Here is a 56,991-nt window from a genome sequence, read left to right as displayed (position 1 = left end):
AAAGAGCAGCTGATCTTCCCAGAGGTTGAGTACGATAAGGTTGATAAAGTAAGAGGAATGGACGTTATCTTCGTTACAACTGCTAAAACAGATGAAGAGGCACGCGAATTACTGACATTATTCAACATGCCATTTGCTAAATAGGAGGAAAAGATTCATGGCTAAGACAGCAATGAAAATTAAACAGCAGCGTAAAGCTAAATTCTCCACAAGAGAGTATACTCGCTGCAGAATCTGTGGCCGTCCACATGCATACCTGAGAAAATACGGAATTTGCAGAATCTGCTTCCGTGAGCTGGCATACAAAGGTCAGATCCCGGGTGTTAAGAAAGCTTCCTGGTAGGCCGAGGCGAAAGCAACTTTTTAATCATTTAACTAATATTCACACGACATGTAAAGTCTGAAGAAAGAGGAGGAAACTTACATGACAATGAGCGATCCGATCGCAGATATGCTTACAAGAATCCGTAACGCAAATACTGCAAAACATGACACTGTAGACGTACCGGCATCCAAGATGAAAATTGCTATCGCAAACATCCTTGTAGATGAGGGATACATCGCAAAATATGATCTGGTTGAGGATGGAGTTGTTAAAACTCTTCACATCACACTGAAATATGGTGAGGACAAAAACCAGAAGATCATCACAGGACTTAAGAGAATCTCCAAACCAGGTCTTCGTGTATACGCAGGCAAGGATGAGCTTCCGAAGGTTCTTGGTGGACTTGGCATCGCAATCCTTTCCACAAACAAAGGCGTTATCACTGACAAAGAGGCTCGTAAGCTTCAGGTTGGTGGCGAGGTACTTGCATTCGTTTGGTAGGTCTAAGCCGCTTAACGAAGCAGTCATATAGCTTTTAAACTGAAAACAGAGAGGGCCCATGCCCTCTCCGACAATCTAAGTAAGGAGGACAAATTTATGTCACGAATCGGAAGACTTCCGGTTGCAATTCCAGCTGGCGTTGAGGTTACAGTCGCAGATGGAAACGTTGTAACAGTAAAAGGACCTAAGGGAACACTTGAGAGAGCACTCCCGACAGAGTTAGAGATCAAAGTTGAAGACGGTCATGTAGTTGTAACAAGACCGAACGACTTAAAGAGAATCAAAGCCCTTCACGGCTTAACAAGAAGCCTTATCCACAACATGGTTGTTGGTGTAAGCGAAGGATACAAAAAAGAGCTTGAGGTTAACGGTGTTGGTTACAGAGCTGCTAAGCAGGGCAAGAAACTTGTACTTAACCTCGGATATTCTCACCCGGTAGAGATGGAAGATCCAGAAGGTCTTGAGTCCACAGTTGACGGAAACAAGATCATCGTATCTGGTATCAGCAAAGAAAAAGTTGGCCAGTACGCAGCTGAGATCAGAGACAAGAGAAGACCTGAGCCATACAAGGGCAAGGGAATCAAGTACGTTGACGAAGTTATCAGACGTAAAGTCGGTAAGACCGGTAAGAAATAATTAAGGAGAGTGAGAATATGATTAACAAAGCATCCAGAAGCGAAATTCGCGAAAAGAAGCATAGAAGATTACGTCATCATTTAAACGGAACTGCAACTACTCCTCGTCTGGCAGTATTTCGTTCCAACAAGCACATCTATGCACAGATTATTGATGACACAGTTGGTAAAACTTTAGTATCCGCTTCTACTCTCCAGAAGGACGTAAAAGCAGAGCTTGAGAACACTGATGATGTACAGGCTGCAGCAAAAGTTGGAACAGTGATCGGTAAAAAAGCTGTTGAGGCTGGTATCGAGAGCGTTGTTTTCGACAGAGGTGGATATATCTACCACGGAAAAGTTAAAGCACTGGCAGATGCAGCAAGAGAAGCTGGACTGAAATTCTAAGAGGAGGAAAAGAACACATGAAACGTAATCTTATTGATGCTAGTCAGTTAGAGTTAGAAGATAAAGTAGTATCAATCAAGCGTGTTACCAAGGTTGTTAAAGGTGGTCGTAACTTCCGTTTCACAGCTTTAGTTGTTGTAGGTGACGGCAATGGACACGTTGGTGCAGGTTTAGGAAAAGCAGCAGAAATTCCGGAGGCGATCCGCAAAGGTAAAGAGGACGCTATGAAGAAGCTTGTTACTGTTGCAAGAGACGAGAACAATTCCATTACACATGACTTCATCGGAAAATTCGGAAGCGCTGAGATGCTTCTGAAGAGAGCTCCGGAAGGTACTGGAGTTATCGCCGGTGGCCCGGCACGTGCCGTAATCGAGCTTGCAGGTATCAAAAACATCCGTACAAAATGTATGGGTTCCAGAAATAAACAGAACGTAGTTCTGGCAACAATCGCAGGCCTGAGCCAGTTAAAGACTCCGGAAGAGGTTGCAAAGCTCCGCGGAAAATCTGTAGATGAGATTCTGGGTTAAGGAGGATATGGAAATGGCAGATACAATCAAGGTTACACTGGTAAAATCTCCGATCGGTGCAGTACCGAAACACAAAAAAACTGTAAAAGCTATGGGTCTTACAAAGATGCATAAAACAGTTGAGATGCCAGACAACGCTGCAACCAGAGGAATGATTCAGCAGGTGCAGCACCTGGTAAAAGTAGAAGATTAAGGAGGTGCCAGAATGGAATTATCAAACTTAAGACCCGCAGAGGGTTCCAAGCATAGCGATAACTTCAGAAGAGGCCGTGGACATGGTTCAGGAAACGGCAAAACTGCTGGTAAAGGACATAAAGGACAGCTTGCTCGTTCCGGACACAAGAAACCGGGATTCGAGGGAGGTCAGATGCCTTTATACAGACGTCTTCCTAAGAGAGGTTTCACTAACAGAAACTCTAAAGAAATTATCGCAATCAATGTAGACGTTCTCAATCGTTTTGAGGATGGCGCAGAGGTTACAGTTGACAGCTTACTTGCAAGCGGTGCAATCTCCAAGATCGGTGATGGTGTTAAGATCCTTGGAAACGGCGAGCTTACAAAAAAACTTAATGTTAAAGTAAACGCTGTCAGCGAGACTGCAAAAACAAAAATTGAAGCTGCTGGTGGTACAGTAGAGGTGATCTAATGTTTGAGACTCTTAAGAGTGTTTTCAAAGTAAAGGAAATGAGAAGAAAGCTTCTCTATCTGATCTGGATGATATTCGTGATCAGAATCGGATCCCAGCTTCCTGTACCGGGAGTCGACAGTGACTTCTTTAAGCAGTGGTTTGAATCTAATACCGGTGACGCATTCAATTTCTTTGATGCGTTCACCGGCGGTTCCTTTACTCAGATGTCAATTTTCGCATTGAACATCACACCTTACATTACTTCTTCCATTATCATTCAGCTTCTTACCATTGCCATTCCGGCACTGGAAGAGATGCAGCGTGACGGAGAAGAAGGAAGAAAAAAGCTTACAGCAATCACACGTTATGTAACGGTTGGTCTTGCTCTGTTTGAGTCTATTGCCATGGCAATCGGATTTGGACGTCAGGGTATGATCCCGAACATGAGCTTCCTTAAAGGAATCGTAGTTGTTGCAAGTTTAACAGCGGGTTCCGCAATGCTTATGTGGCTGGGCGAGCGTATTACAGAGAAGGGCATTGGAAATGGTATTTCCATCGTCCTGACTATCAATATCGTGTCCAGGATCCCGAGTGATATGTCCCTTCTTTATGAGAACTTCGTCAAGGGCAAAACAATTGCAAAAGGAATGCTTGCAGCCTGCATCATTGCTGTGATTATTCTGTTTGTTGTAGTGCTCGTACTTATCCTCAACGGAGCAGAGAGAAGAATTCCGGTTCAGTATTCCAGAAAGATGGTTGGACGTAAAATGATGGGCGGTCAGTCCACAAACATCCCGCTCAAGGTAAATACTGCCGGCGTTATCCCGGTTATTTTTGCTTCCTCTATCATGTCTTTCCCGTCGATCATTGCTCAGTTCGCTGGCAAAGGAAACGGAACGGGCATCGGAAGTGAGATTTTAAGAGGACTTTCCTCCAATAACTGGTGTAATCCAAGTCAGATCCAGTACAGCTGGGGTCTGATCGTGTATGTGGTACTTTGCGTATTCTTCGCATACTTCTATACATCAATTACCTTTAATCCGTTGGAAGTAGCCGATAATATCAAAAAGCAGGGCGGTTTTATCCCAGGCATCCGTCCGGGAAAACCGACTTCAGATTATTTGACTAAAATCCTGAATTATATTATATTTATAGGTGCAGTAGGTCTTGTTATCGTGGCCGTTATACCGTTCTTCTTCAACGGTGTGTTCGGTGCGGATGTTTCCTTCGGCGGTACATCTATCATCATCATCGTAGGTGTTATCCTGGAGACCGTTAAGCAGGTGGAATCTCAGCTGCTTGTACGTAATTACAAAGGCTTCCTGAACTAATTGAAAATGAAGGTTGCGGTGCGAAAGTGTCGCAGCCTTGATTTGTAAACAGGACTGTCTGAAGATCAGGCAGAAAACAGGAAAATGGAGGGTATGCTATGAGAATTATTATGTTGGGTGCACCGGGGGCAGGTAAAGGTACTCAGGCTAAGAAAATTGCGGCGAAATATGGAATTCCGCACATCTCCACAGGAGATATTTTCCGTGCTAACATCAAAAACGGTACCGAGCTTGGAAACAAAGCAAAAACTTACATGGATCAGGGACTTCTTGTTCCAGATGAATTGACCTGCGACCTTGTTGTTGACAGAATTCAGCAGGATGACGCAAGGGAAGGGTATGTTCTGGATGGTTTCCCGAGAACAATTCCGCAGGCAGAATGTCTGACAGAGGCTCTGAACAAACTTGGAAGCAAAATTGACTATGCGATCGATGTGGATGTGCCGGATGATAACATCGTGAAACGTATGGGCGGACGCCGTGCATGTGTGAAATGCGGTGCAACTTATCACGTTGTATTTGCAGCACCGAAGACAGAGGGGGTCTGCGATACCTGTGGTGACAAGCTTGTACTCCGTGATGATGACAAGCCGGAAACAGTTCAGAAGCGTCTGAATGTTTATCATGAGCAGACACAGCCATTGATTGACTATTACACCACACAGGGTGTTTTGAAGACGGTAGACGGAACCAGGGATCTGAATGAGGTATTCCAGGAGATCGTTGACATCTTAGGAGAATAAGAATGTCCGTAACAATTAAGACACAGCATGAAATCGAACTTATGAGAGAAGCAGGCCATCTTCTTGAGAAGGTGCATGACGGTTTGATCCCTTACATCAAACCGGGTGTCAGCACCAAAGAGATTGATAAGATCGGGGAAGAAATGATCCGGTCTATGGGCTGTATTCCGAACTTTCTGAACTACGGAGGTTTTCCGGCTTCTTTCTGCATCAGCCTGAATGATGAGGTTGTGCATGGAATTCCATCCGAGGAGAAGATTATCCAGGACGGGGATCTGGTTAAGATCGACGCCGGCCTGATTTATAAGGGCTACCATTCTGACGCAGCACGTACCTATGCGGTAGGTGAAGTATCCAAAGAAGCACAGCAGCTCATTAAGGTTACAAGAGAGTGCTTTTTTGAAGGACTGAAAATGGCAAAAGCCGGAAATCATTTAAATGATATTTCCAAAGCCATCGGAGCCCACGCAGCGAAATACCGTTACGGTATTGTACGTGACCTTGTAGGACATGGAATCGGAACTCATCTTCATGAGGATCCGCAGATTCCAAACTTCCCGCAGAAGCGCAGGGGCATCAAGCTCCTTCCGGGAATGACCCTGGCCGTCGAGCCCATGATCAACCTTGGTCGTGCGGACGTGGCATGGCTGGACGATGAGTGGACAGTGGTAACCATGGATGGTTCACTTTCCGCCCATTATGAAAACACGATCCTCATCACCGATGGGGAACCAGAGATTCTGACGCTTACGAATCTGTAAGCAGCAATTGTTGTCATGACATAGGAGGTAAAAAATGTCAAAAGCAGATGTGATCGAAGTAGAAGGCACTGTTCTGGAGAAACTGCCTAATGCGATGTTTAAAGTGGAACTGGAAAACAAACATGTGGTACTTGCACATATCAGTGGCAAGCTCCGTATGAATTTTATCCGTATTCTCCCGGGAGATAAAGTAACGATCGAACTTTCTCCGTATGATCTTTCCAAAGGAAGAATCATCTGGAGAGATAAATAAGAAATATTGTAAAGGATGACCTGGTGGCGTCAAGCTGCCGGGTCTTTTTTTGCCTTTTCTGCAGAAAAGAATCTGAAGTGGAATTTATCACTCACATTTTTTTACGTTTCTCAGGCAGCGATACGGCTGCATCTTGGTCTGACTATGAAGTGGAGAAACCGGATACACTCTAAGAATGTAGAATAATTGGAAATCAGTGTAAAACTTAAACTTGTTGACAAACTGTGAAGTGAGTGTATTCAGGATATGCAGCAAATCGAAAATCCTGGCTGTACGAATATTATAAGATAAAACATAAAAATCCCTCGGAAATGATTAAAAAATCATTTTTCGGGGGATTTGTTTATGCAGATAATTTTTTATTTTACTTATGTTATCACCTTATCATCCGATCCCGCCCAGCACAACACCAAGGATCAGCACCAGAAAGCACACCGGAATATAAAGATATTTACACACCGGGTAAAAATATTTCGTGAATGGTTTCTCGCGGCCTTTGTTGACCTGACTTTCCACATAGCTCCGGCCGAAGATCCAGAAGAACATGATCCCTGCAAGTCCTGCGCCGAGAGGACAGATATAGATGGAAAGCACATCCATCCAGTCAGAAACAATGCCCTGGATAAGAAGCGAAACCACAACGCCGATCACTGAGATCACCATGCAGGAGGGAATCCGGCCAAGACCTGTTTTTTCCTGAACTGTGGCAATAGGAGCTTCATAAAGGTTCATAAGCGAGGTCATGCCTGCAAGGAACACAGCTACGAAAAAGATGATGGCAATGATCCGTCCGCCAGGCATGGTTTTGATCAGGTGCGGCAGGTAGATGAACAGAAGTCCGGGACCGCCCTGGTCAAGCTTGGCACCTGTGGTAGCCATGGCCGGAATGATAACAAGTGCTGCCAGCATAGCAGCCAGAGTATCAAAAAGTGCTACCCTTGCAGCAGATGCAGGGATATCTTCGCTGTCCGGAAGATAAGATCCGTAGATCAGTGTACCGTTGCCTGCAACAGACAGGGAGAAAAATGCCTGTCCAAGTGCGAAGATCCAGGTGGAAGGCTTTGCCAGAACTTCCGGCTCCACGCGGAAGATATAGCGGTATCCGGCAGCAGCTCCCGGCTGAAAGGCAACATAGATGCCAAGGATCACAAACAGTATAAAGAAGATAGGCATCATCACTTTATTGGCCTTTTCGATGCCGCTTCCAACGCCGTACATTAGGATAAACATGCAGATCACAAGAGCAGCCAGCTGCCAGAGATTATTTCCCCAGGCAGAGGCCATGCCTCCGAATTTGGCGCCAAAGGACTCAATATCTGCCGGTGCCAGGGTGGAGCCTGTAAAGGCTCCGAGCATATATCGGAAGATCCATCCCATAACAACCGTATAACCGATAGCCATGGCCAGTGCACCGATCACCGGTATCCAGCCCAGTGTTTCACCCAGCCTTCGTTTGCCTTTGGTTTCGCAGGCCATGCCGAAGGCGTCAATGGGCCCGGAACGTGTCCCGCGGCCAAAGCTCATCTCACCGATCACCCCGGTAAAGCCGATCAGTGCCACAAAAATAAAATACGGGATCAGGAACGATCCCCCGCCATACAGGGAAACTCTGGTGGGAAACATCCAGATATTTCCCATTCCAACCGCAGACCCGATGCAGGCCAGAATGAACCCCCAGCGGCTGTTAAAAGATTCTCGTTTTTTCATAAAAATAAAATTTCCTCTCTCCGTTGATCGTTTCAGTATAACATAATTTTGGAAAATAGGAAACTGCAGCATCTATACAGATCCAGGTATCTATACAGATCTAGGCGGATATTTGTGAGCCACATTTGTCACCTGCTCATAACCGTATAGCTGCGAAGCAGTTATGAGCCGGGCTCATCGGCGCAGGGCATTAGCATAAAATCGAAAATGATCCGGTTTGTGCCGTGACTGGGTATATTCAAACATCACACCGTCACTGTTATAAGTCTGGCTGGACACCACAGCCACGCAGTTATAATCCTTTACATTCAGATGAAGATATTTTTCATCAATTTCTGTAACCTTTTCCACAGTCATGATACGTTTGCTGTTGACAATGGTCATATGAAGCACCTGTTCCAGATATTCATAGATAGAATGACTGGCAATCTCGGCAGTAAGGCCGGGAACGGATTCCTTCAGAAAATAATTATGGTTGATGATCAGCGGGATATCTTCAAGATAATGGATACGCTGAATATAATATACTTCTGCACCAGCGGGAAATCCTGTGTAAGCTGACTGATTTTTGCTGATACAAAGTTCTGTAAAAAGAGCCACCTCCGTATGGGCATTCTGACCGTTCCTTGCAGCAGATTCCTTGAAGGTTTCGATCTCTCCGATGGTGAAAGCAGTCTTCTCGTTTGGACGGTAGATATTGCGGACACCTTTTCCCTGCATGGTCTGTACATAGCCGTCACTGACAAGAAGACTGACCGCACGTCGCAGGGTATTGCGGGAGCAGCCGTAAGTCTGGATCAGAGTGTTTTCGGAAGGAAGAAGCTCCTGATAGGCAAAGGTGTTGTCCTCTATTTTCATTTTCAGATCTTTATAGATATCTTCGTAAATACTTTTGGGCATTTCAATTCTCCATTCATGTTCGGTCAAAAATATATAGCAGGATTTATGATTTCTGAAATAATTATAAAAGATTTTCCCGGTAAGCGCAATGTAAATACCGTGGAATGTTTAAACAAGTTACAGAGTATATTGATATGTTATGAGGATAGTATGAGAAATATAGATGAAATCAATTTGTGGCCATTCAAAATCATGATACTGGATTTCGAACGCATATAAGCTGTAAGCGCCAGAGGGGCTTACGCGTAAACAAAAAAGGAAATGTGACAGTGTAAAAACAGATCACATTTCCTCTTATTTTATCAAAGCTAAAATAAAGTCAGGCCTCTTTTTTCTTATAGGAAAGATTCCTGAAGCTGCTGCCGTCAGAAGCTGTGCTTCGGGTAACTGCCGGTGTATCGGCTACGGTATTCCGGTCTGCACTGATCAGCCATACAGCATAGAAGGCAGGAACCAGACAGAGCCATACGCCTGAGAGACCGCAGGTCATATACAGGATCAGAGACAAAGCTGCACCTGTATGAAAAGAAAGCAGCGTCATTCCGTAGAATTTTGCTTTATCGCACTGTGTGCTGTCCTTTTTCATAAGGAACTGAGTGACAGCTGTGGTGAACTGGCGAAGGTTGTTGGTGGAAAAGATCGTGGAGCTGTTATATCCGCCGGGAGCCTTGAAGGTACACCACTGGAAAGGCATTGCAAAGAACACGGGGTAAAGAGCCACAACCGGAGACATTCCGGAAGGAAAGAATCCCAGGAGCAGGATCGCAAAGATATCGATCACGATACTGATAAAACGAAGATCTGCGGAAAAATGCTCTGGGATCCAGACCGTAAGGATAACAGCAGCCATATATATGAGAAGCGCACCCACACGCAGAAGCATATCCGAAAAATTCCTGCCTATGAGATCCCGCACAACACCAATAAGATTGGCTGTCTGGGCATTGCCGAAAAGATCTGCTCTTGACACAATGGCATAAAGCCCCAGGTATCCACCGATAAAAGATAAGGTGTAATGTATCAGAAAACGATATTTCATTTCCGTATGCATATGTAAAGATTCCTTTCATTAAAATAGGCAGATTCCATATGTCTGCCGGACTTTGCCACCCATTATAATACAGCCTGTAAAAAAAATCAAAAATTTTTTTAATTTTTTCTTGCATTTCAGGAAAACAGGTGTTAGTATATATTTCAAGCGCGCAAATACTGTGTATGAGTGCGCCTGTGAAACTGCAGATATGAGACTAATTTACGGAAGGAGGATTTCCAGTGAAAGTAAGATCATCTGTAAAGCCGATCTGCGAGAAGTGCAAGGTCATTAAGAGAAAGGGATCCATCAGAATCATCTGTGAGAACCCGAAGCACAAACAGCGTCAGGGTTGATTTCCATATCGGAACTTCTTTGGAATGTTTGTGAAACGTGCGGCTGCAGTATGAAACACCCGGTAGGGTTGTTCTACTGAACAGATAATAAGCATGTATTGCCTAATACCGAGAGGCAACAGCGGTTAAGATCCGCAATTTCGGAAAGGCTGTGATTCGCCAATTACAGCTGGGTGTTTTACCGAGGCACCCCAATTAGGAAACTAGAAAAGAAGGCGGCAGGTCGATATGTCCCATTTCACCTTGCGAGAGCAAGTGACATACGATATGCGGAACTTTCAGAAACAGAAAATGGAGGAAACAGTACATGGCTCGTATAGCTGGTGTAGACTTACCAAGAGAGAAACGTATTGAAATCGGTCTTACCTACATTTATGGAATTGGTAGACCAAGCGCAGACAAAATTCTTGCTAAAGCAGAGGTTAATCCTGACACACGTGTCAGAGATCTGACTGATGACGAGGTTAAGAGACTGAGTGCTGTTATTGATGAGACAATGACAGTAGAAGGTGATCTGAGAAGGGAAATCGCCCTTAACATCAAGAGACTGCAGGAGATTGGATGCTACAGAGGTATCCGTCATCGTAAAGGACTCCCGGTTCGTGGTCAGAAGACTAAGACAAATGCGAGAACTCGCAAGGGACCGAAGAGAACTGTTGCAAACAAGAAGAAATAATTTATAGATATAACTAATTAATTTCAATAAAAGGAAAGTGTAGGTTAGTTTTAAAATGGCAAAAGTTACAAAGAAAACGACAAAACGTCGTGTCAAGAAAAACGTTGAACACGGACAGGCACACATTCAGTCTTCCTTCAACAATACAATCGTCACACTGACAGATAACGAAGGAAACGCTCTTTCATGGGCAAGTGCCGGTGGTCTTGGATTTAAAGGTTCAAGGAAATCTACCCCTTATGCAGCACAGATGGCAGCAGAGACTGCAACAAAGGCTGCTTTAATTCATGGATTAAAAACAGTAGACGTTATGGTAAAAGGCCCGGGCTCAGGCCGTGAAGCTGCAATCCGTGCGCTTCAGGCATGCGGACTTGAAGTAACCAGCATTCGTGACGTAACTCCGGTTCCTCACAACGGATGCCGTCCACCAAAACGCAGAAGAGTCTAATTAGGAGGTAGTTGAAATGGCAGTAAATAGAGTACCTGTTCTGAAAAGATGCAGATCCCTTGGCCTGGATCCGATTTACTTAGGAATTGATAAGAAGTCCACAAGACAGTTAAAACGTGCAAACCGCAAGGTGTCTGAGTATGGTCTTCAGTTAAAAGAGAAACAGAAAGCAAAATTTATCTACGGAGTTCTTGAGAAACCTTTCCGTAACTACTACAAGAAAGCCGACAGAATGCAGGGCCAGACAGGTGAGAACCTTATGGTTATGCTTGAGAGCAGACTTGACAACATCGTTTTCCGTATGGGATTTGCCAGAACAAGAAGAGAGGCTCGTCAGATCGTAGATCACAAGCACGTACTTGTTAACGGAAAATGTGTAAACATTCCGTCCTACCTGTGCAAAGCAGGAGACACAATTGAGATCAGAGAGAAGAGCAAAGGCTCTGAGAGATATAAAGGAATCCTTGAGATCACTGGTGGAAGACTTGTTCCGGAGTGGATCGACGTTGATCAGGAGAACCTGAAGGGTGTAGTTAAAGAGCTTCCTACAAGAGAGCAGATCGATGTTCCTGTAAACGAGATGCTTATCGTCGAGCTGTATTCTAAATAATTAGTAACTGTTTACTGTGTCTACAGTTATAAAAATTGGTAATACCCTCGAATGTTGATTAACCCAGAAGGAGGGAACCTTATAGTGTTTGATTTCAATAAACCAAAAATCGAAATTACCGAAATATCCGAAGATAAGAAGTTTGGAAGATTCGTTGTAGAGCCTCTGGAAAGAGGTTATGGTACTACCCTTGGCAATTCTTTAAGAAGAATTATGCTGTCCTCCCTTCCGGGAGCTGCAGTAAGCCAGGTGAAGATCGATGGTGTACTTCATGAATTCAGCTCCATTCCGGGCGTGAAGGAAGATGTGACCGAAATCATCATGAATCTGAAATCTCTTGCCATTAAGAATCACAGCAGTGACAATGAGCCGAAGACCGCATACATTGAGTGTGAGGGCAAAGGTGTTGTTACAGCAGCTGATATCCAGGCAGATCAGGATATTGAGATCATGAACCCGGATCAGGTGATTGCAACCCTGAACGGTGGAAAAGACTGCAGACTGGCCATGGAGCTTACCATTACCAAGGGACGTGGCTATATCAGTGCAGACAAAGGCAAAACCGATGACATGCCGATCGGTATGATTGCAGTGGATGCGATCTACACACCGGTAGACAGAGTCAACATGATCGTAGAGAATACACGAGTTGGTCAGGTAACTGACTTCGACAAGCTTACACTGGATGTATATACCAATGGAACACTTGATCCGGATGAGGCAGTCAGCCTTGCAGCGAAGGTTCTCAGCGAGCATTTAAACCTGTTCATTGATCTTTCCGAGAATGCTAAGACCGCAGAGGTTATGATCGAGAAAGAAGACAATGAGAAGGAAAAGGTTCTGGAGATGAGCATTGATGAGCTTGAGCTCTCTGTTCGTTCCTACAACTGCCTTAAGAGAGCCGGTATCAATACGGTTGAAGAATTATGCAACAAGACTTCTGACGATATGATGAAGGTTCGTAATATGGGCCGCAAATCCTTAGAGGAAGTACTTGCAAAACTCAAAGAGCTGGGACTTCAGCTCCAGCCTACAGAGGAATAATCCGGAAACAGAGTAATGAGTGGGGTGTCAGCAGCAGGGCAGTAAGACCGAACAAGCATGTCCTGGTGTCCCACAGATGGAGGATAATAAAATGGCAAAATATAGAAAATTAAGCAGAACATCTAACCAGAGAAAAGCACTTCTCAGAAATCAGGTTACAAACCTTCTTCATCACGGAAAGATCGTGACAACAGAAGCTAAGGCTAAAGAGATCCGTAAGATCGCTGAGGGACTTATCGCTATGGCTGTACGTGAGAAAGACAATTTCGAGACAGTTACAGTAACAGCTAAGGTTGCTCGTAAAGATGCTGACGGAAAACGTGTAAAAGAAGTCGTAGACGGCAAAAAGAAAACAGTTTACGATGAAGTTCAGAAAGAGATCAAGAAAGATGCTCCTTCCAGACTTCATGCACGTCGTGAGATGATGAAAGTTTTCTATCCTGTAACAGAGGTTCCTGCTAAGGGCGCTGGCAGAAAGAAAAATACAAAAGAAGTTGACATGGTTGACAAGATGTTCAGCGAGATCGCTCCGAAATACGCAGATCGTAACGGTGGTTACACAAGAATCGTTAAGATCGGACAGCGTAAAGGCGATGCAGCAATGGAAGTTCTTATCGAGCTTGTATAATTTACTTCTGACCGATTTAAAGGACATTTGCAGAAATGCAGATGTCCTTTTTTTATATTCCAAAAAACTCGAAAAAATGCATAAATGGTGGGTTTTCGACCATAAATTACATTAAGATATCATAATTTGAATAACAAATCATGGTATAATATATAGAACAAAAAGTAACAATGATGGAGTAAAAGGGGATACATAAATCGGATATTTAAAAGCGGCGAGCTTTTATTGGAAGAATTGGAAAAGAAAAGGAAACCTGAGGTAAGCTGAAAGACTTCGAAAAACAGCTTGACGACGGTACATTTTTGCGGTGTCATCAGAGCTTTATAGTAAATATGGAACGGGTCACAGGAGCTGAAAATGACAGCTTCCATATCGGAGAGCATGTAATACCGATCTCCCGATCCTATAATCGGAATGCACACGAGAAATATGATGAATATCTGAGGCTTCAGCAGGAATATGACGAGGAAGAAGAGGATTAACTTGATTATTATCCTTTTTTAGCGTACAATCGGTAATGTATGAAATACGACTACACGTATGCGAAAGGATGATAAACATGGTCGGTGGGACTTTTGGTATTACCGGACAGAAACAATATAGGAATGATTTGGGACAGGTTCCCGGATATGATAAATTTGCAGAAGATAAAAAGGAAAGCAGCGAGGAAATGTTTTCCTTTACGTCTTGTGCATTTTTTTGTTGCCTGAGATGATGCGACGTTTTATACTGACATTGGAAATACTGTTTGTATCGCTTTTTCTTCTGGGAGGAAGTTTTCCGGAAACAGAAACTGCCCGGAATACATCAGGAGGATTTAGCTGGAAGGACTACAGGACCATTGCACATGCTCTGGGAGGTATGGACGGAAAGGATTACCTGAATTCCAGAGAGGGATTTCTGTTCATGTATGAACAGGGAGTTCGTCTTTTTGAATTGGATCTTTCCAGGACATCCGATGGAGTATGGGTCTGCAGGCATAACTGGAACGATTCCATGGGACAGTGGGATGGCAACGGAAAAAAAGTCCTTACAGAAAAGGAATTCAGACAAAGTAAAATATATGGGAAATACACCCCCATGACACTGGAGGATTTTTTCCTTCTTCTGAAAGATTATCCGGATGCATATGTGCTGATCGATTCCAAACAGTATTCTCTTCGCAATTATCAGAGAACACTGGAGGATTACAGTGATTATGTGGAAATCGCCAGGAATGCAGGTGCCGGTGAGACGCTGGATCGGATCATTCCGGAAATCTACAATGAAGCAATGTTTCCCGGAACGGCCATGCTCTATTCTTTTCCTTCCTATGTATATTCACTGTGGCAGGAGTATTCTGTGGAAGAGCTGGAGTATATTGCATCCTTCTGTAAAGAAAAGGGAATTCCGGCAGCAACAGTATACTGGGAGTATTGGTCAGAAGAAACGGAGAAGATCTTTGAAAAAAACGGGATCAGTCTGTATGTTTATACGGTTAATGACCGTGACCAGGCCAGAAGATACATTTCGCAGGGAGCAGAAGGAATCTGTACCGATTTCCTGACAGCGGAAGATCTGTGGTAAGAGAAATAAAAACAAAGGAATCAGAAGATTATGAAAATAAGAACAACCATTGCTGTGATGGCAGCAAAGATCACAGGACATGTCTGTAAGCTTATGGGCCGGCAGGGTGTGACCTGGGCCGGTAAGGTCGCGATGAAGATCTGTCCGGATATCCTGGAAGAGCTTTCTTCTCAGGTAAGAGAAAAAATATTTGTAGTATGCGGAACCAACGGAAAGACCACAACCAATAACATGCTGTGCGCAGGCCTTGAGGCAGAGGGAAAAAAGGTCATCTGCAATCATACCGGTTCCAACATGCTCAACGGAGTTGTGGCAGCCTTTGTATTGGGGGCAAAATTCAGCGGAAAACTGGAGGCGGATTATGCATGTATCGAGGTGGATGAGGCATCCACAAGACATGTGTTCACAAGGATCAGACCGGATTATATGGTTATGACCAATCTGTTCCGTGATCAGCTGGACCGTTATGGCGAGATCGATATCACTATGAACATCCTGGAAGAAATGATGAAAAAGGTTCCGGATATGAAGGTCATTGTCAATGGTGATGATGCACTGTCTGCATATCTTGCCATGGACTGCGGAAATCCTTTTGTAACCTACGGGATCAGCAAACAGGTGATCGAGAACAAAACAAACGAGATCCGTGAGGGCCGGTTCTGTAAGTGCTGTGGAGAAAGGCTGATCTACAGCTTCTATCATTACAGTCAGCTGGGAGACTACAGATGTCCGAAATGCGGCTTTAAACGTCCGGAGATCGACTTTGATGCCACAGATGTGAAGGTGGATGATCAGATTGCCTTTACAGTGGAGGATAAACGGATCGTGGCCAATTATAAGGGATTCTATAATGTGTATAATATTCTGGCTGCCTATGCGGGAATTCGTACCGCAGGCTTTAAGGCGGAGCATTTTAATGAGATGCTCCGGAAGTTTAATCCGGAGAACGGACGCAATGAACAGTTTCGGATCAAGGGCACCAGTGTTGTTCTGAATCTTGCCAAGAATCCGGCCGGTTTTAACCAGAACATTTCAGCTGTGATGCAGGACGGATCACCAAAGGATATCATCATTGTGATCAATGATAATGCACAGGATGGAAAAGATATCTCCTGGCTCTGGGATGTGGATTTTGATCTTTTCGGAGGGGACAATATCAATTCCATCACAGTCAGTGGTATCCGGTGTCAGGATATGCGCCTCCGTCTGAAATATGTGGATATCCCGTCCATGCTGGAAAATGATGTGGAGACAGCCATCCGCAAACGAATCGGGGATGGATGCGGCAATCTTTATGTACTTGTAAATTATACGGCGCTGTTTGGCACCAGAAATATCCTGAAGAAACTGGAGGGTGAGAAATGAAGATAACGATAGGGCATTTATATCCGGATCTTCTGAACCTTTACGGTGACAGAGGAAATATCCAGTGTCTGATGAAGCGCTGTCTCTGGAGAGGAATCGAGGCAGAAACCATAGCTTATGAACTGGATGACCGAATCGATTTTTCCAAACTGGATATCGTACTTCTTGGCGGTGGCTCCGACAGAGAACAGATGCTGGTATGTGAAAAGCTGAAGGAAATCCAGAAGGATTTCAAGGCGTACGTGGAAGATAATGGAGTTGTGATCGCAATCTGTGGAGGGTATCAGCTCCTTGGAAATTATTATAAGACGGATCAGGGAATGATCGAGGGTCTGAAGCTTGTAGATATGAGCACTGAGCAGGGAAAAGGCCGCCTTATTGGAAACATTGTGATGCAGAGCGATCTTTTTGATATGCCCATCGTAGGTTTTGAAAATCATGGAGGGCGTACCACCATCGGAAACAACAGATCCCTGGGAAAGGTTCTGTCAGGATACGGAAATGACGGACAATCCGGTGAGGAAGGGGTTGTATACAAAAATGTGATCGGTACGTATCTTCACGGACCGCTTCTTCCCAAGAACCCGCAGCTTGCAGATCTTCTGATCAGCCGTGCACTGGAAAAGAAATACGGTAAAAAGATCGAACTTGAGAAACTGGACGACAGCGAGGAACAGGAGGCAAACTCCTATATTTTCCATCGCTTTGTAAAAAACGAAGGATAAGAGGGCAGTATGGCAAAATCAAACAATCAGAAGGCGAAGATCCTGTACCTTGAAAAAATGCTGCGGGAAACAGGGGAGCATCGGGTAATATCTATGCAGAAGATCCTTGGGAATCTTGAGAAACAGGGAATCCGTGCAGAGCGAAAGAGCATTTATGATGATGTGGAGGTATTACGTTCTTTTGGAATGGATATCCGTTATACAAGAGAACGGCCGGGTGGGTATTATCTTGCCGGTGAGAGTGCCGGAGAGGAACAGCCGTCTGAAGAACCTGGGTTGATTGCGGAAACTAAGGAGATTCATGAAACTAAAGATATTCATGAGACCTCTGTGACAGAGTACCGGAAGCTTCTTGAGGCTTCAGCCGGAACCATAAAAAAAGAAATAAAACTTCTATGTACCGGAGCTGTACAGGCGGAAGTGCGTGACTTTTTCGGCACAGATGCAGAATATAAGATGAAAGATAGCGGAGATCTGACGGTAACTGCAGAGCTTCCGGAAAATGGAAAATTCTACGGCTGGCTGACCGGGATGGGCGGCAGTGTACGTATCCTGAAACCCAAGAAATCTGCAGCCGCCTACAGAGACTATCTGAAATCACTGGCAAAGGACTATAAAGGCTTATAGGAGAGATTTGATCATGAAGAAAAAAACAGCAATCCTGCTTGTGGGAGCTTTTGTCTTTACAGCAGCCTTTTCCGGCTGTGGAAAAAACAAAGAGGCGACAGAGGCAGCCAATGAAAGTGTGGAGTCTGAAGACCCGGAAGGAAAAGCCAAAAACAGCAATGATGCAGAGGAAGAAGAAAAAGAAGAAGCAAAAGAAACTGCGGCAGCAGATAAGAAAGTAGGTGTGTTTCTGCCTTCATCAGCAGATGATCCCCGTTGGTCTGCCGATGGAGAAACTCTTCAGAATACACTGGAAGATGATGGATATGATGCAGAGATATTTTGGGCAGATGAAGACAGTGATACGCAGGTATCACAGATCCAGTCCATTCTGGATGATGAAGAGCTTTCTGCACTTGTCATCGCACCTTCAGATGCTTACAGCATGAACGATGTGCTGGAGCAGGTGTATGAGAAATCTATCCCTGTGATTTCTTACGATCAGCTGATCATGGATACAGATAAGGTCAACTATTATGTTACCTTTAATACAAGAAAAGCCGGAAAAATGGTGGGAGATTCCATCATAAAAAAAATGGATCTGGAGAAAGCCCGGGAAGAAAAGAAAACTCTGACCATTGAGTTCCTTATGGGCTCTCCGGATGATCGTGACGCACTGTTCTTTTATAATGGCGTGATGGAGAAGCTTCAGGAATATTTCGACGATGGAACACTGGTATGTACTTCAGGAAAGCTGACCTTTGATGATACTGCAGTGATGCGTTCCGGAAGAAATACCGCAAAGAATGATATGGCGGAGATCCTTTCTCAGAATTATACAGAGGGTGCGCCGGATATTATCTGCACAGGTGCTGACGACCTTGCACTTGGGGCTGTGGATGCCCTGGAGGATGCAGGACATGTGTCTGGAGAGGATGGCTGGCCTATGATCACAGGAGGCGGCTGTGAGGCAGAAGCAGTGACCGCTGTGATCCAGGGAAAGATTGAGGATGATCTGCTGTTTGATAACCGTGTACTGGCAAATGACTGTGTGACGATGGTGGATGCTCTTCTGAAAGGGGAGAAGCCGGAGATCTCCGATTATGAGCAGTATGACAACGGGACCAAGATCGTGGGAACTGTGACCAGTGATATCCAGCTGATCGATGCAGATAATTATCAGATGCTTGTGGATGACGGATATTATGAAGAAAAAGAGATCATGCCGGAGGCAACTGCCACACCAACGCCGACAGTGACACCGGAAGCTACGGTGACGGAAGAACCGGATATAGATGAAAATACACCGGAAGCTGCATCGGCTTCATCGGAAAAGGAAAAAACGGAAATTTCCGGAACACCGACACCGGAGGAAACAGTAACTCCGACACCTTCAGAGAAAGCGGAAAAGGGTGCAGATGCATAGATCAGAAATGCTATCATGATCTGGCTGTGATAAAAATAAAAATACTCCCGGAAACAATGTATATAAGTTTCCAGGAGTATTTTTTATGATAAATCTTATTCACGGAAAGTAAGTTTGCCATCAGCAATGGAATCAATGATAGCAAGAGATTCCAGATGGATACCCATGTCACGGATGGTCTGTCCGCCGGACTGGAAGCCTTTTTCGATAACGATTCCGGCTCCTTCAAGAGTTGCGCCGGATTTCTTAACGATGTCGATCAGACCGAGAAGTGCACAGCCATTGGCAAGAAAATCATCGATCAGGAGTACGTGATCTTCCGGTCCGAGAAATTTCTTGGAAAGGATCACATCGTAAACTTTCTTGTGGGTGAAAGACTCTACCTTGGTGGTGTACATCTCGCCGTCAAGGTTCACACTCTGTGCTTTCTTGGCAAATACAACCGGTACATGGAAATACTGTGCCGCAATACAGGCAATACCGATACCGGAAGCCTCGATGGTAAGGATTTTGGTGATTGGACAGTGGTCAAAACGTTTCTTGAATTCTTTGCCGACCTCGTTGATCAGGTCAATATCCATCTGATGATTCAGGAAGCTGTCCACTTTTAAAATATTTCCTTCTTTTACTACGCCGTCTGTCAGAATTCTGTCTTTTAAAAGCTGCATGAAATTTATCTCCTTTGATTTATCACATTAATATATGTTTACTGCCCACGGACAGAGCAGTAATATTTTTAATATGTATCATACGACAATATTTGCGTGAGTGCAATTATTTTTGACAAAAAAACATAAAATTATTATAATGGATAGGATGACTAAGAAAGGAACAGGCACAGATGAAAGAGTACGAAGTAATCTGGGAAATTTTTAACAAATGTCCGAGAAATCAGATGCGTGATGTATTTGTGGAAGAAGTGGAGATTGCAGATCCGGAAGCGTATGTGAAACAGAAATTTCAGGGGAAGGATGTCTCCTACGAGAAGACAGTACTGGAAGACGGAACCATCATTTTTGACATTCAGACATCTATGATCCGGCAGCGCTGTTCTTTCACGGAGATCTGAAGGAGGAAATACACATGAAAGAAACACATGTGCACGTTCTCGAGGATGGAACCGTTCTTGAACATACCCACGGGGAACAGGAACATGTGCATACTCACGATGGCACACATCCTCATCATCACAGCCACGCACAGACCAAGGCCGTACTCAACAGACTTTCCAGGGCCATCGGGCATATGGAATCCATTAAGCGTATGGTGGAGGAAGGACGTGACTGCAGCGAAGTGCTGATCCAGCTGTCAGCCGTAAAATCTGCGATCAATAATACAGGCAAGATCATCCTGCAGGATCATATAGAACACTGCATCGTGGATGCAGTGGAGCATGGAGACAGGGATGCTATCAAGGAACTGGAAAAAGCGATCGACAGATTTATGAAGTAAGGTAAGGAGTTCATGAGAGATCGTGAATGAGAAAAATACACGGACAGAGAGCCAGTTCTGTCTGTGTAAATACAAAGAATGAGAGGAATCTATTATGGCAAAAGAGTGTAGCAATACATCCTGCAACAAATCAAGCTGTGAAGGCTGCGGACAGAAACAGCCCCAGAGCCTCATGGCAGAACCAAACGTTTTTTCTGACGTAAAACATGTGATCGGAGTTGTCAGCGGAAAGGGAGGCGTGGGTAAATCCTTCGTAACAGGCTCCCTGGCAAACCTGATGGCTTCCAAGGGATATAAAGTGGGCATTATGGATGCTGATATCACCGGTCCGTCCATCCCGAAGATGTATGGCATCAAGGGCAATGCACAGGGCAGTGACAATGGGATCTATCCGATGCCAACTGCAAACGGAATCGAGGTTATGTCTGTAAACCTTCTTCTCCCGGATGAGGAGACACCGGTGATCTGGAGAGGTCCGGTCCTTGCAAATATGGTAAAACAGTTCTGGAGTGATGTGATCTGGGGTGAATTGGATTATCTCTTTGTAGATATGCCGCCAGGAACCGGAGATGTTCCGCTGACAGTATTCCAGTCCCTGCCGATCGAGGGTGTCATGATCGTTACTTCTCCGCAGGATCTGGTCCGCATGATCGTCAAGAAGGCCTATAACATGGCTGATATGATGAAGGTTCCGGTCCTTGGAATCGTGGAGAACTATAGCTATGTGAAATGTCCGGACTGCGGAAAAGAGATCAAGGTCTTTGGCGAGAGTCATATCGATGAGATCGCTGCAGAACTGAAGGTTCCGGTCCTGGGCAAGATGCCGATTGACGTGAAGCTTGCAGAGCTTGCAGACAGCGGCCTGTTCAGTAAGATCGAGAATGAGTATATCACTGCGGCAGCAGACGTGATGCCGAAGGCTGAAGCGTAAGTAATAAGAATAATATCTGACCGATATCAATAACAGAAAAGACCACCGGAATTGAGTACATAAGGATCGTAATAACCTTATGGCAGATTCCGGTGGCTTTTTTACTGAATCAGGGAAGTATCCTGCTTCGATCGCGAAAAGCAGTAAGTGGCAGGAACTTGATCGTATCAGATCTGGGAAAAATATTTAAGAAAGCACTGGGCAGCCTGGGAAAGCTGCAGTGCTTCATGATGAGCGATCACGGCACTTCTTGCGGGCAGAGGTGTTTTCAGATGGACAGGTTCCAGACCCGGACGGTTGCGGAGCATATAATCCGGGATACAGGCAATACCAAGTCCGATCTCTGCAAGATCGATCAGCAGATCGTTGCTGTTCAGTTCAACCTCAGGCAACAGCTTCAGTCCCTGGGCTGCAAACACCTGATGAAGATATTCGCTGGTGGTACTCTTTGGAGCGAGCATCAGGATGGGATAATCCAGAAGATTTTCCATGGAAAGAGGCGATTTGCCCATGGTGAAATAGTCCGGATTTGCCACGAAGATATCCCGGAATTCCAGCACAGTCTGAAGCTTGGTGTGGGCTGAAAGCCGGGAATTCGGGTAGTTGGTGACGATCAGCTCAGCCTGGCCGTTTTCCAGAAGCTCCGCACATCCGATGGAGGTACTGTTGATGATCTTGATCCGTACCTCCGGATGATCCTTGTGGAAACGGCGGAGATAGGGGATGAGAAAATAGCGGCACAGAGTATCGCTGGCACCGATCCGCAGCTGACCGGTAAGATTTCCTTCTCCGGAAAGGACAGCCTCTCCCTCGTTTAGCATGGAAAGGGCCGGCTTTACATGCTGGAGAAGAAGCTCTCCCTCCGGAGTCAGGATGACCCGTTTGGTGCTGCGCACAAACAGAGTATGGCCCAGCTTTTTTTCAAGGTTTTTGACGGCCTGGCTTACTGCAGACTGTGAGATAAAAAGCTGTCTGGAAGCCTCCGAAAAGCTCAGCGTCGTGGCCACGTAATAAAACACTTTGTAAAGTTCAAGATTGATATCCATATGTGAAAAATCCTCCGCTTATAAATGATATAAGATATATTAATTTTACTAATGATATTTCCTATGATACTATATTTTCAGCAGAAAAGAAAGACTGAAATGCTTTCTGCACGTTTACCATCCTTATTATCGGATATAGAGAAAGGAGCCTTCTATGAGCAACGTAAGACGTGTGTATGTAGAAAAGAAACCTGCCTTTGCAGTAAAAGCAAAGGAACTGAAACATGAGATCAAACATTATCTTGGTATCAGCACTGTGACAGCAGTCCGTGAGCTGATCCGTTATGACGTGGAGAATATCTCCGATGAAGTATTTGAGAAAGCCTGCAAGACCGTATTTGCAGAGCCGCCGGTAGATGATCTGTATCTTGAAAAATTTGATGTGGCAGAGGGCGCACGTGTATTTTCCGTAGAATTCCTTCCTGGACAGTTTGACCAGAGAGCCGATTCTGCAGTGCAGTGTGTACAGTTCCTGGATGAGAATGCAGCACCGATCATCCGTTCAGCAACTACTTATGTAATCGAAGGAAACGTTACAGATGCAGAGTTTGAGGCAATCAAACATCACTGCATCAACCCTGTGGATTCCCGTGAGACAGGTCTTGAGAAGCCGGAAACACTGGTAACAGTATTCCCGGATCCTGAGGATGTGAAGATTTTTGACGGATTCAAGGATATGGCTGAGGCTGATCTGAAGGAGCTGTACGCTTCTCTGAACCTCGCCATGACATTTAAGGACTTCCAGCATATCCAGAATTATTTCAGAAATGAAGAGAAACGCGATCCTTCCATGACAGAGATCCGTGTTCTGGATACCTATTGGTCTGATCATTGCCGTCATACTACTTTCTCCACAGAGCTTACCAGCGTGAAGTTTGACGAAGGTGATTATAAGACTCCTATTGAAAAAACATACAAAGAATATCTGGATGCCCATAAGGATATGTACAAGGGCCGTGATGATAAGTTTGTCTGCCTGATGGATCTTGCACTTATGGCAATGAAGAAACTGAAAGCAGAAGGCAAGCTTGCAGACCAGGAAGAGTCTGATGAGATCAATGCCTGCAGTATCGTGGTACCGGTGGACGTGGACGGGAAAGAAGAAGAGTGGCTGATCAACTTCAAGAACGAGACACACAACCATCCGACGGAGATCGAGCCTTTTGGTGGTGCGGCAACCTGCCTTGGCGGAGCCATCCGTGATCCGCTTTCCGGACGTACCTATGTATACCAGGCAATGCGTGTGACAGGTGCAGCAGATCCTACCGTATCCGTAAAGGAAACTCTGAAGGGTAAACTTCCGCAGAAGAAGCTTGTCCGCAGCGCAGCCCACGGCTACAGCTCCTACGGAAACCAGATCGGTCTTGCAACCGGTGCTGTAAAAGAAATCTATCATCCGGACTACGTTGCAAAACGTATGGAGATCGGTGCGGTTATGGGTGCGGCTCCGAGACGTGCGGTTATCCGTGAAAATTCCGACCCTGGAGATATCATCATCCTTCTTGGCGGACGTACCGGCCGTGACGGTATCGGCGGTGCAACCGGTTCCTCCAAGGTCCACACAGAGGCTTCCATCGAGGTCTGCGGCGCTGAGGTGCAGAAAGGTAACGCGCCTACCGAGCGTAAGATCCAGAGAATGTTCCGCAGAGAGGAAGTCAGCCATATCATCAAGAAATGTAACGACTTTGGCGCAGGCGGTGTTTCCGTTGCCATCGGCGAGCTGGCACCGGGACTTCAGATCGACCTCGACAAGGTTCCGAAAAAATACGCAGGTCTTGACGGCACTGAGATCGCTATCTCTGAGTCTCAGGAGCGTATGGCTGTTGTAGTTGACCCGAAAGATGTGGATACTTTCCTGAAATTTGCAAATGAAGAGAATCTCGAGGCAATTCCGGTTGCAGTTGTAACGGAGGAGCCACGCCTTGTCCTTAACTGGAGAGGAAAAGAGATCGTAAATATCTCCCGTGCATTCCTGGATACCAACGGTGCACATCAGGAGACCTCCGTTGAGGTTGAGATCCCGTCAAAGGACGGAAATCTTTTCGAGGAACGTCCGGATGTAACAGATGTAAAGAAAAAATGGATGGATACTCTTGCTGACCTGAATGTATGCTCACAGAAGGGTCTTGTGGAGATGTTTGACGGCTCCATCGGCGCAGGCAGTGTATTTATGCCTCACGGTGGTAAATATCAGCTGACAGAGACACAGTCCATGGTTGCAAAGGTTCCGGTACAGAACGGAAAAACAGAGACTGTTACCATGATGAGCTACGGCTTTGATCCATACCTTTCCTCATGGAGTCCGTATCATGGAGCTGCCTACGCAGTAACCGAGTCCGTTGCCAAGATCGTTGCAACCGGTGGTGACTATAAGAAGATCCGTTTCACCTTCCAGGAATACTTCCGTCGTATGACAGAAGATCCTAAGAGATGGAGCCAGCCGTTCTCCGCACTGCTTGGTGCTTATGCGGCACAGATCGGATTCGGCCTTCCTTCCATCGGCGGTAAGGACAGTATGTCCGGAACCTTCAATGACATTGATGTTCCTCCGACACTGGTGTCCTTCGCAGTGGATGTTGCAATGGTAAAAGATGTGATCACACCGGAGCTCAAAAAAGCAGGAAGCAAGCTGGTATGGCTCCGTGCACCGAAGGATTCCTATGATCTTCCGGATTACCCGGCTCTTATGGAGCAGTATGATAAATTACACCAGGATATCCAGGCAGGCCGTGTGATCTCCGCATATGCACTTGACCGTCATGGAATCGCTGCTGCAGTCAGCAAGATGGCCTTTGGTAACGGCATGGGTGTAAAGATCGAGCATAACCTTGATCCAAGAGATTTCTTTGCTCCGGCATTCGGCGATATCATCTGTGAGGTTCCGGATGGAAAAGTCGGTGAGCTTGCCATTACCTATACTGTGATCGGTGAGGTTACGGATAATGCGAAGTTCACCTACGGTGATACAGAGATCACTCTGAAAGAGGCGCTTTCCACATGGGAAGGAACTCTGGAGAATGTATTTAAAACAGCAGCAGGAACCGAGGACGTCAAGGCAGATGACGGTTCCCTTTACAAAGCAGACAGCATCTATGTATGCAAACATAAGGTTGCAAAACCGCGTGTATTTATTCCGGTATTCCCTGGAACAAACTGCGAGTATGACAGCACCCGTGCATTTGAGAGAGCAGGCGCTGAGGTAGACGTAAAGGTATTCAAGAACCTTACAGCAGAAGATATCCATGATTCTGTAGAGCTCTTTGAGAAAGCCATCGATCAGGCACAGATGATCATGTTCCCGGGCGGCTTCTCAGCCGGAGATGAGCCGGATGGATCCGCGAAATTCTTTGCTACCGCGTTCCAGAACGAGAAGATCAAGGAGGCAGTTATGAAGCTCCTCAATGAGCGTGACGGTCTTGCTCTTGGTATCTGCAACGGATTCCAGGCACTGATCAAACTGGGACTGGTACCGTACGGTGAGATCTGCGGACAGAAAGAGGATTCTCCGACACTGACCTACAACACCATCGGACGCCACGTATCCAAGATGGTTTACACCAAGGTTGTCAGCAACAAGTCTCCATGGCTTCAGAAAGCACAGCTTGGCGGCGTATACTGTAATCCGGCTTCTCATGGTGAGGGACGTTTTGTCGCAAACGATGAGTGGCTGAAGAAACTCAAGGAAAACGGACAGATCGCAACGGAGTATGTACCGGTAGATGAGACTGGATATGAGGGTGAGTTTAACGTAAACGGCTCTTATATGAACATCGAGGGAATCACAAGCCCGGATGGACGTGTTCTCGGAAAGATGGCACACAGTGAGCGTCGTGACGCAGGCGTTGCTGTCAATATCTACGGAGAGCAGGATATCAAGATTTTCGAATCTGGTGTTGAGTACTTCAGATAATACCAGGGTTACGTGAGCTGCATGCAGTGGCAGGGGATTTCAGACCTCCCTGCCACTGTAAAAATACAAAAAAGCATATATTTTTTAAAAAATTAAAAAAAGTGAAAAAAACTGTTGACACAAGTCACAAACCATTATATAATAGCAAAGCGAGTTGCGGAACGGAAGAGTTCCTAAGACGAACAACTGTTATGGGATCTTAGCTCAGCTGGGAGAGCATCTGCCTTACAAGCAGAGGGTCATAGGTTCGAGCCCTATAGGTCCCATGTTACAAAAAGATATGGCGAGATAGCTCAGTTGGCTAGAGCACACGGTTCATACCCGTGGTGTCGAGGGTTCGAATCCCCCTCTCGCTATTTATATGGGATCTTAGCTCAGCTGGGAGAGCATCTGCCTTACAAGCAGATGGTCATAGGTTCGAGCCCTATAGGTCCCATGTTACAAAAGAATATGGCGAGATAGCTCAGTTGGCTAGAGCACACGGTTCATACCCGTGGTGTCGAGGGTTCGAATCCCCCTCTCGCTACTTAACAAAAGGTCTGAAGATTCAATTTTATTGGGTTTTTGGACTTTTTTTGTTATAAAATCCCGGCTGCCTGTGGTAAGACCAGATGTGAAAAGTTAAGATTGACATTTTACATCGTTTTTTTTATCATAGTAAAAGAATAGACATAACGAATCATTTCGGGAAATGAGGATTGTATAATGAAAAAAAGAATGCTTTTTGTTTTCAACCCCAAAGCAGGAAAAGGAAGAATCAAGATGCATCTGCTGGACATTGTGGATATCTTTAATAAAGGTGGGTACGAAGTGATCATCCGTGCCACGCAGGGACCGAAGGATGCTTATGAACAGGTGAAGGAATATGCAGATCAGGTAGATCTGATCGCCTGCAGTGGAGGTGACGGTACACTGGATGAGGTGGTTACCGGAATCGTGGAAGTGGGCAGCCAGACACCGATCGGGTATATCCCTGCAGGAAGCACCAATGATTTTGCCAACAGTCTGTTTATGCCGAAGAGTATGACTGCAGCTGCCTCCATGATCATGGAGGAGCAGATCTATCACTGTGACATCGGTAAATTTAATAACCAGACATTTGCCTATGTGGCTGCGTTTGGACTGTTTACCAATGTTTCCTATGAGACAGACCAGGATCTGAAAAATATCCTGGGACATGTTGCCTATGTGCTGGAAGGGATGAAGCAGCTTTTTGAGGTGAAATCCTATCATCTGAAGGTAACCTCCGATGAGCTGACTGTGGAGAATGATTTTATCTACGGTATGATCAGCAATTCCAGATCTGTAGGCGGATTTAAGAATCTTACCGGAAAAAACGTGGATATGAATGACGGACTGTTTGAGGTGACACTGATCACCAATCCGAAGAATCCGCTGGAGCTTCAGGAGATCATGACTGCGCTTCTTACTGCAGAGGATAATACAGATCTGATCTATTCTTTTAAGTCTGCGCATGTTGTGATAGAGTCAGAGGAGGCTGTTCCGTGGACGCTGGATGGAGAGTTCGGTGGAGATCAGACCCATGTGGAGATCGATAATCTTCATGAGGCCATGAACCTTTATCTTACCAGCAGTAAGAAACAGAAAAAAAGCCGGCTGAACCAGAAAATGCAGGAGATTAAGGAGATTACCCAGAAGAGCGAAGAATGATCCGAGTATCCGAAGACAAGGTGATCATACAGAGGTGAAAATGTCTTTCCTCATAAGAAAGACTGGATATACAGGAACGAAAAGGAGGAAGAAATGGGAGATTATATCAACGTAAAGGAAATCTTTGGCTGCGATGTATTTAACGATTCTGTTATGCAGGACCGTTTGCCGAAGAAGGTATACCGCGAACTGAAAAAGACAATAGAAGAGGGTAAGGAGCTGTCCATGGAGATCGCTGATGTGGTTGCACATGAGATGAAGGAATGGGCTATTGAGAAAGGGGCTACTCATTATTGTCACTGGTTTCAGCCGCTGACAGGTGTTACTGCCGAGAAACATGACGCATTTGTCACAGCGCCAAGAGAGGACGGCAAGGTACTCTTAAGTTTTTCTGGCAAGGAGCTGATCAAGGGTGAGCCGGATGCATCCTCATTTCCATCCGGAGGACTTCGTGCAACATTCGAGGCAAGAGGCTATACAACATGGGATTGCACATCACCTGCCTTTGTACGTCATGACGCAGCCGGCGGGATCTTATGTATCCCCACAGCATTCTGCTCCTACACAGGAGAGGCGCTTGACCAGAAAACACCGCTTCTTCGTTCCATGGAAGCGGTCAATACACAGGCGCTTCGACTTCTTCGCCTTTTCGGAAATACAACATCAAAAAAAGTAACTCCTTCCGTTGGAGCTGAGCAGGAGTATTTCCTGGTTGATAAGGAGAAATGGCTCCAGAGAAAAGATCTGATCTATACAGGAAGAACTCTTTTCGGTGCTATGCCGCCGAAGGGACAGGAGATGGATGACCACTATTTCGGAACCATCCGTCAGAGAATCTCCGCATACATGAAGGAAGTCAACGAGGAGTGCTGGAAGCTGGGCGTAACAGCAAAGACACAGCACAATGAGGTTGCACCTGCACAGCATGAGTTGGCACCGATCTACGCACCGGTAAATATTGCAGCAGATCACAACCAGATCATGATGCGTATCCTCAAAAAAGTTGCAAGTCGCCATGGTATGCGCTGCCTGCTTCATGAGAAACCGTTTGCAGGAGTTAACGGTTCCGGTAAGCACAACAACTGGTCCCTGACAACGGATGACGGGATCAACCTTCTTGAGCCGGGAAAAACTCCTCATGAGAATATCCAGTTCCTTCTTGTTCTCACCTGTATCCTGAAAGCCGTTGATGAGCATGCAGATCTTCTGAGAGAGTCTGCAGCAGACGTTGGAAACGATGAACGTCTCGGAGGAAACGAGGCACCGCCGGCAGTTATCTCCGTATTCCTTGGCGAGCAGCTTCAGGATGTTCTGGAGCAGCTGATCAGCACAGGTACCGCCACACACAGTAAGACCGGCGAGATCCTGGATACCGGTGTTAAGACACTTCCGGATTTCATGAAGGATGCTACAGACCGAAACAGAACATCACCGTTTGCGTTCACAGGAAACAAATTTGAGTTCCGTATGGTTGGTTCCCGTGATTCCATTTCCGAGTGCAACGTAGTTCTGAACACGATTGCAGCAGAAGTATTCCGCGATGCATGCGACCGTCTGGAAGCAGCAGACGATTTTGATACTGCAGTACATGACCTGATCAAGGAGTATGCGATCCAGCATCAGCGTATTGTATTCAACGGAAACGGATATGCACCGGAGTGGGAGGCAGAGGCAAAGAGACGTGGACTTCCGATCCTTCCGTCCATGGTAGATGCCATTCCTGCGCTGACTACAGATAAGGCTGTGAAGCTTTTTGAATCCTTTAATGTATTTACAAGAGCAGAGCTTGAGTCCAGAGCAGAGATCCAGTATGAAGGCTATGCAAAGGCTATCAACATTGAGGCCAAGACCATGGTGGATGTAGCTACTAAGCAGATCATCCCGGCAGTGATCCGTTATACAACGGTTCTTGCAGAGTCCATCAATTCTGTGAAGGCAGTGAGCGCAGCGCTTGATGTCAGTGTACAGACAAGTCTTCTGGAAAAAACCTCCGCACTTCTTGCTGAGACCAAGACAGCTATGGATAAGCTTTCCGGACTGATCGCTGAGTCGGAATCCCATGAAGAGGGACGTGACCGTGCTGTATTCTTCAGAGAGAGCGTGGTACCGGCAATGCAGGCTTTAAGAAAACCTGTAGACGAGCTTGAGATGATCGTAGATAAAGATATGTGGCCGATGCCATCCTACGGTGATCTGATCTTTGAGGTATGATCGGTTAAATAAAATCAGGAAATAAGAGATGTTCCCTGGGTGCAGCGGCATCTTTGAAATCAAATGACGGGACAGATGTAAGATCTGTCCCGTTTTTTACCTGGCGGAGAAAAAATCTGTAAGCGGTTATCCGTCATAGGATCATATAATAACTGCGGATGAGGATATCTGCGGCATTCAATCAGATTCAGGAGTAAGTATATATGATAGAATTAGAATTTTTAAAAGAACAGAACGTTTCCGAAAGCCTGATCCACGGCATCGAGGAGTTTCGAAAAAATTATAACGTTGACGAGGGGGCTGCAGCCAGAGTTACCAGACCGTCCATACCGTTCTACGGAAAAGAAATCCTGGAAATGGCCATTGCAGGACTTCTGGAAGGAGAAAATCTTCTTCTTGCAGGCCCAAAGGCTACGGGTAAAAATATCCTGGCAGAAAATCTGGCATATGCTTTTGGCCGTCCGGTTTATAATGTATCTTTCCATGTCAATACAAACAGCGGAGATCTGATCGGAACGGATACCTTTGTAAACAATGAAGTCTGCCTCCGAAAGGGCAGCATCTATCAGTGTGCCGAGTATGGTGGCTTCGGTATTCTGGATGAGATCAATATGGCAAAGAACGATGCGGTTTCTGTCCTTCATGCAACTCTGGACTATCGCCGCTCCATTGATGTTCCGGGCTATGACCGGATCGACCTTCATCCTGCGGCACGTTTTATCGGAACCATGAACTACGGATATGCAGGAACAAAGGAGCTGAACGAAGCTCTGGTTTCTCGTTTCCTGGTGATCGATATGCCAGCGCAGACAGAAGAAACCCTGGGATTTATTTTCCGCAAAATGTTCCCGGAGGCAAAGGAAAAGGCAGTGGAACAGTTTATCGGTGTATTTATGGATCTTCAGAAGAAATCCGTAAACAGTGAGATCTCCACAAAAGCGCTGGATCTTCGAGGTCTTCTGGCTGCTATGAAGATCGTTCGTGCAGGACTTTCTCCCCTGGCAGCAGTGCAGATGGGAGTGGTGAACAAAACCTTCGATATTTTTGAAAAGGAGATCGTGGACGATGTAGTCCGTACAAGGATCCCGGAAGAGTGGACGAAGGACGATGTCTATGCATAAAGATCTGACAGAAGAACTTTCTATAGAAGATTACAAGATGGAGCTGGAAAACCGGATCCGTAATCTCCTCTGGACGGTAAGCGGCGACTATACACTGGATGTGAAGCCGGATGTATCGCTGTTTCTCCGCTCAAAAGAGATCGCTCTTTACGATGGGATCAAACAGGGGGCTTTTGCCAGATATTTTGACAAAAATCTGCTTGGCCTTTATCTTGTAAAAAAAATCTATCTGGATGCCTCTGAGACGGAGCTGACCGGGCTGACACAGCTCTGTATCGAAGCGGCAGTGGGAGAGCGGATCTGTGAAGAGCGCCCCGGGGTTCGCCGCATGAGAAAAAAAGCTCTGGAAGATATCCTGGATCAGGAATATGAAACCCTGCCTTTCTACGATAAGTTGTTAGATAGGCTGAAAATTGCAGTATTCCGTGATGTACTTACAGGAAGCGTACAGCCTCTGGAGAAAAAACTGTCTGCATTCCGGGATCAGATCTATGCCTGCGCAGAAAGCAGAGATACCATGGAACTGATTCGGATCATCGACAGCCTCTATAATGCGGTCATCGATCCGGACTTTGAGAAGAAAAACGGTTCCCTTGAACGGGTAATGGCGGTGACGCTGGAAGAACTGACGGAATTTGGCTGGGAAGACTACCTTAATGAAGAGATGTATGAGGAAGCTCTGGAAAATTATGTGGAAAAGCTCACAGACCGGATGACAGATATTGAAGATTCCTCGCTGACACAGGATATGGAAGAAAAACGTAAGGTGAAAAACAAGATCACGGTGATTTCAGAGGAAGCTCTTCAGAAAGCTCATACCTATGTGGAACTGAATTTTGGAAAAACCTATCTCACACCTGCGGAAGAAAAAAGAATGAACCATCTTATGTGCCGGGGAATACACGGAGACTGCAGCCTGTATTTTACAGAAGGAATCCTGAAAAATCCGGTTCGTGATAATTATCAGTACCAGTATGCAAAGCGTCTGCGTAATAAGAACATATGGATCTATCATGACAAGCACAGAATTGCAAAACGAAATATTGCCATATTGACTGAACTCCTGAAAAAAGCACTGGTGATCCGAAGTGAAAATCAGGAAGTCCTATCAGACCGGGGAACTATCGTTCCTTCTAGGCTGTGGCGTATAGGCAGAAGCGGTGAGGCAAATCTTTTCAAGAGGATTCTTCGTGGAGACAATACGGATTTTGTGGTGGATATACTGATCGATGCCAGTGGTTCACAGATGAGTCGGCAGGGAGATGTGGCACTGCAGGCTTATATGATCAGCTCTGCCCTGAGCAATGTGGACATCCCTCATCGGGTTATGAGCTACTGTACATTCTGGGATCATACGATCCTGCACAGGTTCCGGGAATATGATGATCCGGTTTCGGCGGATGAGGATATTTTCAATTATGTGACTTCCTCCAATAATCGGGACGGGCTTGCCATAAAAGCAGCGGGATACAGTCTTTTGCAGAGGGAAGAGGAAAAAAAGATCCTGATCATCTTAAGTGACGGACGCCCCTACGATGTGATCATAAACCGCCCCAATGCAAAAAATCCGGCCCCTTATCAGGGAAAATATGCCATTTCAGATACTGCAACAGAGGTGCGGCGTCTTCGGAGCCAGGGCGTCAGTGTTCTGGGGGTATTTGCAGGCGAAGAGAAGGATCTTCCGGCGGAAAAGAAGATTTTTGGAAAGGATTTTGCCTATATCCGGGATATCGGAAATTTTTCGAAGATCGTAGGGCGATATCTGACAAAACAGCTGGAAACGGACAACTGAAAAAAAAAAGTATTTTATTTTAAATGTATAATATTCAATTGTAAGGAATAAGGTCACTATGTTAGCATAAAAGCTGCATAGTGACCAATTATTTGCTTATAATTATACAGAAAATTGTAAATAATATATAATATCTCAGATATAATTTCTTGCAAAATACTGCGAAATTTGCTATACTATATAACGTTACTAATTTACTAGATAAAGGGAGAGGAAATATGAACAAAAACACAGAGTTCAAACCTTACATTCCTGCGGAGAAAATCACTCCGGAGCTCACAGTTACATCTGTGATCATGGGATGTATTCTTGCTGTCATCTTCGGCGCAGCCAATGCTTACCTTGGTCTTCGTGTTGGTATGACAGTATCTGCCTCCATTCCGGCGGCAGTTATCTCCATGGGTGTTATCCGCGTGATTCTTCGCAGAAACTCCATTCTGGAGAGCAATATGGTCCAGACTATCGGTTCAGCCGGTGAGTCTCTTGCAGCAGGTGCTATCTTCACCATGCCTGCACTGTTCCTCTGGGCAGAGGAAGGACTTACAAGCAAACCAGGCATCGTTGAGATCACTCTGATCGCACTTTGCGGTGGTATCCTTGGTGTACTTTTCATGGTACCCCTTCGTAATGCCCTCATTGTTAAAGAGCATGCAACTCTTCTCTATCCGGAAGGAACTGCCTGCGCAGACGTTCTTCTTGCCGGTGAGGAAGGTGGAGCAAATGCTTCCACAGTATTCTCCGGTATGGGACTTGCTGCTGTCTTCAAATTTGTTGTTGATGGACTGAAGCTTCTTCCGGCAGATGTTTCTGCAGCATTTAAATCCTTCAAGGGTGAGATCGGTATGGAGGTTTATCCGGCACTTCTCGGTGTTGGTTATATCGTAGGACCGAAGATCGCATCCTACATGTTTACCGGTTCTCTTATCGGCTGGATGGTCATCATTCCGCTGATCTGCCTGTTCGGACCTGATACATGGATGTATCCGGCAGCAGAGGGAACGACCATTGCCCAGCTTTACGCAAACGGCGGAGCATCAGCAATCTGGTCTACTTATGTTAAATATATCGGCGCAGGTGCTATCGCAACAGGTGGTATCATTTCCCTGATCAAATCCCTGCCGCTGATCGTTACAACCTTCCGTGACTCCATGAAGAGCATGAAGGGAAGCAAGAACACAAGCACAGAGAGAACCGCACAGGATCTTCCGATGCAGTTCATCCTTCTCGGTGTTATAGCAATGGTATTTATCATCTGGATCGTTCCGGCAATCCCGGTAACTCTTCTTGGTGCATGTATCATCGTAGTTTTTGGATTCTTCTTTGCAACAGTATCTTCCCGTATGGTAGGTCTTGTAGGAAGCTCCAACAACCCGGTTTCCGGTATGGCTATCGCTACTCTTCTGATTGCTACATTTGCGATCAAGAGCTCCGGTAAAACAGGTATCGACGGAATGACAGCAGCGATCGCTGTTGGTTCTGTTATCTGTATCATCGCAGCGATCGCCGGTGATACCTCTCAGGACCTTAAGACAGGATACCTTCTCGGTGCTACACCTAAGAAGCAGCAGATGGGCGAGATGCTCGGTGTTGTTGTTTCCGGTCTTGCTATCGGCGGTGTTCTGTATCTTCTGGATGCAGCATGGGGCTACGGTACAGCAGAGATCCCTGCGCCACAGGCTCAGCTTATGAAGATGATCGTTGAGGGAATCATGGGCGGAAACCTTCCATGGGGACTTGTATTTGTAGGTGTATTCCTTGCAATCTGCCTTGAGATCCTCCGTATCCCGGTAATGCCTTTCGCAATCGGTCTTTACCTTCCAATCTACCTGAACGCAACCATCATGATCGGTGGTATCGTTCGTGGATTACTTGACAGCAGAAAAGGTGTTGACGAAAAAACCAAGACAGCTCAGTCCACAGATGGTACCCTGTACTGTGCTGGTATGATCGCCGGCGAGGGTCTTGTTGGAATTCTTCTTGCGATCTTTGCAGTTGTCGGTATCAGCCTTGATATGTCCGGCGTTGTAAACCTTGGAAATATCGGCGGCGTTGTGCTGATGATCATCATGATCCTGTCACTGCTTAAATTCTCTATCTGGAGAAAGAAGAAAGCCTGATGAGAAAAAACAAAAAGGATAAGAAACAGGATATCAACTATCTTGATCTGATCCCGGAAACAAACCAGTCGATCCGGTGGCACCGGGACCTGAAGCAGCGGATCATTCTTGAGATAGAGAATAAGGGTATGTTCAATACCATCGCGCAGAAGGTTTTTGGCAAGCCAAGGTTTTCCAAGGTTCATCTTGATGAAATGGGAACTTTTATCTGGCCTGAGATCGATGGAGCCAAAACCGTGCAGGAGCTTGCCCTGCTGGTGAAAGAGCATTTCGGAGATAAGGCAGAACCGCTTTATCCGAGAATCGTAAAATACTTTCAGATAATGGAAAGCTATGAATTTGTTCATTTTATAAATAAAAAGACAGAAAAATAGCATGGAGAACGGGAACGGACGCAGAATAGTGTACGGTCCCGTTCTTTTTATGACACGTTAGTGCGGGAAACTGATGCAGTTGTCATATGATACTATAGCATTTCTGGGATTTTCACAGCGGAATAGAAATATTGAGGACATTTCAAGACAGAAATTCCGGGAATTGCTGTAAAAAATGAAAGGAGCACTTTATGAGTCTTGTGAAAAAAAAGGACTGGTATCTGGATTATCTTCTGATCATAGTAGGAACCGGGCTGATGGCACTTGCCATCAATTCCGTTTTTGATGCAACCGGGCTGGTAACCGGAGGCTTTTCCGGTATTGCGATCCTGGTGAAGCACTGGACCGGTGGGATCGTAGATGGCGGGGTTCCACTGTGGCTTACCAATATCACGCTGAACATCCCGCTGTTTTTTCTGGGATGGCGGATCAAAGGCTTTTCCTTTGTAAAAAAAGCTCTGGTCGGTGAGATCTCCCTCTCAACCTGGCTTGCCATTCAGCCGGTGTGGAATATTGCGGGAGATGATCTCCTTCTGGCTGCTGTATACGGTGGTGTGATCTTGGGAATCGGCATTGGAATGGTTTTCCTTGGACAGGGAACCACAGGCGGAACGGATATGATGGCAGCACTGATCCAGAAGTATATGCGTCATTATTCCATCGCACAGATCATGCAGTTTATTGATGGGCTTATTGTGATCGTAGGAATGTATGTGTTCGGTATCCAGCGGGCCCTGTATGCCATCATTGCGGTTTATCTGGTAACAAAAGTATCCGACAGTCTGATCGAAGGTCTGAAGTTTTCCAAACAGACATTTATCGTCACGGAGAAGCCGGATGAGGTTGCCAGAGTCATTATGGAAGACCTGGATCGCGGAGCGACAGGGATCTGTGGCAAGGGGATGTATTCCGGTCAGGAGAAGACGATCATCTTCTGTGTGGTAAACAAAAAGGAAATTGTGAAGCTGAAAGAGCTGGTAGATGATATTGATCCCAACGCTTTTGTGATCGTTTCCGATGCAAGAGAAGTTCATGGAGAAGGTTTTATAGAGAAAAATTAGGCGGATTTCAACAAAAATTTGTAAATTTTTTCAGTTTTACTCTTTCATTTTTGGTGATTTTGTATTAAAATAGCCATAGATAGAGAGGGAAAGACAGAAGATAAGCATACACATAAGTGAGAAGGGATTGAACGGAATGATATCGAATCAGGTGTTACAGAATACGCTCGAGGGACTTAAAGAAATATCAAGGACGGAATTTTGTGTCATTGACACAGACGGCAAGGTACTTGCGTCTACCTTTTCTGATTTTGAGATCCAGCCGGCAGATATCCAGGCTTTTGTAGAATCCCAGGCGGACAGCCAGCTTGTCAAGGGATTTCAGTACTTTAAGGTCTGTGATGATTATCAGTTGGAATATGTCCTGGTAGCCCACGGAGATGATGAGGATACTTATATGGTAGGCAAGCTTGCAGCCTTCCAGATCCAGAATCTGATCGTTGCGTACAAGGAGCGTTTTGACAAAGACAGCTTTATCAAGAATCTTCTTCTTGATAATCTTCTTCTGGTGGATATTTACAACAGAGCGAAGAAGCTTCATATTGAAGCAGATGTCCGTCGTGTAGTTATGATCCTGGAACTGAACCAGGAGAAAGATCACAGCTCTGTAGAGAGCGTGAAAAGCCTTTTTGGCGGAAAGAGCAGAGATTTTATCACTGCTGTTGATGAGAAGAGCATCATTATAGTCAAGGAACTGGAAGAGGGAGAGGGCTATCCGGAGATGGATAAGCTGGCTCATACGATTATGGATACTCTGGATCTGAATAAAGATGGTGAGGATGTCCACATGGCATACGGTACCATTGTCAATGAGTTGAAAGAAGTTTCACGTTCCTACAAAGAAGCGCGTATGGCCCTTGATGTAGGCAAGATCTTCTTCGGAGACAGGGAAGTTATCGCATACAGCTCACTTGGAATCGGACGCCTGATCTATCAGCTGCCTATTCCTCTGTGTAAGATGTTTATCCGCGAGATCTTTGACAACAAATCTCCGGATGATTTCGATGAGGAGACACTTGTCACTATCGATAAATTCTTTGAGAACAGTCTGAACGTATCTGAAACTTCACGTCAGCTGTATATCCACAGAAATACGCTGGTATATCGTCTGGATAAACTCCAGAAGAGTACAGGCCTTGATTTGAGAGTGTTTGAGGATGCCATTACATTTAAGATCGCGCTGATGGTTGTTCGATATATGAAATATATGGAGACATTAGAGTATTAATAGCATTCGGAATGCAGGATGATAGTTTGATATATTAAGGCAACATATTAGAACTTTTAAACTGCCGCTTATTCCTTCCCGGAATAGGCGGCAGTTTTTGTATGAGTGTTTTTCATCATGGAATATTGTGTAAATGTCCCTCCTGTTTGGAAGTATTCACGAAGTGTGTTACTGAGAACGGAGTGAGCAGTAACGAATTTACATGAACTTCACAGATAACATTCATGACTCTATTGTAATTTTGGTATTTTTACGTTAAAATAAATAATTTGAAGAGGGCTGTTGATTACTGTTCACTGGTAATATTCCGCGAAGCGCATTACTGAGAATAGAGTGAACAGGTTACTGTTCACTGGTAATGTCCCGCGAGGTGTTTTTTGTGAGCGAAGGTCATAGAAAACCCGAGACATATCGCGCGAATTTATGCGATCAGCATAAATTCTGTGCATCGCGAAGCGTGTTACTGAGAACGGAGTGAACAGTAACGTGAACAGTAACAGTTGTAGGGCCCGGGAAATTTATTCTTGCATTTAAACAGAATATATATTACAATAATGTTACAAAAAAATTAAGAAAATTATGCTTTTATAATATAGAGGAGGATATATATGATCGATCTTGTAGATGTGAGCAAATCTTACGGCCCGGGTCTTCCGGCTGTGAATCATGCGAACTTACATGTTGATAAAGGGGAATTCGTATTTGTAGTAGGAAGCAGTGGCTCCGGTAAATCCACACTGATCAAGCTTCTGATGAAAGAACTGGATTCTACCAGCGGAACGATCACAGTCAGCGGGGAACGTCTGGAGAAGATGAAACACAGACGCGTTGCCAAGTATCGCAGAAAGCTTGGGGTAGTATTTCAGGATTTTCGTCTTTTAAAAGACCGTAATGTATATGAGAATGTAGCATTTGCGCAGCGTGTCATAGGAAGACCTACCCGTGTGATACGCAAACGTGTGCCGGAGGTTCTCCAGGAGGTAGGACTTGCAGGAAAGTATAAGGCATACCCGGATGAGCTTTCCGGTGGTGAGCAGCAGAGAGTTGCTCTTGCCAGAGCACTGGTAAACCGCCCGGACATCCTTCTGGCAGATGAGCCGACCGGAAACCTGGATCCGAAAACCTCTGAAGAGATCATGGCTCTGATGGAGCAGATCAATGACAGAGGAACCACAGTTCTGGTAGTTACTCACAATAAGGACATCGTCAATGCCATGCGCAAGCGAGTAGTCACCATGCACAACGGCAAGATCATCAGCGATGAGAAAGAGGGAGGATATCATGAGGCCTAGTACGATCTGGTATACCCTGAAGCAGGGCTTTAAGAATATAAAAAGAAACTGGATGTTTTCCCTGGCATGTATCATCACGATGGCAGCCTGCATTTTTCTGGTAGGCATTTTCTATTCCATCGTGAACAACGTCGGTAATATTGCCCATAAGGTGGAAGAAGAAGTACCGATCACAGTATTCTTTGATGAGGGCACTTCAGAGGAAGAGATCCAGGCGATCGGCGATGCTATTCAGTCCAGGCCGGAAGTGGCCAGGATGGACTATCAGTCCGCAGATCAGGCATGGGAAGAATACAAACAGAAATATTTTGGAGATGAAGATGCGGCAGATGGATTTAAAGATGATAACCCTCTTGCCAATTCATCCAATTATCAGGTATATCTTAATGATATTACCAAGCAGACAGAACTGGTGAATTATATCCAGGGGCTGGATCATGTCCGGAAGGTAAATCAGTCTGAACAGGCCTCCAGGACACTTGGTTCCATCAACAAGCTGGTTTCTTATGTGTCGATTGCCGTGATCGCAATCCTTTTGATCATTTCCATATTCCTGATCAGCAATACAGTATCTATGGGTATTTCTGTCCGCAAGGAAGAAATCGGAATTATGAAATACATAGGAGCTACAGATGCTTTTGTACGACTGCCATTCCTTCTGGAAGGTATGATCCTCGGTGTGATCGGTGCGGCGATACCGCTGATCTGCCTGTTTTTCCTGTATAATTCCGCTGTAGAGTTTATTCTGACAAAATTCAATGTATTGACAGGTATCGTGGATTTCATTCCGATCTGGCAGATTTATGAGGGTCTGGTTCCCATGGGACTTGGACTTGGTGTGGGAATCGGTCTTTTGGGAAGCTTTTTCACAACAAGAAAACATCTCAGAGTATAACCAAATAGCAGAGAATCTTATGTATCCGCATGATGTGTGATCATAAGATATACAGCGGCTGTCGGAATATCGGCAGCCGTTTTCGGTATATAAAAACCGAACGGCGCACAGAGGAGTACAGAAAATCTGTGACCTTATCGGCTTTGCCGGCTGTGCAGAAGAAAGGAAAAATATGAAAAATAAAGAATTCAAAAAAGGTATAGCCATTGGAGTGGCAGCAACGCTGGTTGTGACAGGCGCTGTTTTTACCAGCTATCAGAAAGTACTGTTTCCGAAAGGCAATGCGCTTTCCGATGTGAAAACGGTTCAGAAGCTGAATTACCTAGAAGAACTGATCGATGAAGAATATCTGGATGAAAAAGACGAAAGCAGCCTGCGTGAGGGGCTTTATGCTGGCCTGCTTGCCGGCCTGAAGGATCCGTACTCCACCTATTACACAGCAGAACAGTATAAAGAGCTGAATACTTCCAATGAAGGCTCCTACGTAGGGATCGGTGCCGTTCTTCAGAAGGATGACACCGGAGGGGCAAAGATCATACAGCTTTATGAGGGTGGCCCTGGAGAACAGGCGGGACTGAGAAAGGGAGATGTGATCAAGGCAGTAGATGGAGCTGATGTTACAGACAAAGAAACTTCCGATATTGCTTCCATGGTCCGTGACAGTGAGAAAGCTTCCGTAATGCTGACCATACAGCGGGAAAACGAAGAGAAACCTCGGGATGTCAAAGTGGAGATCCGGGATGTGGAGATCCAGACCGTTTCCCATGAGATGCTTTCCGGAGACACCGGCTATATCCGGATCTCCGAATTTTCTGAGGTGACCAGCGATCAGTATAAAAAAGCATTTGCAGATCTGAAGGAACAGGGAATGAAGAAGCTGGTTGTGGATCTCCGTGATAATCCGGGAGGCCTTCTTACTGCAGTCTGCGGCGTACTCCGCCAGATACTTCCGGAAGGACTGATCGTCTATACAGAGGACAAAAACGGAAAGAGGGAAGAGGAGACCTGCGACGGAAAAAATGAACTGGACATGCCGCTGGCTGTTCTGGTAAACGGAAACAGTGCCAGTGCATCGGAGATCTTTGCGGGTGCGGTGAAGGACTACGGGATTGGAACGATTGTAGGAACAACTACCTATGGGAAGGGCGTGGTGCAGACCATCCAGCCTCTTACCGATGGCAGTGCGGTAAAGATCACCATCGCAAAATATTTTACGCCAAAGGGCAATGATATCAACAAAAAAGGAATCACTCCGGATGTGGAAGCAGAGCTTTCCGGAGACATCACAGACTGGACAGAACTTACACATAAAGAAGACACGCAGCTTCAGACAGCCCTGAAAGAGATCGGACAGAGCTGACGCGTTCGGAGGGGAGAAAAAATGATAACTTTACAATTATTGCAGCAGATCATCGTATTTTTTCTGATGATGTCCTGTGGATTTACAGTGGTAAAATGCGGACTTATCGATGCAAAAAGCAGCAAGACACTTTCAGTCATCTGTATCTACATCATCATGCCCTGTGTAATGATCAATGCTTTTCAGATCGAATATTCCAGAAGCATCCGGAATGGCTTCCTTCTGGCAGTGGCAGCAGCCATCCTGATCCATATTTTTCTTCTGGTATTTGTACAGATCATCGGCAAGTCACTGAAATTAAGTGTGGTAGAAAAAGAATCCATCATCTATTCCAATTCCGGAAATCTGGTGATCCCTCTTGTAACGGTAGTCCTTGGGGAAAAATGGGTGATCTATGCCAGTGCTTTCCTGAGTGTGCAAATGATCCTGATGTGGACCCACGGACAGTCGCTGATGGAGGCGAAGGCCGGCATCAACTGGAAAAAAATCCTCTGCAACATCAATCTGATCGCTATTATCCTTGGAATCGTTCTGTTCTTCACGCAGATCAGACTGCCGGTGATCCTTGGAAACACCATGAGCCAGATTTCAGCCACCCTGGGACCTGTATGTATGATCATGCTTGGAATGACCATGACGGAGGTAAAATGGAAAGATATTTTCAGCCATTCCAGGATCTATCTGGTCACGATCTTGAAAATGGTGGTGACTCCGCTGCTCATACTGTTGTTTTTGAAGTATCTGCCCTTGGCTTCAATGGTAAAGGATGGAAAAACCATTCTGCTTATCAGTCTGATGGCAGTGATCACACCGTCGGCAACAACGGTTGTACAGCTGGCACAGCTCTACGATCAGGACCCGGTCTATGCCAGCACCATCAATGTAATGACAACGCTGGTAAGTATCATAACCATGCCACTGATGGTCATGTTGTATCTTGCCTGAGCATCTCAGGGAATCGTTACGGATAACTTTGTGTCAGGCAACATGCTTTGCGGATATTACCTGTGAACAGTGATCGGAAATCCTACCCTCATAATTGTAAAAACAAAATAAAAGTGATAGAATCAAATCATATGAGGGCAGAAGAACTACATCTGCTCATAGTGGAAAACATAGCACAGGATCATCAAAACAGGGGGATAGCATAAATGGAACGACATGCTTTTGCAATGAAAGTAAAAGAAGGAAAAATGAATGATTACCGTAAGAACTTAGGCGAGATCTGGCCGGAGCTTACTGCATATCTTGACCGTAACGGCATCCATAATTTCAGCATCTGGAATGCGGCAGACCTGATCTTCGGATATTACGAAAATGCAGACGGAGAGGTGATTTCTCCGGAAGAGGAGAAAGTAAAGGCAGCATTGACTGAAAAGATCGGAGATACTTTTACCTGGATCTCTACTCCTGGAAAAGACATGCGCCTGATGTATCATAATTTTGGTGTTGTGAGAGAAAACAAAGAGCTGATCCGCCACAGAATGTTCATGACAAAATTAAAAGACGGCTGTGAGGAAGAATATAAAGCCCGTCATGACGGACTTGTGGCGCAGAGAGGCGAAACAATAGATCCGGGCCCGGACAGCAACTTCAGCATCTGGAGTGCGGGCGGATATATTTTTGGATATGATGAGATCGACACAACCATGGAAGTGGAAGAAACACCGGAAGCAAGAGAGGCAACCATCGCATGGGAGACACGCCAGCTCGGGATCATGGACTGGATCACCAACGATGTGGACTGGATGACAAAAGAAGTATATCCATCCAGTGTACGTCTTGCATGGCATAATTAAAAAATGGGAAAATAAAAAGGAAGGAGGCCGGGGCTTTGTTTGGAGGTAGCCCCGGCAGTATGAAAAAGAAAAAAGTGTTATCAAAGGTAGTACCCTTTGCACATCTAATAATATACTCATATTTTGTGGTCATTCTGTGACGTCATTCTGAAAAAAGTATGAACAAAAAAGAAAAAATAACTGAACTCAAATCTTAACAATTCTTAAACTTTCCATATTTAGTTGAAACCATACGCCCCGACTGTTATACTGTGACTAGCAGATGTTAGCAGGAGAAGAATATGTTTTATTCCTGATATCAATAAAATAATGAGGCGTGAATTTATGAAACGTTTTTGGAAATATGTAACAGGGATCGTACCTGCGTACGGGCTTTTTCCCCTTGTTTTTTCATTTGTATTTAACTGTCTTGTATATTCCGGTTCAAGGGCGATCGCAGGCGGTTGGTATCATCACAATATAGAAAGTAATCTTGATCTGCGGCTCCCATTTGTGCCGCAGTTTTTGATTATCTATTTTGGCTGTTATGTATTCTGGGCAGTGAATTATATCCTTGCGGCAAGGCAGGAGCGGGAACAGGTTTACCGTTTTTTTACTGCGGATATTATATCCCGTTGTGTGTGTCTGATCATATTTCTGGCATATCCCACTACCAATACAAGACCGGTGATCGAAGGAAACGGAATCTGGGATCTGCTGGCCGGCTGGCTGTATTCCATTGATGCGGCAGATAACCTGTTTCCATCTATCCATTGTCTGGTAAGCTGGTTCTGTTTTCTGGGGATCAAGGATCAGAAAAGAATTCCGACATGGTATAAGGGGGTATCGTTTACACTGGCTGTGCTGGTTTTTCTGTCTACCATTTTTACCAAGCAGCATGTACTTGTGGATGTGGCAGGTGGTGTGATCCTGGCTCAGGTATGCTTTATTCTGGGACAGAAAACAAAACTCTGGCATATTTATGAACGGTTTGGAACTAAAATTGAAAAGAAGATCAACAGCTATACAGAAGGTGTCAAGTGATGAAGAGCAGAAAAAAGATCATATTTAACGGAGTGTTCCTGGCAGTAGTTTTTGCCCTGACTATCTACGGCGTTTTTCACGGAGAAGACCTGTCTTCCATGATGGATGCCATACATAGGGCAGATAAACGGTGGCTGCTTCCGGGAGTTGCACTGGTAGCATTTTTTATCTGGGGGGAATCCATCATTATCTGGTATATGATGCGTTCCAGCGGGATCCATCTGAAAAAAAGAACCTGCTTTCTGTTTTCGTCTGTAGGATTCTTTTTCAGCTGTATCACACCATCCGCCAGCGGCGGACAGCCCATGCAGATCTACTATATGAAAAAAGAGAAGATTTCCATTCCGGTGTCAACGGTGATCCTGATGATCGTGACGATTACCTATAAGCTGGTGCTTGTGGTGATCGGTATTGGGATCGCGATTTTCGGAAGAGGATTTCTTCACAAATATCTGGAAGGAATCCTGCCGGTGTTTTATCTGGGGCTGATGCTGAATATCTTCTGTGTCACTTTTATGACCATTCTGGTATTTCATCCGCTTTTGGCAAAAGCGATCCTGATGAAGGGCATGAATCTTCTGGAACGGTTTCATCTGATGAGGAAAAAAGAGGGACGGATGAAAAAACTGGAAGCTTCCATGGATACTTACCGAAATACTGCGGCATATCTGAAGAATAATCCGCTGGTGATCGTTAAAGTAATAGAGATCACTTTTATCCAGCGTATGGCACTGTTTGCAGTAACCTGGTTCGTATATCAGGCTTTTGGACTCCATGGAACCGGTTTCTGGGATATCCTTTTTCTCCAGGCAGTGATATCGGTATCTGTGGATATGCTGCCGCTTCCGGGAGGAATGGGAATCAGTGAGACTTTGTTTCTTACCATTTTCAGTCCGGTATTCGGTGGCCTGCTGCTTCCGGGAATGGTGCTTAGCAGAGGGCTGGGATATTACGGAGAGCTGCTGATCAGTGCGGTGTTTACTGCGGTGGCTCAGCTCACTATCGGAAAAAAGGAATCCTGAATAGATTTGATCGAATGCAGATCGCGGAGATCTGCTTGACCCAGATCAGGTAAGTCTCCTGTGGGACTGTGAATATAGCCTGACATGAAAAAGAAAAAAGAGGTGTGCAAATGATAGGATTTTATGATTACACGGTAATAATGACTTACATAAGCGTAGTTTCTTCCATGATCGGAATCTTCTGCGCTGTGACGGACCATATTTCAGCAGCGGTGTGCTGTCTTGCATTTTCCGGACTGTGCGATATGTTTGACGGAAAGATCGCAAGAACTAAGAAGAACAGAACGGAGGAAGAGAAATGCTTCGGGATCCAGATCGATTCCCTTGCAGATATCGTCTGTTTCGGGATCCTTCCCATTGTGCTAGGATTTAAGCTTGGAATGTGTCATATTTACGGAATAGCTATTCTTTTATTTTACGGTCTGGCAGGCCTGATCCGTCTGGCATACTTCAATGTTATGGAGGAAAAACGTCAGAATGAAACCTCCGAAAACCGAAAATATTATCAGGGACTTCCCATCACATCCATGTCTGTGGTCCTGCCGCTTCTATTTGTGGTATCCCTGCTTTTTCCGGAGTATAAATGGTTTGTGGTGCTCCTTCATATCGCAATGCTGACGGTAGGACTTCTGTTTATCCTGGATTTTAAATTCCGTAAGCCCACCAACAGGGAGCTGGTGATCATTGTTGCGGTAGTTGCTGTGGCAGTTCTTCTTGTACTTTTCTACAACGAAGGATGGTGGAAGTTCAATTATCTCTATAAGCTTTCCATGGAGAGAGGGGGTAATCTATGATCCGGACAGCGGACAGAATGGGGCATATTACAGAGGAGGATTCCTTTCAGAACAACCTTCTGGAAAAAATCTACGGTTCTGTAGCCGGACGCATGCTGATCCGGCCGCTGGTCACTCCTGTTGTTTCCATTGCCATGGGATGGATTCTGGATTCCAGGCTTTCGGCAGCAGCGGTGAAACCCTTTATACGGTTCAATCATCTGGATATGAGTGATTATGAAAAGCGTAAATATACTTCCTACAATGATTTTTTCAAGCGGAAGATCCGGGAGGGTGCCCGCCATATTGATATGGAACCGGGACATTTTATTAGTCCCTGTGACTGCAGGGTGAGTGTGTATCCGGTAGATGAAAAAGCCCGTCTTCATATCAAACAGACCGAATATACCATAGAGGAGCTTCTCAGGAATCCTTTTCTTGGAAAGAGATATCAGGGTGGCTATGTGTGGGTGCTTCGTCTCTGTGTTCAGGATTATCACAGATATATTTATCCGGACAATGCGGCGGAGTCCGGACGCATCAGGATCCCGGGGATCCTGCATACAGTCAACCCCGTGGCCAATGATGCCTATCCGATCTACAAGGAAAACAGCAGAGAGTATTCTCTTTTGAAAACAGAGAATTTCCGTACCGTGCTGATGATGGAGGTAGGTGCTCTTCTTGTCGGAAGAATCGAAAACCGGCCAGGGAAAGCATTTGTGAAACGGGGAGACGAAAAAGGAAATTTTGCTTTCGGCGGCTCCACCATTGTGCTGATCACCGAAAAAAATGCGGTAAAGCCGGATGAAGATATTTTAAACAATTCCCGTGAAGGAATTGAAACAAGAGTATTCATGGGAGAAAAGATCGGAGAATCCTTTTAGAGGGTTCTCCTTTTTTGCGGATAAAATTAAAAAAATGAAATTACGTTCACACACACAACACAAACCTGTGATATATTATGAGCAGTAGCAAAGCGGAATGGAAATATCCGCTTTAGAATGAACCGGAAGTAAAAGCTCAGCTTTTTGTAAAGAGGGATGATACAGAGCATTTCGGGCTGTCAGCAGCTGTCCGGAACAGCGACTGAGAAACGGAGGAAGATAGAATGGATGCATTAAAAATTCTTGTAGTAGATGACGAGAGCAGAATGAGAAAACTGGTAAAGGATTTTCTCACCAAAAAGAATTTCCAGGTATTGGAAGCAGGTGACGGTGAGGAGGCCATGGATATTTTTTATAAAGAAAAGGATATTGCGCTTCTGATCCTGGATGTGATGATGCCGAAGATGGATGGCTGGGAAGTATGTCGTGAGATCCGCAAAAATTCCAAGGTTCCCATCATTATGCTGACAGCAAGAGGAGATGAGCGTGATGAGCTTCTGGGATTTGAACTCGGGGTGGACGAATATATTTCCAAACCCTTCAGCCCCAAGATCCTTGTAGCACGTGTAGAAGCCATTCTTCGAAGAACGGGACAGAGCAACCCAGATGAGATACTTTCAGCAGGTGGGATTGTCATTGACAAGGCAGCGCATCAGGCAACGGTAGATGATAAACCGATGGATCTGAGCTTCAAGGAATTTGAGCTTCTGACTTATTTCCTGGAGAATGAGGGAATCGCTCTTTCCAGAGAAAAGATCCTGAATTCTGTGTGGAATTATGATTATTTCGGAGATGCCAGAACCATTGATACTCATGTCAAAAAACTGAGAAGTAAAATGGGCGATAAGGGCGAGTATATCAAGACAGTCTGGGGGATGGGCTATAAGTTTGAGGTAGGAGAATGAAAAAAACGAAGGAAAAAATAAAAAAGATCCACAGTCTCCGCCATCAGATCACAGCATACTTTATCGGTCTGCTGTTTTTATCCATTCTGACTATTACCGTGATCAACGGAGCCTTTCTTGAAAAATATTATGTGACAAAAAAGATCGATGTACTTCTGAATCTCCGAACAACTTTGGAAAATACAGATATTGACAAGATGATGAACAGCAACAGTTCGAAAGGTATGGAGAGTATTCCCGATGAGATCCAGAGAGCCTGCTCCAGAAACAATCTTTCCTGGGTTATCATTGACAGCAGCAATACCAGCTGGCTTTCCTGGGGCGAAAATGAAAAAATGCTTCAGAGCAAGCTGTTCGGATATGTCTATGATCTGGATGAGGACGGAGATAAGAGCCGGACCTTGAAGCAGGGTGACAATTATACCATCCAGCAGTCGCATGACCGTTTTGCGGGAATGGATTATGTGGAATGCTGGGGACAGCTGGATGAGGAACATTATTTTATCATAAGGACACCCCTTGAGAGCATCCGGGAGAGCGCTGATATTTCCAATAAGTTTTACTTTGCGGTAGGTCTGATGATCATAATCTTAAGTGGTCTGGTCATTATGGTCGTGACCAGGAGGATCACCCGTCCCATCAGTGAGCTTACGGAACTTTCCAGAAAAATGTCAGATCTGGATTTTGAGGCAAAATACGAGAGCAAGGTCGGCAATGAGATCGATGTTCTGGGAGATAATTTCAATCGGATGTCCTCACAGCTGGAGACTACCATCAGTGAACTGAAATCTGCAAATAATGAACTGCAGCGTGACATTGAGGACAAGATCAAGATCGACAAGATGCGAAAGGAATTTCTGGATAACGTGTCCCATGAACTGAAAACTCCCATAGCCCTGATCCAGGGCTATGCAGAAGGCTTAAAAGAAAATATTTCTGATGATCCTGAGAGCAGAGAGTTCTATTGCGATGTCATTATGGATGAAGCCTCCAAGATGAATAAACTGGTAAAAAATCTTCTCACACTGAATCAGCTGGAATCCGGCAAAGATGCAGTTGTAATGGAGCGGTTTGATATCGTATCCCTGATCCGCGGCGTGCTTCAGACCATGAATATCATGATCGGGCAGAAGAATGCAAAAGTGATCTTTGAGGCGGAGAAGCCGGTTTATGTATGGGCAGATGAGTTTAAGATCGAAGAGGTTGTGACAAACTATGTAAGCAATGCCCTGAACCATCTGGAGGGAGAGAAAGAAATCGAGATCAAGCTGCAGGATGAGGGTAACCGTGTGAAGATCAGTGTGTTTAACACAGGGACTCCGATCCCTGAGGCAGATGTACCGAATCTCTGGAATAAATTTTATAAAGTTGATAAAGCGAGAACCAGGGAATACGGCGGAAGCGGTATCGGTTTATCCATTGTAAAGGCCATCATGGAAAGCATGAACCAGGAATATGGCGTACAGAACTTTGATAATGGCGTGGAATTCTGGTTTACACTGGACCGGAAATAATAAAACTTTACCGTGATAATGTGAAAAAATGGGCGGCAGCAGAGAAAAGTCTTTGCAACCGCCTGTTTTTGCGTTATACTAAAGCAATGTAAATCGAAGGTGAGAGAGGAATATCGAGATACAAAAGAGCAGGAGGAAGCATTATTATGATAGGAATCATTGACTATGATGCAGGAAACATCAAAAGTGTGGAAAAAGCACTTCAGTATCTGGGACAGGAGACTGTCGTCTCAAGAGATCCCCAGGTGCTTCTGAAAGCAGATAAAGTAATCCTTCCGGGGGTTGGAAGCTTTGGTGATGCTATGGAAAATCTCAAAAAATACGGACTTGTTCCGGTAATACATGAGATCGTGGAAAAGGGAACGCCCTTTCTTGGGATATGCCTGGGACTGCAGCTGCTTTTTGAGAGCAGTGATGAGACACCGGGAGTGGAAGGTCTTGGAATCCTGAAGGGGAAAATCCTGCGCATCCCGCCAAGTCCGGGATTGAAGATCCCGCATATGGGCTGGAATTCCCTGCATATTCAGAACAGCGGAAGATTATTTAAAGGTATTCCGGAAAACACATACGTTTACTTTGTACATTCCTATTATCTTCAGGCAGAGGAGGAAGAGATCGTGAAAGCGACCACTCAGTACAGCACATGCATCCATGCGTCTGTGGAAAAGGGAAATGTATTTGCGTGTCAGTTCCATCCGGAAAAAAGCAGCCGGTGGGGCTTGAAGATCCTTGAGAATTTTGCGGCTCTTGAGTCAGGCACCGGAAAGGAGGCATAATCATGTTTACAAAAAGAATCATTCCATGTCTGGATGTAAATAAAGGACGTGTAGTAAAAGGCGTGAATTTTGTTGATCTTAAGGATGCCGGAGATCCGGTGGAAATTGCCAAAGCTTACGATGCAGCCGGTGCGGACGAGCTTGTTTTTCTTGATATCACTGCCTCCTGCGAGGAGCGTGATACCGTGGTGGATATGGTAAGAGCTGTTGCAGCCAACGTATTTATCCCGTTTACCGTAGGCGGAGGAATCCGTACCGTAGATGATTTCCGGAAGCTTCTCCGTGAAGGTGCAGATAAGATTTCTGTAAATTCCGCAGCTATCGACCGTCCGGAGCTGATCCATGAGGCTGCACAGAAATTCGGAAGCCAGTGTGTAGTAGTTGCCATTGATGCCAAGAGAAGACAGGAGGGCGGCTGGAATATCTACAAACATGGCGGAAGACTGGATACCGGTATTGATGCTCTTGAATGGGCAAAGAAGGTGGAAGAACTTGGCGCAGGTGAGATCCTTCTTACCAGCATGGACTGTGACGGAACCAAGGCCGGGTATGATATTGAACTTACAAGAGCCGTTGCAAATGCGGTTTCCATCCCGGTGATCGCCTCCGGTGGTGCCGGAACCCTGGAGCATTTTTATGATGCACTGACAGAAGGCGGAGCAGATGCGGCACTGGCAGCATCTCTGTTCCACTACAAAGAGCTGGAGATCCGGGAAGTGAAGGATTACCTTGCGGAAAAAGGAATTTCCGTGAGAAGATAAGTTGGATGAGAGGTGAGAGATATGGCTCCTATAGCAGGAGACTGGCAGGAGGCACTGAAAGGTGAGTTTCATCAGCCCTACTATGCCAAACTTTATAAAACCGTGATGACAGAATACAGAACAAGAAAGATTTTTCCGCCGCCGGAAGATATGTTCAATGCGTTTCATTTTACGCCTCTGCATCAGGTAAAGGTTGTGATCCTGGGACAGGACCCCTATCACAATGACGGACAGGCTCATGGGCTTTGCTTTTCCGTAAAAAAAGGTGTGGAAACACCGCCATCTCTGGTGAATATTTATAAGGAACTTGAGGATGATATGGGATGTTATATCCCAAACAACGGTAATCTGGAAAAATGGGCAAAGCAGGGCGTGCTTCTTTTGAACACAGTGCTGACTGTACGTGCACATCAGGCCAATTCCCACAGAGGGATCGGCTGGGAACAGTTTACTGATGCGGCCATCCGGATCCTGGACCAGGAGGATCGCCCGATCGTGTTTCTTCTCTGGGGGCGGCCTGCTCAGATGAAGGCATCCATGCTTCATAATCCGAAGCATCTGATCCTGGAAGCACCACATCCAAGTCCCCTTTCTGCCTACCGGGGATTTTTCGGATGCAAGCATTTCAGCAAGGCTAATGAATTTTTGAAAGCCAATGGGGTAGAACCTGTTGACTGGCAGATTGAGAATATTTAAGTTAGGGAAAGTAAAATGGGTAAAAAAAATGATAACACACTTGTGAAAAACGCCTCTTTTCTTATGGTTGCGGCGCTGATCTCCAAGATCATCGGAATGCTGTACAAGAGCCCGCTTTCAACCACACTGGGAAGCCAGAGTTTTGCACTTTTCCAGTTTGCACAGAATGTATATTTCATTCTGCTGATGATCGCGTCTTTCAGTATTCCACAGGCGGTATCCAAGATCATGGCGGAAAAGATCGCTTTTCACAGATATAAAGATGCACAGAAAGTATTTTACGGTGCACTGATCTATGCGGCAGTTGCCGGCGGTATCGTGGCGCTGATCTGTGTATTTGGTGCAGGAATCCTGGTTCCGGACAGTATGGCTAACGCCCGTCTGGCACTGCAGATGCTTGCACCCACAATTTTCATGTCCGGTCTCTGTGGTGTATTCCGTGGATATTTCCAGGCATACCGCAATATGATGCCTACATCGATCTCGCAGATCATTGAGCAGATCTTTGTGGCAACCTTTGCGCTTCTGATGTCACATGTATTTATCCAGCATTTTTCCGCAACAGGAGATATGGATCTGGTCCATCGCTGGGGTGCGGCAGGTGCTACCATGGGTACCGGAGCAGGTGTGGCTTCCGCGCTGATCTTTATGCTGATCGTTTATGGGGTAAACCGTAAGATCATCCGGAAAAGGATCGTCAATGACCGCCATTCTGTAAATGAGAGTATGGGTCATGTAATGAGTAATATCGTGCTCATCATCATGCCGATCATTCTTAGTGCTTTTATTTATAATGTAAACGGATATATCAACAGCTATATGTATTCCGGTATCATGGATATCAAGGGTGCTGCCAAGGACGTGATCCAGACCTTGTATTCCGAGTACGGATATTATATGACACTGATCAATATCCCGCTTACCCTGGCAAGTACAGCACCGACATCTATGATCCCTGAGGTTTCCGCGCATTATGCAATGCACGATATTGAAGGTGCAAATATGAAGACAGACCGTGCCACATGGATCAGTATGCTGATCTCCATTCCGGCGGCAGTAGGTCTTGCAGTTCTTTCCGGACCGATCACGAGACTGATCTTCCCGGGAACCAATGGCGTAGGCGGACAGCTTCTGATCCTGGGAGGAATCACCATTATCCTGAATGGCAACTCCAATATCACCAACGGTGTACTTCAGGGAATCGGCAAGCCGAAGCTCCCGATGATCCATGCAGCCATTGCACTGGTGGCAGATGTGATAGCCATGGCCCTGCTTCTGGTATTTACCAATCTTGGCGTTTATACCATTGTCATCGCCCAGATCGTTTATGCAGTTGTGATGTGTCTTCTCAACGACCGTTCCATCAAGAAATATATGGGCTATAAGAATCCATGGAGAAGTGCTTATTTAAGCCCGTTCCTTGCATCTATCCCGATGGGGGTTGTTGCGGGAGTGGTGTATTACGGATTGTATGCACTGATTCATTCCAATGTGATCTGCCTAGGTATTTCCGTGATCCTGGCAGCAGTTGTATACTTTATTGTATATCTGTTTGTAAGCAAGCCCGGTGAAGAAGAGCTGGGTATGATGCCTGGTGGAAGATATATGAAGAAGCTGGCGAGAATGATGAAGATCATCTGATCTGTAAGTCCGATCAGTAAACGGCAATACAGTTATTCGGTGCAGAACTCAAAGTGAACACAGCTAGCACAGGAAAAAATACTCACAGATTTGTTCCGGCAGATTTCCAGCCGGAGGATCTGTGAGTATTTTTTATTGTATCAGGTCTCTGGAAATGCAGGCTTTTGAAGAATGGATTCCTTTTAGACTTTTTTCTGTGAAAACAGTCTTATGATCTCCAGAGTAACGTTCACAGCGGCATCCATTCCTTCTGCTGTAATATGCTCATAAGGCCCGTGATAGGCATGTCCGCCGGTTCCGAGATTCGGGCAGGGCAGTCCCATAAAGCTTAACTGTGCACCGTCTGTGCCGCCGCGGATAGGCAGGATCAGCGGTGTGACACCGCAGCTGTGGCAGGCTTCCTCTGCCAGAGATATCAGCCATGGGCAGGTATCGATGATCTCTTTCATATTGCGGTACTGCTGGGTGATGGTAAGAGTTACGGTACCTTCCCCCCATTTTTCATTGAGGATCTCCGTGATATGGGTGAGCGTTTTCTGACGGATCTCAAAAGAAGCGGCATCGTGATCCCGGACAATATACTGAAGCTCAGCCTGGGAAACATCTCCTTTCATGGAACACAGATGGAAAAATCCTTCGTAGTCTTCTGTATTCCTGGGAGTGTCCGCTGCCGGAAGCATGGAGTTAAATTCCATGGCAATGAGGGCTGCGTTGATCATAGTATTTTTGGAAGAACCGGGATGTACATTAACACCCTGGAAGGTTACTTTTGCACTGCAGGCGTTAAAGTTTTCGTACTGGATCTCGCCTTCCGTATCACCGTCCAGGGTATATGCATAATCCGCACCGAATTTTTTTACATCAAAGTGGGCCGGTCCCATGCCGATCTCTTCATCCGGAGTAAAAGCAACGCAGAGAGGTCCGTGAGGTATTTTTTCCGTAAGGATATGCTCCAGCGCAGTGAGGATCTCTGCAATGCCGGCCTTGTCGTCTGCGCCCAGGATCGTGGTTCCGTCTGAGGTGATCAGGGTACGTCCGGCAAGTGAAGCAAGATGGGGGAACATTTCCGGGGAAAGAGTTCTGCCGCTTGTGCCGAGAGGGAGCTCTTTTCCATCGTAATCTTCTGTGATCATCGGTGTGACTGCATGGTCGCAGAAATCGGAAACCGTATCCATATGAGCGATAAAGCCCAGTGCTTTGCAGTGCTCCAGACCTTCTGTAGCAGGAAGATGTGCATAAACGTAACAGTGTTCATCCAGAGACACATCAGAGATCCCAAGGCCTTTCAGTTCCTCCACAAGAAGCCGGGCCAGGTCAAACTGGCACTGGGAAGAGGGGGAAGAAGAGCTTTCTTCATTGCTGGGTGTGGATATTTTTACATAGGATAGAAGTCGTTGGTATGCTTTCATAGAAGAATATTCCTTTCTGAAAAATTCCTTCCGGAACAGACGGCAGCTGTATTTATGGAATCCGCCTGTTTTTCCGGAGATAATAACAGTATACCACACAGTATCCGTATATTTTCAGAAAAAATCTCCCACGATGTGAAAACCTGTGCTATAATCTGTGAGATAATAAAAAACAGGAGGATTTGAGAGTGGAAAAAAGAATCATACAGGTCGAAGAAAAAGTACCTGCAAAGATGCTGATACCGTTAAGTATCCAGCATATGTTCGCCATGTTCGGAGCATCCGTACTGGTGCCATTCCTTTTTGGTATCAGTCCGGCTATTGTGCTTCTGATGAATGGTGTGGGAACACTCCTTTTTATTTTCATCACAAAAGGAAAGGCACCGGCTTATTTGGGCTCCAGTTTTGCCTTCCTTTCACCGGCTCTTCTGGTGATCAGCAAGTATGGATATGAGTATGCCCTTGGTGGTTTCGTTGTTCTGGGTATTGCTGGTATGTGCGTGGCATTGATCGTCCGCCAGTGCGGAACAGACTGGATCGATATCGTGCTTCCTACAGCGGCAATGGGACCGGTAGTGGCACTGATCGGTCTGGAACTTGCGGGAAATGCAGCAAGTACGGCAGGACTTCTGGACGAGAAGGTAGATCCGAAGAATGTGATCGTATTTCTGGTCACACTTGGAGTTGCGGTATTCGGGCAGATCCTGTTCCGGGGCTTCCTTTCTGTGATTCCGATCCTGATCGCGATCATTGCGGGATATGTGGCAGCAGGTGCATGCGGGCTTCTGGATTTTACACAGGTAAGGGAAGCGGCATTTTTGGCTCTTCCCAACTTTACATCTCCGAAATTTAATTTTGAGGCCATTATGACGATCTTTCCGGCATTGCTTCTGGTAACCTCCGAGCATATCGGCCATCAGATCGTAACCGGAAAGATTGTTGGAAGAAATCTTCTGAAAGATCCGGGTCTCCACAGATCCCTGTTTGCAGATTTCTTTTCTACCACAGTTTCCGGATGCCTTGGTTCTGTGCCGACAACTACTTACGGTGAGAACATCGGTGTCATGGCAGTGACAAAGGTTTACAGTGTACAGGTGATTGGTGGTGCGGCAGTGCTTTCTATCTGCTGTTCCTTCCTTGGTAAACTGGCAGCCCTGATCAGTACCATTCCAGGTCCGGTGATCGGTGGGATTTCCTTCCTTCTTTACGGAATGATCGGAACCTCCGGCCTTCGTATGCTGGTTGACAATCACGTGGATTACAGCAAGTCCAGAAATCTGACGCTGACAAGCGTTGTCTTTGTTGTAGGTCTTTCCGGAATTGCCCTGAAGCTTGGAAATGTTGAGCTTACCGGTATGGTGCTGGCATGTGTGGTTGCCATGGCATTAAGCCTTGTATTCTATATTCTGGACAAACTGAAGCTGACCAACGATCAGTGACAGGAAATATATTGCATAAAAAGCAGATGAAGAGGGAAATCTTTTTATCTGCTTTTTTTGCATTCAGAGAGGAAAAAGAAATCATGTATGGGAAGCCTTTTGTCGGATTTTCAGAGATCTTGTCAACAAAAAAACAGAGGGATTTTCAAGTATCTTATTGACAATCATTCCGTTTTATAATACTATGTAATACAGAAAACACGAACAAAGGTTCGGATTAAAGGAAACCTGATTAGAAAGAGAATAAAGAATAGGAGATTACATAATGATCAGTGAAGAGAAGCAGAAGGCGCTGGAAGCGGCTCTTGGAAATATTGAGAAACAGTTCGGTAAAGGCTCTGTCATGAAGCTTGGAGATTCCAGTTCCCATATGCAGGTGGAGGCAGTTCCCACAGGATGCTTAAGTCTGGATATCGCCCTTGGTGTAGGTGGTGTTCCCAAGGGACGTATCGTGGAGATTTACGGACCGGAGTCCAGTGGTAAGACAACGGTAGCTTTACATATGGTCGCTGAAGTGCAGAAGAGAGGCGGAATCGCAGGATTTATCGATGCGGAGCATGCTCTTGATCCTGTTTATGCCAAGAGTATAGGTGTTGATATCGACAACCTTTATATTTCACAGCCGGATAACGGAGAGCAGGCGCTGGAGATCACAGAGACTATGGTACGTTCCGGTGCTGTGGATATCGTGATCGTGGACTCTGTTGCAG

The 56,991-nt window shown here is 45.5% G+C and carries 59 protein-coding genes and 4 tRNA genes (2 of these 63 cut by a window edge); 57 read left to right on the top strand and 6 right to left on the bottom strand.

Going from position 1 to position 56,991, the window contains the following annotated elements; translation table 11 throughout:
* The 12 genes from rplE to infA all read left to right on the top strand — a co-directional run.
* A protein-coding gene (gene rplE / locus NQ489_RS13960; RefSeq protein WP_021650765.1) for a 50S ribosomal protein L5 crosses the window boundary here: on the top strand, nt 1–144 show its 3' portion. Its footprint begins 396 nt before the window's first position; only the last 144 of its 540 coding nucleotides appear in the window; its start codon lies beyond the left edge, outside the window; it ends in the stop codon at nt 142–144.
* A gap of 13 nt (nt 145–157) precedes the next feature.
* The gene (locus tag NQ489_RS13955) at nt 158–343 is read left to right on the top strand and encodes a type Z 30S ribosomal protein S14 (protein WP_015526927.1); all 186 of its coding nucleotides are present in this window, start codon (nt 158–160) and stop codon (nt 341–343) included.
* A gap of 81 nt (nt 344–424) precedes the next feature.
* On the top strand, nt 425–826 hold the full coding sequence (gene rpsH / locus NQ489_RS13950; RefSeq protein ID WP_015526928.1) for a 30S ribosomal protein S8: 402 nt from the start codon (nt 425–427) through the stop codon (nt 824–826).
* Between the two features lie 96 nt (nt 827–922).
* Nucleotides 923–1,462 carry a 50S ribosomal protein L6 gene (gene rplF / locus NQ489_RS13945; protein WP_015526929.1) on the top strand — a complete coding sequence of 180 codons (540 nt, stop codon included), beginning with the start codon at nt 923–925 and terminating at the stop codon, nt 1,460–1,462.
* 17 nt (nt 1,463–1,479) lie between these two features.
* On the top strand, nt 1,480–1,848 hold the full coding sequence (gene rplR, locus NQ489_RS13940) for a 50S ribosomal protein L18 (protein ID WP_015526930.1): 369 nt from the start codon (nt 1,480–1,482) through the stop codon (nt 1,846–1,848).
* Between the two features lie 17 nt (nt 1,849–1,865).
* Complete coding sequence (gene rpsE / locus NQ489_RS13935) at nt 1,866–2,375, top strand: 30S ribosomal protein S5 (RefSeq protein ID WP_015526931.1); 510 nt, start codon at nt 1,866–1,868, stop codon at nt 2,373–2,375.
* A 13-nt stretch (nt 2,376–2,388) separates the two neighbouring features.
* Nucleotides 2,389–2,568, top strand: coding sequence for a 50S ribosomal protein L30 (gene rpmD / locus NQ489_RS13930; protein ID WP_015526932.1), 180 nt, complete (start codon nt 2,389–2,391; stop codon nt 2,566–2,568).
* Between the two features lie 12 nt (nt 2,569–2,580).
* Nucleotides 2,581–3,021, top strand: coding sequence for a 50S ribosomal protein L15 (gene rplO, locus NQ489_RS13925; RefSeq protein ID WP_015526933.1), 441 nt, complete (start codon nt 2,581–2,583; stop codon nt 3,019–3,021).
* Entirely contained in the window at nt 3,021–4,334 is a 1,314-nt protein-coding gene (gene secY, locus NQ489_RS13920; RefSeq protein ID WP_021650767.1) for a preprotein translocase subunit SecY, read from the top strand. The genes rplO and secY overlap by 1 nt, the downstream gene beginning before the upstream one ends.
* A gap of 98 nt (nt 4,335–4,432) precedes the next feature.
* Nucleotides 4,433–5,077: an adenylate kinase gene (locus NQ489_RS13915; protein ID WP_015526935.1), complete on the top strand. Its 645-nt coding sequence runs from the start codon at nt 4,433–4,435 to the stop codon at nt 5,075–5,077.
* A 2-nt stretch (nt 5,078–5,079) separates the two neighbouring features.
* A complete protein-coding gene (map, locus tag NQ489_RS13910; RefSeq protein WP_015526936.1) occupies nt 5,080–5,838 on the top strand; it encodes a type I methionyl aminopeptidase in 759 nt (252 codons plus the stop codon).
* A 34-nt stretch (nt 5,839–5,872) separates the two neighbouring features.
* Nucleotides 5,873–6,091, top strand: coding sequence for a translation initiation factor IF-1 (gene infA, locus NQ489_RS13905; RefSeq protein ID WP_005428560.1), 219 nt, complete (start codon nt 5,873–5,875; stop codon nt 6,089–6,091).
* Between the two features lie 384 nt (nt 6,092–6,475).
* Here the strand turns inward: infA and NQ489_RS13900 are convergent, their stop codons facing one another.
* The 3 genes from NQ489_RS13900 to NQ489_RS13890 all read right to left on the bottom strand — a co-directional run bounded on the left by NQ489_RS13900 (nt 6,476) and on the right by NQ489_RS13890 (nt 9,749).
* Nucleotides 6,476–7,798, bottom strand: a complete 1,323-nt coding sequence (locus NQ489_RS13900; RefSeq protein ID WP_044961033.1) for a sodium-dependent transporter — start codon at nt 7,796–7,798, stop codon at nt 6,476–6,478.
* 174 nt (nt 7,799–7,972) lie between these two features.
* Nucleotides 7,973–8,698 (bottom strand): UTRA domain-containing protein, encoded by a 726-nt coding sequence (locus NQ489_RS13895; RefSeq protein WP_021650770.1) that lies wholly within the window; start codon nt 8,696–8,698, stop codon nt 7,973–7,975.
* Between the two features lie 319 nt (nt 8,699–9,017).
* Complete coding sequence (locus NQ489_RS13890; RefSeq protein ID WP_021650772.1) at nt 9,018–9,749, bottom strand: YoaK family protein; 732 nt, start codon at nt 9,747–9,749, stop codon at nt 9,018–9,020.
* 221 nt (nt 9,750–9,970) lie between these two features.
* Here NQ489_RS13890 and rpmJ point away from each other — a divergent pair, with 221 nt between their 5' ends.
* From rpmJ to NQ489_RS13830, 12 genes are all read left to right on the top strand, one after another.
* Nucleotides 9,971–10,084: a 50S ribosomal protein L36 gene (gene rpmJ / locus NQ489_RS13885; protein WP_003022746.1), complete on the top strand. Its 114-nt coding sequence runs from the start codon at nt 9,971–9,973 to the stop codon at nt 10,082–10,084.
* A gap of 307 nt (nt 10,085–10,391) precedes the next feature.
* A complete protein-coding gene (gene rpsM, locus NQ489_RS13880) occupies nt 10,392–10,760 on the top strand; it encodes a 30S ribosomal protein S13 (protein WP_008707282.1) in 369 nt (122 codons plus the stop codon).
* Between the two features lie 55 nt (nt 10,761–10,815).
* Nucleotides 10,816–11,208: a 30S ribosomal protein S11 gene (rpsK, locus tag NQ489_RS13875; RefSeq protein ID WP_015526942.1), complete on the top strand. Its 393-nt coding sequence runs from the start codon at nt 10,816–10,818 to the stop codon at nt 11,206–11,208.
* Between the two features lie 16 nt (nt 11,209–11,224).
* Nucleotides 11,225–11,818, top strand: a complete 594-nt coding sequence (gene rpsD / locus NQ489_RS13870) for a 30S ribosomal protein S4 (RefSeq protein WP_015526943.1) — start codon at nt 11,225–11,227, stop codon at nt 11,816–11,818.
* Between the two features lie 84 nt (nt 11,819–11,902).
* Complete coding sequence (locus tag NQ489_RS13865; RefSeq protein ID WP_044961035.1) at nt 11,903–12,862, top strand: DNA-directed RNA polymerase subunit alpha; 960 nt, start codon at nt 11,903–11,905, stop codon at nt 12,860–12,862.
* Between the two features lie 91 nt (nt 12,863–12,953).
* Nucleotides 12,954–13,490: a bL17 family ribosomal protein gene (locus NQ489_RS13860; RefSeq protein ID WP_021976084.1), complete on the top strand. Its 537-nt coding sequence runs from the start codon at nt 12,954–12,956 to the stop codon at nt 13,488–13,490.
* 302 nt (nt 13,491–13,792) lie between these two features.
* Nucleotides 13,793–13,972 (top strand): LytTR family transcriptional regulator DNA-binding domain-containing protein, encoded by a 180-nt coding sequence (locus NQ489_RS13855; protein ID WP_235812329.1) that lies wholly within the window; start codon nt 13,793–13,795, stop codon nt 13,970–13,972.
* 379 nt (nt 13,973–14,351) lie between these two features.
* On the top strand, nt 14,352–15,056 hold the full coding sequence (locus tag NQ489_RS13850; RefSeq protein ID WP_227588377.1) for a phosphatidylinositol-specific phospholipase C/glycerophosphodiester phosphodiesterase family protein: 705 nt from the start codon (nt 14,352–14,354) through the stop codon (nt 15,054–15,056).
* Nucleotides 15,057–15,086: 30 nt separating this feature from the next.
* Complete coding sequence (locus NQ489_RS13845) at nt 15,087–16,421, top strand: MurT ligase domain-containing protein (RefSeq protein WP_021650780.1); 1,335 nt, start codon at nt 15,087–15,089, stop codon at nt 16,419–16,421.
* Entirely contained in the window at nt 16,418–17,146 is a 729-nt protein-coding gene (locus NQ489_RS13840; protein ID WP_015526951.1) for a type 1 glutamine amidotransferase, read from the top strand. Before NQ489_RS13845 ends, NQ489_RS13840 begins: the two co-directional genes overlap by 4 nt.
* Before the next feature lie 9 nt (nt 17,147–17,155).
* On the top strand, nt 17,156–17,773 hold the full coding sequence (locus NQ489_RS13835; protein WP_021650781.1) for a WYL domain-containing protein: 618 nt from the start codon (nt 17,156–17,158) through the stop codon (nt 17,771–17,773).
* Nucleotides 17,774–17,786: 13 nt separating this feature from the next.
* Nucleotides 17,787–19,178, top strand: a complete 1,392-nt coding sequence (locus NQ489_RS13830) for a substrate-binding domain-containing protein (protein ID WP_021650782.1) — start codon at nt 17,787–17,789, stop codon at nt 19,176–19,178.
* Between the two features lie 95 nt (nt 19,179–19,273).
* Here NQ489_RS13830 and NQ489_RS13825 read toward each other — a convergent pair whose 3' ends face one another.
* On the bottom strand, nt 19,274–19,846 hold the full coding sequence (locus tag NQ489_RS13825; RefSeq protein ID WP_015526955.1) for a xanthine phosphoribosyltransferase: 573 nt from the start codon (nt 19,844–19,846) through the stop codon (nt 19,274–19,276).
* Between the two features lie 173 nt (nt 19,847–20,019).
* Here NQ489_RS13825 and NQ489_RS13820 point away from each other — a divergent pair, with 173 nt between their 5' ends.
* The 3 genes from NQ489_RS13820 (at nt 20,020) to NQ489_RS13810 (ending at nt 21,561) form a co-directional block, all read left to right on the top strand.
* A complete protein-coding gene (locus NQ489_RS13820) occupies nt 20,020–20,247 on the top strand; it encodes a hypothetical protein (RefSeq protein WP_015526956.1) in 228 nt (75 codons plus the stop codon).
* 14 nt (nt 20,248–20,261) lie between these two features.
* Nucleotides 20,262–20,630 (top strand): metal-sensing transcriptional repressor, encoded by a 369-nt coding sequence (locus NQ489_RS13815; RefSeq protein WP_015526957.1) that lies wholly within the window; start codon nt 20,262–20,264, stop codon nt 20,628–20,630.
* A 94-nt stretch (nt 20,631–20,724) separates the two neighbouring features.
* The gene (locus NQ489_RS13810; RefSeq protein ID WP_044961037.1) at nt 20,725–21,561 is read left to right on the top strand and encodes an Mrp/NBP35 family ATP-binding protein; all 837 of its coding nucleotides are present in this window, start codon (nt 20,725–20,727) and stop codon (nt 21,559–21,561) included.
* Nucleotides 21,562–21,728: 167 nt separating this feature from the next.
* On the opposite strand, the gene NQ489_RS13805 is transcribed toward NQ489_RS13810, so the two are convergent.
* Entirely contained in the window at nt 21,729–22,607 is an 879-nt protein-coding gene (locus tag NQ489_RS13805; protein ID WP_021650784.1) for a LysR family transcriptional regulator, read from the bottom strand.
* A gap of 154 nt (nt 22,608–22,761) precedes the next feature.
* Here NQ489_RS13805 and NQ489_RS13800 point away from each other — a divergent pair, with 154 nt between their 5' ends.
* The 28 genes from NQ489_RS13800 to NQ489_RS13665 all read left to right on the top strand — a co-directional run bounded on the left by NQ489_RS13800 (nt 22,762) and on the right by NQ489_RS13665 (nt 53,433).
* Nucleotides 22,762–26,517, top strand: coding sequence for a phosphoribosylformylglycinamidine synthase (locus NQ489_RS13800; protein ID WP_021650785.1), 3,756 nt, complete (start codon nt 22,762–22,764; stop codon nt 26,515–26,517).
* 193 nt (nt 26,518–26,710) lie between these two features.
* Nucleotides 26,711–26,783 (top strand) — tRNA-Val (locus NQ489_RS13795).
* A gap of 16 nt (nt 26,784–26,799) precedes the next feature.
* Nucleotides 26,800–26,873, top strand: a tRNA-Met gene (locus NQ489_RS13790).
* A 7-nt stretch (nt 26,874–26,880) separates the two neighbouring features.
* A tRNA-Val gene (locus NQ489_RS13785) sits at nt 26,881–26,953 on the top strand.
* A 16-nt stretch (nt 26,954–26,969) separates the two neighbouring features.
* A tRNA-Met gene (locus NQ489_RS13780) sits at nt 26,970–27,043 on the top strand.
* A 179-nt stretch (nt 27,044–27,222) separates the two neighbouring features.
* Complete coding sequence (locus NQ489_RS13775; RefSeq protein WP_015526961.1) at nt 27,223–28,188, top strand: diacylglycerol/lipid kinase family protein; 966 nt, start codon at nt 27,223–27,225, stop codon at nt 28,186–28,188.
* Nucleotides 28,189–28,281: 93 nt separating this feature from the next.
* Nucleotides 28,282–30,399, top strand: a complete 2,118-nt coding sequence (locus NQ489_RS13770; protein WP_021650786.1) for a glutamine synthetase III family protein — start codon at nt 28,282–28,284, stop codon at nt 30,397–30,399.
* A 203-nt stretch (nt 30,400–30,602) separates the two neighbouring features.
* Nucleotides 30,603–31,520: an AAA family ATPase gene (locus tag NQ489_RS13765; RefSeq protein WP_015526964.1), complete on the top strand. Its 918-nt coding sequence runs from the start codon at nt 30,603–30,605 to the stop codon at nt 31,518–31,520.
* A complete protein-coding gene (locus NQ489_RS13760) occupies nt 31,513–33,312 on the top strand; it encodes a hypothetical protein (protein WP_021650787.1) in 1,800 nt (599 codons plus the stop codon). Before NQ489_RS13765 ends, NQ489_RS13760 begins: the two co-directional genes overlap by 8 nt.
* 218 nt (nt 33,313–33,530) lie before the next feature.
* Entirely contained in the window at nt 33,531–35,429 is a 1,899-nt protein-coding gene (locus NQ489_RS13755) for an OPT family oligopeptide transporter (protein WP_044961039.1), read from the top strand.
* Nucleotides 35,429–35,803: a PqqD family protein gene (locus NQ489_RS13750; protein ID WP_021650789.1), complete on the top strand. Its 375-nt coding sequence runs from the start codon at nt 35,429–35,431 to the stop codon at nt 35,801–35,803. The genes NQ489_RS13755 and NQ489_RS13750 overlap by 1 nt, the downstream gene beginning before the upstream one ends.
* A gap of 191 nt (nt 35,804–35,994) precedes the next feature.
* Nucleotides 35,995–36,864, top strand: coding sequence for a YitT family protein (locus NQ489_RS13745; RefSeq protein ID WP_021650790.1), 870 nt, complete (start codon nt 35,995–35,997; stop codon nt 36,862–36,864).
* A 136-nt stretch (nt 36,865–37,000) separates the two neighbouring features.
* Nucleotides 37,001–38,092 (top strand): PucR family transcriptional regulator, encoded by a 1,092-nt coding sequence (locus NQ489_RS13740; RefSeq protein ID WP_015526970.1) that lies wholly within the window; start codon nt 37,001–37,003, stop codon nt 38,090–38,092.
* Nucleotides 38,093–38,700: 608 nt separating this feature from the next.
* On the top strand, nt 38,701–39,384 hold the full coding sequence (ftsE, locus tag NQ489_RS13735) for a cell division ATP-binding protein FtsE (RefSeq protein WP_015526972.1): 684 nt from the start codon (nt 38,701–38,703) through the stop codon (nt 39,382–39,384).
* On the top strand, nt 39,374–40,279 hold the full coding sequence (gene ftsX / locus NQ489_RS13730) for a permease-like cell division protein FtsX (protein WP_021650791.1): 906 nt from the start codon (nt 39,374–39,376) through the stop codon (nt 40,277–40,279). Before ftsE ends, ftsX begins: the two co-directional genes overlap by 11 nt.
* A gap of 172 nt (nt 40,280–40,451) precedes the next feature.
* The gene (locus NQ489_RS13725) at nt 40,452–41,639 is read left to right on the top strand and encodes a S41 family peptidase (protein ID WP_021650793.1); all 1,188 of its coding nucleotides are present in this window, start codon (nt 40,452–40,454) and stop codon (nt 41,637–41,639) included.
* Between the two features lie 21 nt (nt 41,640–41,660).
* Complete coding sequence (locus NQ489_RS13720; RefSeq protein ID WP_021650794.1) at nt 41,661–42,584, top strand: AEC family transporter; 924 nt, start codon at nt 41,661–41,663, stop codon at nt 42,582–42,584.
* A 206-nt stretch (nt 42,585–42,790) separates the two neighbouring features.
* A complete protein-coding gene (locus NQ489_RS13715) occupies nt 42,791–43,438 on the top strand; it encodes an L-rhamnose mutarotase (RefSeq protein WP_021650796.1) in 648 nt (215 codons plus the stop codon).
* A gap of 324 nt (nt 43,439–43,762) precedes the next feature.
* A complete protein-coding gene (locus NQ489_RS13710; protein WP_044961052.1) occupies nt 43,763–44,461 on the top strand; it encodes a phosphatase PAP2 family protein in 699 nt (232 codons plus the stop codon).
* Nucleotides 44,461–45,483: a lysylphosphatidylglycerol synthase transmembrane domain-containing protein gene (locus tag NQ489_RS13705; RefSeq protein ID WP_021650798.1), complete on the top strand. Its 1,023-nt coding sequence runs from the start codon at nt 44,461–44,463 to the stop codon at nt 45,481–45,483. The genes NQ489_RS13710 and NQ489_RS13705 overlap by 1 nt, the downstream gene beginning before the upstream one ends.
* Nucleotides 45,484–45,593: 110 nt before the next feature.
* Nucleotides 45,594–46,277: a CDP-alcohol phosphatidyltransferase family protein gene (locus NQ489_RS13700; protein WP_021650799.1), complete on the top strand. Its 684-nt coding sequence runs from the start codon at nt 45,594–45,596 to the stop codon at nt 46,275–46,277.
* Nucleotides 46,274–47,140, top strand: coding sequence for a phosphatidylserine decarboxylase (locus NQ489_RS13695; protein ID WP_021650800.1), 867 nt, complete (start codon nt 46,274–46,276; stop codon nt 47,138–47,140). The genes NQ489_RS13700 and NQ489_RS13695 overlap by 4 nt, the downstream gene beginning before the upstream one ends.
* 224 nt (nt 47,141–47,364) lie before the next feature.
* Nucleotides 47,365–48,045, top strand: a complete 681-nt coding sequence (locus NQ489_RS13690; RefSeq protein WP_015526981.1) for a response regulator transcription factor — start codon at nt 47,365–47,367, stop codon at nt 48,043–48,045.
* On the top strand, nt 48,042–49,559 hold the full coding sequence (locus tag NQ489_RS13685) for a sensor histidine kinase (protein WP_021650802.1): 1,518 nt from the start codon (nt 48,042–48,044) through the stop codon (nt 49,557–49,559). Before NQ489_RS13690 ends, NQ489_RS13685 begins: the two co-directional genes overlap by 4 nt.
* 146 nt (nt 49,560–49,705) lie before the next feature.
* Nucleotides 49,706–50,335 (top strand): imidazole glycerol phosphate synthase subunit HisH, encoded by a 630-nt coding sequence (gene hisH, locus NQ489_RS13680; protein ID WP_021650803.1) that lies wholly within the window; start codon nt 49,706–49,708, stop codon nt 50,333–50,335.
* A 2-nt stretch (nt 50,336–50,337) separates the two neighbouring features.
* Nucleotides 50,338–51,096, top strand: a complete 759-nt coding sequence (gene hisF, locus NQ489_RS13675; protein WP_021650804.1) for an imidazole glycerol phosphate synthase subunit HisF — start codon at nt 50,338–50,340, stop codon at nt 51,094–51,096.
* Nucleotides 51,097–51,117: 21 nt separating this feature from the next.
* Nucleotides 51,118–51,792, top strand: a complete 675-nt coding sequence (gene ung, locus NQ489_RS13670) for a uracil-DNA glycosylase (protein WP_021650805.1) — start codon at nt 51,118–51,120, stop codon at nt 51,790–51,792.
* Nucleotides 51,793–51,807: 15 nt separating this feature from the next.
* The gene (locus NQ489_RS13665) at nt 51,808–53,433 is read left to right on the top strand and encodes a putative polysaccharide biosynthesis protein (protein WP_021650806.1); all 1,626 of its coding nucleotides are present in this window, start codon (nt 51,808–51,810) and stop codon (nt 53,431–53,433) included.
* A 182-nt stretch (nt 53,434–53,615) separates the two neighbouring features.
* On the opposite strand, the gene pepT is transcribed toward NQ489_RS13665, so the two are convergent.
* Nucleotides 53,616–54,842, bottom strand: a complete 1,227-nt coding sequence (gene pepT / locus NQ489_RS13660) for a peptidase T (protein WP_021650807.1) — start codon at nt 54,840–54,842, stop codon at nt 53,616–53,618.
* A 233-nt stretch (nt 54,843–55,075) separates the two neighbouring features.
* Between pepT and uraA the strand changes: the two genes are divergently transcribed.
* On the top strand, nt 55,076–56,281 hold the full coding sequence (gene uraA / locus NQ489_RS13655) for a uracil permease (RefSeq protein WP_044961056.1): 1,206 nt from the start codon (nt 55,076–55,078) through the stop codon (nt 56,279–56,281).
* Nucleotides 56,282–56,546: 265 nt separating this feature from the next.
* Nucleotides 56,547–56,991, top strand: partial view of a recombinase RecA gene (gene recA, locus NQ489_RS13650; protein ID WP_021650811.1) — the 5' end (the start) only. 608 nt of this gene lie beyond the right edge of the window; the window shows 445 of its 1,053 coding nt (coding positions 1–445); its start codon is at nt 56,547–56,549; its stop codon lies beyond the right edge, outside the window.

This window comes from Blautia sp. KLE_1732_HM_1032 (assembly GCF_025147905.1).
Classification (GTDB): Bacteria; Bacillota; Clostridia; order Lachnospirales; family Lachnospiraceae; genus Blautia_A; species Blautia_A fusiformis.
The sequence above is the reverse complement of the archived record's forward strand: the minus strand, read 5'-3'. Positions and strand labels throughout refer to the sequence as shown.

Excerpts from the sequence above, each read along its gene's own strand:
- NQ489_RS13955 (WP_015526927.1), top strand. The coding sequence starts at position 158 with ATGGCTAAGACAGCAATGAAAATTAAACAGCAGCGTAAAGCTAAATTC.
- rpsH (WP_015526928.1), top strand. The coding sequence starts at position 425 with ATGACAATGAGCGATCCGATCGCAGATATGCTTACAAGAATCCGTAAC.
- rplF (WP_015526929.1), top strand. The coding sequence starts at position 923 with ATGTCACGAATCGGAAGACTTCCGGTTGCAATTCCAGCTGGCGTTGAG.
- rplR (WP_015526930.1), top strand. The coding sequence starts at position 1,480 with ATGATTAACAAAGCATCCAGAAGCGAAATTCGCGAAAAGAAGCATAGA.
- rpsE (WP_015526931.1), top strand. The coding sequence starts at position 1,866 with ATGAAACGTAATCTTATTGATGCTAGTCAGTTAGAGTTAGAAGATAAA.
- rpmD (WP_015526932.1), top strand. The coding sequence starts at position 2,389 with ATGGCAGATACAATCAAGGTTACACTGGTAAAATCTCCGATCGGTGCA.
- rplO (WP_015526933.1), top strand. The coding sequence starts at position 2,581 with ATGGAATTATCAAACTTAAGACCCGCAGAGGGTTCCAAGCATAGCGAT.
- secY (WP_021650767.1), top strand. The coding sequence starts at position 3,021 with ATGTTTGAGACTCTTAAGAGTGTTTTCAAAGTAAAGGAAATGAGAAGA.
- NQ489_RS13915 (WP_015526935.1), top strand. The coding sequence starts at position 4,433 with ATGAGAATTATTATGTTGGGTGCACCGGGGGCAGGTAAAGGTACTCAG.
- map (WP_015526936.1), top strand. The coding sequence starts at position 5,080 with ATGTCCGTAACAATTAAGACACAGCATGAAATCGAACTTATGAGAGAA.
- infA (WP_005428560.1), top strand. The coding sequence starts at position 5,873 with ATGTCAAAAGCAGATGTGATCGAAGTAGAAGGCACTGTTCTGGAGAAA.
- NQ489_RS13900 (WP_044961033.1), bottom strand. The coding sequence starts at position 7,798 with ATGAAAAAACGAGAATCTTTTAACAGCCGCTGGGGGTTCATTCTGGCC.
- NQ489_RS13895 (WP_021650770.1), bottom strand. The coding sequence starts at position 8,698 with ATGCCCAAAAGTATTTACGAAGATATCTATAAAGATCTGAAAATGAAA.
- NQ489_RS13890 (WP_021650772.1), bottom strand. The coding sequence starts at position 9,749 with ATGCATACGGAAATGAAATATCGTTTTCTGATACATTACACCTTATCT.
- rpsM (WP_008707282.1), top strand. The coding sequence starts at position 10,392 with ATGGCTCGTATAGCTGGTGTAGACTTACCAAGAGAGAAACGTATTGAA.
- rpsK (WP_015526942.1), top strand. The coding sequence starts at position 10,816 with ATGGCAAAAGTTACAAAGAAAACGACAAAACGTCGTGTCAAGAAAAAC.
- rpsD (WP_015526943.1), top strand. The coding sequence starts at position 11,225 with ATGGCAGTAAATAGAGTACCTGTTCTGAAAAGATGCAGATCCCTTGGC.
- NQ489_RS13860 (WP_021976084.1), top strand. The coding sequence starts at position 12,954 with ATGGCAAAATATAGAAAATTAAGCAGAACATCTAACCAGAGAAAAGCA.
- NQ489_RS13850 (WP_227588377.1), top strand. The coding sequence starts at position 14,352 with ATGGACGGAAAGGATTACCTGAATTCCAGAGAGGGATTTCTGTTCATG.
- NQ489_RS13845 (WP_021650780.1), top strand. The coding sequence starts at position 15,087 with ATGAAAATAAGAACAACCATTGCTGTGATGGCAGCAAAGATCACAGGA.
- NQ489_RS13840 (WP_015526951.1), top strand. The coding sequence starts at position 16,418 with ATGAAGATAACGATAGGGCATTTATATCCGGATCTTCTGAACCTTTAC.
- NQ489_RS13835 (WP_021650781.1), top strand. The coding sequence starts at position 17,156 with ATGGCAAAATCAAACAATCAGAAGGCGAAGATCCTGTACCTTGAAAAA.
- NQ489_RS13830 (WP_021650782.1), top strand. The coding sequence starts at position 17,787 with ATGAAGAAAAAAACAGCAATCCTGCTTGTGGGAGCTTTTGTCTTTACA.
- NQ489_RS13825 (WP_015526955.1), bottom strand. The coding sequence starts at position 19,846 with ATGCAGCTTTTAAAAGACAGAATTCTGACAGACGGCGTAGTAAAAGAA.
- NQ489_RS13820 (WP_015526956.1), top strand. The coding sequence starts at position 20,020 with ATGAAAGAGTACGAAGTAATCTGGGAAATTTTTAACAAATGTCCGAGA.
- NQ489_RS13815 (WP_015526957.1), top strand. The coding sequence starts at position 20,262 with ATGAAAGAAACACATGTGCACGTTCTCGAGGATGGAACCGTTCTTGAA.
- NQ489_RS13810 (WP_044961037.1), top strand. The coding sequence starts at position 20,725 with ATGGCAAAAGAGTGTAGCAATACATCCTGCAACAAATCAAGCTGTGAA.
- NQ489_RS13805 (WP_021650784.1), bottom strand. The coding sequence starts at position 22,607 with ATGGATATCAATCTTGAACTTTACAAAGTGTTTTATTACGTGGCCACG.
- NQ489_RS13800 (WP_021650785.1), top strand. The coding sequence starts at position 22,762 with ATGAGCAACGTAAGACGTGTGTATGTAGAAAAGAAACCTGCCTTTGCA.
- NQ489_RS13775 (WP_015526961.1), top strand. The coding sequence starts at position 27,223 with ATGAAAAAAAGAATGCTTTTTGTTTTCAACCCCAAAGCAGGAAAAGGA.
- NQ489_RS13770 (WP_021650786.1), top strand. The coding sequence starts at position 28,282 with ATGGGAGATTATATCAACGTAAAGGAAATCTTTGGCTGCGATGTATTT.
- NQ489_RS13765 (WP_015526964.1), top strand. The coding sequence starts at position 30,603 with ATGATAGAATTAGAATTTTTAAAAGAACAGAACGTTTCCGAAAGCCTG.
- NQ489_RS13760 (WP_021650787.1), top strand. The coding sequence starts at position 31,513 with ATGCATAAAGATCTGACAGAAGAACTTTCTATAGAAGATTACAAGATG.
- NQ489_RS13755 (WP_044961039.1), top strand. The coding sequence starts at position 33,531 with ATGAACAAAAACACAGAGTTCAAACCTTACATTCCTGCGGAGAAAATC.
- NQ489_RS13750 (WP_021650789.1), top strand. The coding sequence starts at position 35,429 with ATGAGAAAAAACAAAAAGGATAAGAAACAGGATATCAACTATCTTGAT.
- NQ489_RS13745 (WP_021650790.1), top strand. The coding sequence starts at position 35,995 with ATGAGTCTTGTGAAAAAAAAGGACTGGTATCTGGATTATCTTCTGATC.
- NQ489_RS13740 (WP_015526970.1), top strand. The coding sequence starts at position 37,001 with ATGATATCGAATCAGGTGTTACAGAATACGCTCGAGGGACTTAAAGAA.
- ftsE (WP_015526972.1), top strand. The coding sequence starts at position 38,701 with ATGATCGATCTTGTAGATGTGAGCAAATCTTACGGCCCGGGTCTTCCG.
- ftsX (WP_021650791.1), top strand. The coding sequence starts at position 39,374 with ATGAGGCCTAGTACGATCTGGTATACCCTGAAGCAGGGCTTTAAGAAT.
- NQ489_RS13725 (WP_021650793.1), top strand. The coding sequence starts at position 40,452 with ATGAAAAATAAAGAATTCAAAAAAGGTATAGCCATTGGAGTGGCAGCA.
- NQ489_RS13720 (WP_021650794.1), top strand. The coding sequence starts at position 41,661 with ATGATAACTTTACAATTATTGCAGCAGATCATCGTATTTTTTCTGATG.
- NQ489_RS13715 (WP_021650796.1), top strand. The coding sequence starts at position 42,791 with ATGGAACGACATGCTTTTGCAATGAAAGTAAAAGAAGGAAAAATGAAT.
- NQ489_RS13710 (WP_044961052.1), top strand. The coding sequence starts at position 43,763 with ATGAAACGTTTTTGGAAATATGTAACAGGGATCGTACCTGCGTACGGG.
- NQ489_RS13705 (WP_021650798.1), top strand. The coding sequence starts at position 44,461 with ATGAAGAGCAGAAAAAAGATCATATTTAACGGAGTGTTCCTGGCAGTA.
- NQ489_RS13700 (WP_021650799.1), top strand. The coding sequence starts at position 45,594 with ATGATAGGATTTTATGATTACACGGTAATAATGACTTACATAAGCGTA.
- NQ489_RS13695 (WP_021650800.1), top strand. The coding sequence starts at position 46,274 with ATGATCCGGACAGCGGACAGAATGGGGCATATTACAGAGGAGGATTCC.
- NQ489_RS13690 (WP_015526981.1), top strand. The coding sequence starts at position 47,365 with ATGGATGCATTAAAAATTCTTGTAGTAGATGACGAGAGCAGAATGAGA.
- NQ489_RS13685 (WP_021650802.1), top strand. The coding sequence starts at position 48,042 with ATGAAAAAAACGAAGGAAAAAATAAAAAAGATCCACAGTCTCCGCCAT.
- hisH (WP_021650803.1), top strand. The coding sequence starts at position 49,706 with ATGATAGGAATCATTGACTATGATGCAGGAAACATCAAAAGTGTGGAA.
- hisF (WP_021650804.1), top strand. The coding sequence starts at position 50,338 with ATGTTTACAAAAAGAATCATTCCATGTCTGGATGTAAATAAAGGACGT.
- ung (WP_021650805.1), top strand. The coding sequence starts at position 51,118 with ATGGCTCCTATAGCAGGAGACTGGCAGGAGGCACTGAAAGGTGAGTTT.
- NQ489_RS13665 (WP_021650806.1), top strand. The coding sequence starts at position 51,808 with ATGGGTAAAAAAAATGATAACACACTTGTGAAAAACGCCTCTTTTCTT.
- pepT (WP_021650807.1), bottom strand. The coding sequence starts at position 54,842 with ATGAAAGCATACCAACGACTTCTATCCTATGTAAAAATATCCACACCC.
- uraA (WP_044961056.1), top strand. The coding sequence starts at position 55,076 with ATGCTGATACCGTTAAGTATCCAGCATATGTTCGCCATGTTCGGAGCA.